General features: G+C 62.1%; 59 protein-coding genes and 1 riboswitch (2 of these 60 running past the window's edge). Of the genes, 20 read left to right on the forward strand and 39 right to left on the reverse strand.

The window, feature by feature from the left end; translation table 11 throughout:
* Positions 1 to 439, forward strand: partial view of an NAD(P)H-dependent flavin oxidoreductase gene (locus tag QM596_RS18070; protein ID WP_069146935.1) — the 3' end only. The gene continues 545 nt to the left of window position 1, outside the view; the window shows 439 of its 984 coding nt (coding positions 546–984); its start codon lies beyond the left edge, outside the window; it ends in the stop codon at positions 437 to 439.
* Positions 440 to 455: 16 nt separating this feature from the next.
* The gene (locus QM596_RS18075; protein WP_047888209.1) at positions 456 to 1607 is read left to right on the forward strand and encodes an acyl-CoA dehydrogenase family protein; all 1152 of its coding nucleotides are present in this window, start codon (positions 456 to 458) and stop codon (positions 1605 to 1607) included.
* A 78-nt stretch (positions 1608 to 1685) separates the two neighbouring features.
* Here QM596_RS18075 and QM596_RS18080 read toward each other — a convergent pair whose 3' ends face one another.
* The 7 genes from QM596_RS18080 to QM596_RS18110 all read right to left on the reverse strand — a co-directional run bounded on the left by QM596_RS18080 (position 1686) and on the right by QM596_RS18110 (position 9603).
* Entirely contained in the window at positions 1686 to 2462 is a 777-nt protein-coding gene (locus tag QM596_RS18080) for an enoyl-CoA hydratase (protein WP_283309592.1), read from the reverse strand.
* Between the two features lie 138 nt (positions 2463 to 2600).
* On the reverse strand, positions 2601 to 3695 hold the full coding sequence (locus tag QM596_RS18085; RefSeq protein WP_283309593.1) for a CaiB/BaiF CoA transferase family protein: 1095 nt from the start codon (positions 3693 to 3695) through the stop codon (positions 2601 to 2603).
* Positions 3692 to 5239, reverse strand: a complete 1548-nt coding sequence (locus QM596_RS18090) for an acyl-CoA synthetase (protein ID WP_283309594.1) — start codon at positions 5237 to 5239, stop codon at positions 3692 to 3694. The genes QM596_RS18085 and QM596_RS18090 overlap by 4 nt, the downstream gene beginning before the upstream one ends.
* Before the next feature lie 59 nt (positions 5240 to 5298).
* Complete coding sequence (locus QM596_RS18095) at positions 5299 to 6267, reverse strand: NADPH:quinone oxidoreductase family protein (protein ID WP_069146931.1); 969 nt, start codon at positions 6265 to 6267, stop codon at positions 5299 to 5301.
* Positions 6268 to 6466: 199 nt separating this feature from the next.
* Positions 6467 to 7303: an SDR family oxidoreductase gene (locus tag QM596_RS18100; RefSeq protein ID WP_019749697.1), complete on the reverse strand. Its 837-nt coding sequence runs from the start codon at positions 7301 to 7303 to the stop codon at positions 6467 to 6469.
* Positions 7304 to 7343: 40 nt separating this feature from the next.
* Positions 7344 to 8135, reverse strand: a complete 792-nt coding sequence (locus QM596_RS18105) for a maleylpyruvate isomerase N-terminal domain-containing protein (RefSeq protein ID WP_283309595.1) — start codon at positions 8133 to 8135, stop codon at positions 7344 to 7346.
* A 13-nt stretch (positions 8136 to 8148) separates the two neighbouring features.
* Positions 8149 to 9603: an aldehyde dehydrogenase gene (locus tag QM596_RS18110; RefSeq protein WP_069146929.1), complete on the reverse strand. Its 1455-nt coding sequence runs from the start codon at positions 9601 to 9603 to the stop codon at positions 8149 to 8151.
* Positions 9604 to 9718: 115 nt separating this feature from the next.
* Between QM596_RS18110 and QM596_RS18115 the strand changes: the two genes are divergently transcribed.
* A complete protein-coding gene (locus tag QM596_RS18115) occupies positions 9719 to 10723 on the forward strand; it encodes an AraC family transcriptional regulator (RefSeq protein ID WP_283309596.1) in 1005 nt (334 codons plus the stop codon).
* Positions 10724 to 10765: 42 nt separating this feature from the next.
* Here QM596_RS18115 and QM596_RS18120 read toward each other — a convergent pair whose 3' ends face one another.
* Entirely contained in the window at positions 10766 to 11632 is an 867-nt protein-coding gene (locus tag QM596_RS18120) for a crotonase/enoyl-CoA hydratase family protein (RefSeq protein ID WP_283309597.1), read from the reverse strand.
* Between the two features lie 160 nt (positions 11633 to 11792).
* On the opposite strand from QM596_RS18120, the gene QM596_RS18125 reads away from it, so the two are divergent.
* From QM596_RS18125 to QM596_RS18135, 3 genes are all read left to right on the forward strand, one after another.
* Positions 11793 to 12380, forward strand: coding sequence for a TetR/AcrR family transcriptional regulator (locus tag QM596_RS18125; protein WP_042451920.1), 588 nt, complete (start codon positions 11793 to 11795; stop codon positions 12378 to 12380).
* A gap of 656 nt (positions 12381 to 13036) precedes the next feature.
* Positions 13037 to 14401 carry an MFS transporter gene (locus QM596_RS18130; protein ID WP_069146927.1) on the forward strand — a complete coding sequence of 455 codons (1365 nt, stop codon included), beginning with the start codon at positions 13037 to 13039 and terminating at the stop codon, positions 14399 to 14401.
* A 149-nt stretch (positions 14402 to 14550) separates the two neighbouring features.
* On the forward strand, positions 14551 to 15432 hold the full coding sequence (locus QM596_RS18135) for an HhH-GPD family protein (protein ID WP_024487744.1): 882 nt from the start codon (positions 14551 to 14553) through the stop codon (positions 15430 to 15432).
* Here the strand turns inward: QM596_RS18135 and QM596_RS18140 are convergent.
* Both QM596_RS18140 and QM596_RS18145 read right to left on the reverse strand, forming a co-directional pair.
* On the reverse strand, positions 15429 to 16451 hold the full coding sequence (locus tag QM596_RS18140; RefSeq protein WP_283309598.1) for a hypothetical protein: 1023 nt from the start codon (positions 16449 to 16451) through the stop codon (positions 15429 to 15431). The genes QM596_RS18135 and QM596_RS18140 overlap by 4 nt on opposite strands.
* 70 nt (positions 16452 to 16521) lie before the next feature.
* Positions 16522 to 17334 carry a hypothetical protein gene (locus QM596_RS18145; protein ID WP_283309599.1) on the reverse strand — a complete coding sequence of 271 codons (813 nt, stop codon included), beginning with the start codon at positions 17332 to 17334 and terminating at the stop codon, positions 16522 to 16524.
* A 386-nt stretch (positions 17335 to 17720) separates the two neighbouring features.
* Between QM596_RS18145 and QM596_RS18150 the strand changes: the two genes are divergently transcribed.
* Positions 17721 to 20339, forward strand: a complete 2619-nt coding sequence (locus tag QM596_RS18150) for a helix-turn-helix transcriptional regulator (RefSeq protein ID WP_283309600.1) — start codon at positions 17721 to 17723, stop codon at positions 20337 to 20339.
* Between the two features lie 38 nt (positions 20340 to 20377).
* Positions 20378 to 20803, forward strand: coding sequence for an HIT family protein (locus QM596_RS18155; RefSeq protein WP_019746817.1), 426 nt, complete (start codon positions 20378 to 20380; stop codon positions 20801 to 20803).
* Here QM596_RS18155 and QM596_RS18160 read toward each other — a convergent pair.
* Positions 20788 to 21525, reverse strand: coding sequence for an alpha/beta fold hydrolase (locus QM596_RS18160; protein WP_029254422.1), 738 nt, complete (start codon positions 21523 to 21525; stop codon positions 20788 to 20790). The genes QM596_RS18155 and QM596_RS18160 overlap by 16 nt on opposite strands.
* 45 nt (positions 21526 to 21570) lie before the next feature.
* On the opposite strand from QM596_RS18160, the gene mhuD reads away from it, so the two are divergent.
* From mhuD to QM596_RS18175, 3 genes are all read left to right on the forward strand, one after another.
* Positions 21571 to 21879 (forward strand): mycobilin-forming heme oxygenase MhuD, encoded by a 309-nt coding sequence (mhuD, locus tag QM596_RS18165; protein WP_007726927.1) that lies wholly within the window; start codon positions 21571 to 21573, stop codon positions 21877 to 21879.
* 87 nt (positions 21880 to 21966) lie between these two features.
* Positions 21967 to 22105: riboswitch (cobalamin riboswitch) on the forward strand.
* Positions 22106 to 22130: 25 nt separating this feature from the next.
* Positions 22131 to 22325 carry a CbtB domain-containing protein gene (locus QM596_RS18170; RefSeq protein WP_003945915.1) on the forward strand — a complete coding sequence of 65 codons (195 nt, stop codon included), beginning with the start codon at positions 22131 to 22133 and terminating at the stop codon, positions 22323 to 22325.
* Positions 22316 to 23092: a CbtA family protein gene (locus QM596_RS18175; protein ID WP_283309601.1), complete on the forward strand. Its 777-nt coding sequence runs from the start codon at positions 22316 to 22318 to the stop codon at positions 23090 to 23092. The genes QM596_RS18170 and QM596_RS18175 overlap by 10 nt, the downstream gene beginning before the upstream one ends.
* Positions 23093 to 23151: 59 nt before the next feature.
* Here QM596_RS18175 and QM596_RS18180 read toward each other — a convergent pair whose 3' ends face one another.
* Both QM596_RS18180 and QM596_RS18185 read right to left on the reverse strand, forming a co-directional pair.
* Positions 23152 to 24987 carry a flavin-containing monooxygenase gene (locus QM596_RS18180; protein ID WP_020968370.1) on the reverse strand — a complete coding sequence of 612 codons (1836 nt, stop codon included), beginning with the start codon at positions 24985 to 24987 and terminating at the stop codon, positions 23152 to 23154.
* Positions 24988 to 25127: 140 nt separating this feature from the next.
* Positions 25128 to 26273, reverse strand: coding sequence for a hypothetical protein (locus QM596_RS18185; protein ID WP_113682075.1), 1146 nt, complete (start codon positions 26271 to 26273; stop codon positions 25128 to 25130).
* A gap of 219 nt (positions 26274 to 26492) precedes the next feature.
* On the opposite strand from QM596_RS18185, the gene QM596_RS18190 reads away from it, so the two are divergent.
* Both QM596_RS18190 and QM596_RS18195 read left to right on the forward strand, forming a co-directional pair.
* Positions 26493 to 27272 (forward strand): acetoin reductase, encoded by a 780-nt coding sequence (locus QM596_RS18190; protein WP_283309602.1) that lies wholly within the window; start codon positions 26493 to 26495, stop codon positions 27270 to 27272.
* A 77-nt stretch (positions 27273 to 27349) separates the two neighbouring features.
* The gene (locus tag QM596_RS18195; RefSeq protein WP_283309655.1) at positions 27350 to 28618 is read left to right on the forward strand and encodes a GAF domain-containing protein; all 1269 of its coding nucleotides are present in this window, start codon (positions 27350 to 27352) and stop codon (positions 28616 to 28618) included.
* Here QM596_RS18195 and QM596_RS18200 read toward each other — a convergent pair.
* The 3 genes from QM596_RS18200 to QM596_RS18210 are packed head-to-tail and all read right to left on the reverse strand — an operon-like array spanning position 28597 to position 31354.
* The gene (locus QM596_RS18200) at positions 28597 to 29241 is read right to left on the reverse strand and encodes a DsbA family oxidoreductase (RefSeq protein ID WP_283309603.1); all 645 of its coding nucleotides are present in this window, start codon (positions 29239 to 29241) and stop codon (positions 28597 to 28599) included. The genes QM596_RS18195 and QM596_RS18200 overlap by 22 nt on opposite strands.
* 55 nt (positions 29242 to 29296) lie before the next feature.
* A complete protein-coding gene (locus QM596_RS18205; protein WP_042451934.1) occupies positions 29297 to 29950 on the reverse strand; it encodes a response regulator in 654 nt (217 codons plus the stop codon).
* 48 nt (positions 29951 to 29998) lie between these two features.
* On the reverse strand, positions 29999 to 31354 hold the full coding sequence (locus QM596_RS18210) for a sensor histidine kinase (protein ID WP_069146920.1): 1356 nt from the start codon (positions 31352 to 31354) through the stop codon (positions 29999 to 30001).
* A gap of 24 nt (positions 31355 to 31378) precedes the next feature.
* Here QM596_RS18210 and QM596_RS18215 point away from each other — a divergent pair, with 24 nt between their 5' ends.
* Positions 31379 to 31894 (forward strand): DUF4352 domain-containing protein, encoded by a 516-nt coding sequence (locus QM596_RS18215; RefSeq protein WP_019746807.1) that lies wholly within the window; start codon positions 31379 to 31381, stop codon positions 31892 to 31894.
* A complete protein-coding gene (locus tag QM596_RS18220; RefSeq protein ID WP_019746806.1) occupies positions 31891 to 32373 on the forward strand; it encodes a hypothetical protein in 483 nt (160 codons plus the stop codon). Before QM596_RS18215 ends, QM596_RS18220 begins: the two co-directional genes overlap by 4 nt.
* Here the strand turns inward: QM596_RS18220 and QM596_RS18225 are convergent.
* Entirely contained in the window at positions 32348 to 32782 is a 435-nt protein-coding gene (locus tag QM596_RS18225; RefSeq protein ID WP_003945839.1) for an OsmC family protein, read from the reverse strand. The two genes, QM596_RS18220 and QM596_RS18225, sit on opposite strands and share 26 nt — an antisense overlap.
* 98 nt (positions 32783 to 32880) lie before the next feature.
* Positions 32881 to 34104: a TetR/AcrR family transcriptional regulator gene (locus tag QM596_RS18230; protein ID WP_070796452.1), complete on the reverse strand. Its 1224-nt coding sequence runs from the start codon at positions 34102 to 34104 to the stop codon at positions 32881 to 32883.
* Between the two features lie 337 nt (positions 34105 to 34441).
* Here QM596_RS18230 and QM596_RS18235 point away from each other — a divergent pair, with 337 nt between their 5' ends.
* From QM596_RS18235 to fadD5, 3 genes are all read left to right on the forward strand, one after another.
* Positions 34442 to 35431 carry an NAD(P)H-dependent flavin oxidoreductase gene (locus QM596_RS18235; protein WP_019746804.1) on the forward strand — a complete coding sequence of 330 codons (990 nt, stop codon included), beginning with the start codon at positions 34442 to 34444 and terminating at the stop codon, positions 35429 to 35431.
* Positions 35428 to 36207: an enoyl-CoA hydratase gene (locus tag QM596_RS18240; RefSeq protein WP_283309604.1), complete on the forward strand. Its 780-nt coding sequence runs from the start codon at positions 35428 to 35430 to the stop codon at positions 36205 to 36207. Before QM596_RS18235 ends, QM596_RS18240 begins: the two co-directional genes overlap by 4 nt.
* A 95-nt stretch (positions 36208 to 36302) precedes the next feature.
* On the forward strand, positions 36303 to 37892 hold the full coding sequence (fadD5, locus tag QM596_RS18245; RefSeq protein WP_283309605.1) for a fatty-acid--CoA ligase FadD5: 1590 nt from the start codon (positions 36303 to 36305) through the stop codon (positions 37890 to 37892).
* 57 nt (positions 37893 to 37949) lie between these two features.
* On the opposite strand, the gene QM596_RS18250 is transcribed toward fadD5, so the two are convergent.
* The 5 genes from QM596_RS18250 to QM596_RS18270 all read right to left on the reverse strand — a co-directional run bounded on the left by QM596_RS18250 (position 37950) and on the right by QM596_RS18270 (position 43629).
* Positions 37950 to 38429, reverse strand: a complete 480-nt coding sequence (locus QM596_RS18250; RefSeq protein ID WP_019746801.1) for a nucleoside deaminase — start codon at positions 38427 to 38429, stop codon at positions 37950 to 37952.
* A 77-nt stretch (positions 38430 to 38506) separates the two neighbouring features.
* Positions 38507 to 41050, reverse strand: coding sequence for an ATP-dependent Clp protease ATP-binding subunit (locus QM596_RS18255; RefSeq protein WP_003945604.1), 2544 nt, complete (start codon positions 41048 to 41050; stop codon positions 38507 to 38509).
* A 297-nt stretch (positions 41051 to 41347) separates the two neighbouring features.
* The gene (locus tag QM596_RS18260; protein ID WP_283309606.1) at positions 41348 to 42205 is read right to left on the reverse strand and encodes an esterase/lipase family protein; all 858 of its coding nucleotides are present in this window, start codon (positions 42203 to 42205) and stop codon (positions 41348 to 41350) included.
* A 38-nt stretch (positions 42206 to 42243) separates the two neighbouring features.
* Positions 42244 to 43185 carry an esterase/lipase family protein gene (locus QM596_RS18265; protein WP_502943402.1) on the reverse strand — a complete coding sequence of 314 codons (942 nt, stop codon included), beginning with the start codon at positions 43183 to 43185 and terminating at the stop codon, positions 42244 to 42246.
* Between the two features lie 105 nt (positions 43186 to 43290).
* The gene (locus QM596_RS18270; RefSeq protein ID WP_003945673.1) at positions 43291 to 43629 is read right to left on the reverse strand and encodes a histone-like nucleoid-structuring protein Lsr2; all 339 of its coding nucleotides are present in this window, start codon (positions 43627 to 43629) and stop codon (positions 43291 to 43293) included.
* Positions 43630 to 43747: 118 nt separating this feature from the next.
* On the opposite strand from QM596_RS18270, the gene QM596_RS29800 reads away from it, so the two are divergent.
* A complete protein-coding gene (locus tag QM596_RS29800; RefSeq protein WP_502943405.1) occupies positions 43748 to 44161 on the forward strand; it encodes a DUF8017 domain-containing protein in 414 nt (137 codons plus the stop codon).
* A 110-nt stretch (positions 44162 to 44271) separates the two neighbouring features.
* Here QM596_RS29800 and lysS read toward each other — a convergent pair whose 3' ends face one another.
* Genes lysS through QM596_RS18285 form a run of 3 tightly spaced genes read right to left on the reverse strand, consistent with a single transcriptional unit; the run spans position 44272 to position 47128 of the window.
* The gene (gene lysS / locus QM596_RS18275) at positions 44272 to 45783 is read right to left on the reverse strand and encodes a lysine--tRNA ligase (RefSeq protein WP_283309607.1); all 1512 of its coding nucleotides are present in this window, start codon (positions 45781 to 45783) and stop codon (positions 44272 to 44274) included.
* A gap of 11 nt (positions 45784 to 45794) precedes the next feature.
* Positions 45795 to 46298, reverse strand: a complete 504-nt coding sequence (locus tag QM596_RS18280; protein ID WP_283309608.1) for an anthrone oxygenase family protein — start codon at positions 46296 to 46298, stop codon at positions 45795 to 45797.
* Complete coding sequence (locus tag QM596_RS18285) at positions 46295 to 47128, reverse strand: NmrA family NAD(P)-binding protein (protein ID WP_092765474.1); 834 nt, start codon at positions 47126 to 47128, stop codon at positions 46295 to 46297. The genes QM596_RS18280 and QM596_RS18285 overlap by 4 nt, the downstream gene beginning before the upstream one ends.
* Positions 47129 to 47208: 80 nt before the next feature.
* Here QM596_RS18285 and QM596_RS18290 point away from each other — a divergent pair, with 80 nt between their 5' ends.
* Entirely contained in the window at positions 47209 to 48168 is a 960-nt protein-coding gene (locus tag QM596_RS18290; protein ID WP_092765435.1) for an AraC family transcriptional regulator, read from the forward strand.
* A gap of 21 nt (positions 48169 to 48189) precedes the next feature.
* Here the strand turns inward: QM596_RS18290 and QM596_RS18295 are convergent, their stop codons facing one another.
* The 13 genes from QM596_RS18295 to ftsH form a co-directional block, all read right to left on the reverse strand.
* The gene (locus QM596_RS18295) at positions 48190 to 48612 is read right to left on the reverse strand and encodes a rhodanese-like domain-containing protein (RefSeq protein ID WP_003945445.1); all 423 of its coding nucleotides are present in this window, start codon (positions 48610 to 48612) and stop codon (positions 48190 to 48192) included.
* Entirely contained in the window at positions 48609 to 49127 is a 519-nt protein-coding gene (locus QM596_RS18300) for a cysteine dioxygenase (RefSeq protein ID WP_019746792.1), read from the reverse strand. Before QM596_RS18300 ends, QM596_RS18295 begins: the two co-directional genes overlap by 4 nt.
* A gap of 261 nt (positions 49128 to 49388) precedes the next feature.
* Entirely contained in the window at positions 49389 to 50204 is an 816-nt protein-coding gene (locus tag QM596_RS18305) for a type III pantothenate kinase (protein WP_019746791.1), read from the reverse strand.
* Between the two features lie 3 nt (positions 50205 to 50207).
* A complete protein-coding gene (gene panD / locus QM596_RS18310) occupies positions 50208 to 50654 on the reverse strand; it encodes an aspartate 1-decarboxylase (RefSeq protein WP_003945761.1) in 447 nt (148 codons plus the stop codon).
* Between the two features lie 27 nt (positions 50655 to 50681).
* Complete coding sequence (panC, locus tag QM596_RS18315) at positions 50682 to 51614, reverse strand: pantoate--beta-alanine ligase (RefSeq protein ID WP_170320391.1); 933 nt, start codon at positions 51612 to 51614, stop codon at positions 50682 to 50684.
* Entirely contained in the window at positions 51607 to 52548 is a 942-nt protein-coding gene (locus QM596_RS18320) for a Rossmann-like and DUF2520 domain-containing protein (RefSeq protein ID WP_172932232.1), read from the reverse strand. Before QM596_RS18320 ends, panC begins: the two co-directional genes overlap by 8 nt.
* 110 nt (positions 52549 to 52658) lie before the next feature.
* Positions 52659 to 53789, reverse strand: a complete 1131-nt coding sequence (locus QM596_RS18325) for a DUF6779 domain-containing protein (RefSeq protein ID WP_283309609.1) — start codon at positions 53787 to 53789, stop codon at positions 52659 to 52661.
* A 68-nt stretch (positions 53790 to 53857) separates the two neighbouring features.
* Positions 53858 to 54325: a DUF3180 domain-containing protein gene (locus tag QM596_RS18330; protein ID WP_153213529.1), complete on the reverse strand. Its 468-nt coding sequence runs from the start codon at positions 54323 to 54325 to the stop codon at positions 53858 to 53860.
* Between the two features lie 17 nt (positions 54326 to 54342).
* Positions 54343 to 54846 (reverse strand): 2-amino-4-hydroxy-6-hydroxymethyldihydropteridine diphosphokinase, encoded by a 504-nt coding sequence (gene folK, locus QM596_RS18335; RefSeq protein ID WP_211918157.1) that lies wholly within the window; start codon positions 54844 to 54846, stop codon positions 54343 to 54345.
* Positions 54843 to 55208 (reverse strand): dihydroneopterin aldolase, encoded by a 366-nt coding sequence (gene folB, locus QM596_RS18340; protein WP_019746785.1) that lies wholly within the window; start codon positions 55206 to 55208, stop codon positions 54843 to 54845. Before folB ends, folK begins: the two co-directional genes overlap by 4 nt.
* 1 nt (position 55209) lies before the next feature.
* Positions 55210 to 56070, reverse strand: coding sequence for a dihydropteroate synthase (gene folP, locus QM596_RS18345; RefSeq protein ID WP_029254407.1), 861 nt, complete (start codon positions 56068 to 56070; stop codon positions 55210 to 55212).
* Positions 56071 to 56075: 5 nt separating this feature from the next.
* Positions 56076 to 56693 carry a GTP cyclohydrolase I FolE gene (folE, locus tag QM596_RS18350; protein ID WP_019746783.1) on the reverse strand — a complete coding sequence of 206 codons (618 nt, stop codon included), beginning with the start codon at positions 56691 to 56693 and terminating at the stop codon, positions 56076 to 56078.
* Between the two features lie 59 nt (positions 56694 to 56752).
* Positions 56753 to 57428, reverse strand: partial view of an ATP-dependent zinc metalloprotease FtsH gene (ftsH, locus tag QM596_RS18355; RefSeq protein WP_134998458.1) — the 3' portion only. The gene runs 1904 nt beyond the window's last position; only the last 676 of its 2580 coding nucleotides appear in the window; the start codon falls outside the window, past its right edge — the gene reads right to left on this strand; it ends in the stop codon at positions 56753 to 56755.

Genomic DNA, 57428 nt, shown 5'->3' on the forward strand with positions numbered 1-57428 from the left:
ACGTGGTCTGGTCGCCGCGCTGGCGCTCGGAGCAGACGGCATCAACATGGGTACGCGATTCATGTGCACCACCGAGTCTCCGATCCACCAGAACATCAAAGAAGCCATCGTCGCTGCAGACGAAACACAGACCGAACTGATCTTCCGACCACTCCGCAATACTGCACGCGTGGCAAGCAACATCGTCAGCCGAGAGGTTGTCGACATACTCTCCCGCGGCGGACAATTCGAGGATGTGCGCGACCTGGTAGCAGGAGCGCGTGGGCGAAGCGTCTACGAAACCGGTGATCCCGACGCCGGCATCTGGACGGTCGGCACATCACAGGGGCTGATCCACGACATCCCCACCGTCGACGAGTTGGTCCAGCGCATGGTGTCCGAAGCAGAGGTCATCATCGGGGCACGCTTGCGTTCGATGACCGAACGCGTTTCGGTCTAGGACAGGAGAGCAACCCATGCGTCGAACACTGTTCACAGCCGACCACGAGGCCTACCGAGAGACTGTGCGCGAGTTCATTGCCCGCGAGATCACGCCTCACTACGACAGCTGGGAAGAAGCCAGGCTCGTCGACCGATCAGCGTGGCTCGCGGCCGGCAAGATGGGTATCGTCGGCCTGGCCGTCCCCGAACAATACGGAGGCTCGGGTGAACTCGACTACCGGTACCGGTACGTGGTCGCCGAAGAGATCGCCCGTACCGGTACCACCTCGTTCGGCGCCGGACTCGGCCTTCAGGACGACATCGTCATTCCGTACATCGCCGACCTCGGCACAGACGAGCAGAAAGCACGTTGGCTACCGGGTATGGCTGCCGGTGAACTCATCTGCGCCATCGCGATGACCGAACCGGGTACCGGCAGTGATCTGCAAGGCATCAAGACCTCCGCCGTTCGAGATGGCGACGACTGGATCTTGAACGGGCAGAAGACGTTCATCACCAGCGGAATTCACGCCGACATCGTCATCGTTGCGGCCCGCACCGATCTCAAAGCGGGGTCGCGGGGATTCAGCCTCCTCGTGGTCGAACGTGGGATGGACGGATTCACCCGCGGTCGCAAACTCCACAAGGTGGGGTTGGCGGGTCAAGACACAGCCGAGCTGTCGTTCGACAACGTAAGAGTCCCGGTAGGCAACCTCCTGGGCGAGGAGGGCGGAGGCCTCATTCATCTCATGGAGCGTCTTCCCCGTGAGCGTCTGTCGATCGCCGCGAGCGCAATCAGTTCCGCGCGCGCGGCCTACGAATGGACCAAAGACTACGCGTTCGACCGCACCGCCTTCGGCAAGCCGATCGGCGACTTCCAGAACACTCGATTCGCCCTCGCCGAGATGCTGACCGAGATCGACGTGACACAGGCATACGTCGACAACGCAGTCCTGGCCATCAACGACGACCAGCTGTCAGCAGTCGAAGCGGCACAGGCGAAGTGGTGGGCCAGCGAACTTCAGAAGCGCGTCGTGGATCGATGCGTACAACTACACGGTGGATACGGCTACATGATGGAGTACCCGATCGCCAGGGCGTACGTAGACAGCCGAATCCAGACCATCTACGGCGGAACCACCGAAATCATGAAGGAGATAATCGGTCGCGACATCGCAAAGAGTTGATCAGCACCGAGAACGACCGTGGTCCCGAACATCCTGTGTTCGGGACCACGGTCGTTGTCAGCGCCGTTCTCGCTTCGTCTATCCGAAGACTGCTGCGCGCTTTTCCTGAAAGGCCGCAACACCTTCGGCAAAATCACCACTACCCAACAGGTCGATCTGGCCTATGCGCTCGCGTGTGAACGCATCACCGAGTTCGGTGAGCGTAGCGTCGTTCATCGCCTTCTTGGTAAACCGAAAAGCAGGGGACGACCCGGCGACCAATCGGTGCGTCAGGTCTGCCAATTCCACCGCGAAGGCGTCGTCCTCGCACACGTGTGAGACCAGGCCGCAGTCGAAAGCATCTCGAGCGGATAATCTTTCGGCCAGCAGCGCCATGCGCATCGCGCGCGCGCGACCGATCGACGCTGCCACCAGTGCGGTAGCTCCACCGTCCGGCATCAATCCCACCTTGGTGAACGCGAGCAGAAAGTAACTCGACTCCGCCGCGAGCACGAGGTCGCACGCCAAAGCCAGCGAAACACCCACACCTGCAGCAGGGCCTCGTACCGCAGCGACCACCGGAAACGGAAACTCTCGAATGGTCTGCACCAAGGCATTGGCGGCATCGATCGTGTCCGCCGACGGCGGACCGGACAACGTCACGTCCGCGAGGTCCGCGCCCGTGCAAAAGGCCTTGCCCTCTCCTTCGAGAACCGCCACCCGCACATCCGAGGATTGTGCGTGCTCGACGAAGATCGTGGCAAGTCTCTCCAGGGTTTCGGTAGTCAACGCGTTCATTCGCGCTGGCCTGTTGACAACTATGCGGAGCACCCCGCCGTTTCGGCTCGCGTAGACATCCGGTCGCGTTTCGGTCATTGAAATTCCTTGTCAGTCAGACTCGATCGAGTTGTGCTACAAAAGTTGATCTTCGCGATCCATCGACGATGAGTAGGGGGCAACGTAAGAACGATCGAGAGAGGCTGTCGCGACATTCCTCGCCTGTACTTCTTCCCCTCAGCCGCCCAGCCAATCCTTCGTCACGACGGTGGTGTCGGCCCCGGGTGGCCGAGCACCTGACGGCTGTGCAGTCCTGGAACGGGAGAACCGCGGCGCGGGTGCCGCCTGCACTATTCCGTCGGCCTCGACAAGAGTTCCCCGCTGGGCAAGATGCGGGTGCAGCGCGGCTTCGGCGGGACTCAGGACAGGAGCAACACAAGCGTCCGTCGATTCGAACAGCGCTGCCCAGGCGTCTCGCGTGCGCGACGAAAACTCCTCCGTGAACCGTTCTCGAATTGTGGGCCAGCCCCTTCGATCCATCTGTTCAGGCAACGATTCCGGCGCGATATCCAGGCCTTGGAGGAGCGCCGCGTAGAACTGCGGTTCGAGGGCACCGACTGCTACGAACTTACCGTCCGAACATTCGTAGGTGTCGTAGAACGGCGTGGAACCGTCCAGGAGGTTGGTTGCACGTGAGTCACTCCACTGTCCGCTCCCTCGCAACGACCACATCATCTGCGCCAACACCGAAGTTCCGTCGACAATTGCGGCATCGACCACTTGTCCTTTGCCCGAACTCTCTCGCTCGTACAAGGCAGAGACGATTCCGACGATCAAGAACATGGAGCCACCGCCGAAGTCCCCGACGAGGTTCAGCGGAACCGTGGGTTTCTCGGCCGGACCGATGGCGTGCAGGACTCCGGTCAGCGCCAGGTAAGTAATGTCATGCCCCGCCCGCTGCGCGAGTGGGCCGTCTTGGCCCCATCCGGTCATACGTGCGTAGATCAGCCGGCTGTTGAGTTCGGTGCACACGTCGGGACCGAAACCCAGCCGCTCGGTCACGCCGGGCCGAAAACCTTCCAGGAGCACATCGGCTTTCGAGACGAGGGCCCTCACCAGCTCTCGGTCTGACTCGGTCTTGAGGTCGGCTTCCACCGACCGTCTCCCCCGCAAAAGTTGGTCCTGCTCCCGTGGCGAGATCTCGAGTCCACCAGACGGACGCTCGACTCGAACTACGTCCGCTCCGAGATCTGCAAGCATCATCGCAGCGTGTGGCCCCGGCCCCAACCCGGCGAGTTCCAGCACTCGAACACCGTGCAACGGGCCGCTCATCCGACGGACACCTTCCCTGAATAGCGCTCGCGCAGTTTCCCTTTGACTAGTTTCCCGGTCGGAGTTCGAGGTAGATCCGTACTGAACACGAGTCGCCTCGGCAACTTGTACTTGGCGATCTGTCCGCGCAAATGAGAAAGCAGTTCGTCGCGAAGCGCATCGCCGGCTTCGGCTTCGGGGACTGGCTCGACGACAGCCATCACTATCTCCCCCATCTCGTCGTCGGGCAACCCGATCACCGCCGCGTCCAATACCGAGGAATGCTCGATCAGCACGTTCTCGATCTCCTGCGGGTATATGTTCACACCACCCGAGATGATCATGAAGGACTTACGGTCGGTCAGAAACAGATAACCCTCCTCATCCATGAAGCCGACATCACCCGTAGTCGTCCAGGTCGGGTGGGCGGGATGCTGTGCTTCCTGGGTCTTTTCGGGCGCATTGTGATAATTGAAGGGCAACTCGTCACGTTCGAAGTACAGCGTACCCACCTCGCCGGAGGGTAGATCTTCGCCGTTCTCCCCACATACGTGGAGCACTCCCAGGGCGGCTCGCCCCACTGTGCCGGGCTTTCGCAGCCACTCGTCCGAGTGAACAATGGTCATGCCGTTGAGTTCCGTCGAGGAGTAATATTCATCCAGAATGGTTCCCCACCAATCGATCATCTTTCGCTTCACATCGACGGGGCACGGTGCGGCTGCGTGGACGGCAAGTCGCAGAGACGATATGTCGTAACGGTCTCGGGTTTCCTGTGGCAGTTTGAGCATGCGCACGAACATTGTCGGCACCCACTGGCTGTACGTGACGCGATAACGCTCGATGCATTCCAGGGCCTTTTCCGGATCGAACCGATTCATCATCACTACGGTGCCGCCCAGCGCCTGGACCGACGCGCACGTCCGGAGCGGAGCGGCATGATAGAGCGGCGCCGGGGACAGATAGATGTCGTCTTCGGTTACACCCCACACACTTTGGTTCATTGTCGTCATCTGATCGCCGGGATCCTGTATCCGGCGATTCGGTAGAGCCGGCTTGATGCCCTTGGGACGGCCGGTTGTTCCCGACGAGTACAACATGTCGGCGCCGCGCGGTTGATCCGGGAGCGGTATGTCCGACTCCATGTCAGCCGCCTGGTCGAGGGAGTCGTATCCGTCTAGTTGACCGCCGAAGGAAAGCCTGGTCACCTGCCGGGGAACGAGGTCGGACAGCGTCTCTGCCAGTTCGCCCAGAGCAGCATCGACGATGACTACCTTTGCCTCGCAGTCCTCAACGATGTATGCACCTTCCGGAGCGGTCAGGTGCCAGTTGACCATCGTCAGGTAGACACCGGATCGCATAGCCGCCCAGTAGATGTCGAAGACCTGAACGTTATTGGTGGCGAGCACGGCCAGGTTGTCGCCTCGCCGCAACCCGAGTCCGTGGAGCACTCGCGCAATCCGAATCGAATTCGATTCCAGTTGCGCGAACGTCACCGCTTCACCGGTCTCGGCAACGATTACCGCGGCCTTATCCGGGTTTGTCGCAACATACGCTCCGGGATACATGGTTTACTCCAAGGTTCGTTCGCTAAGGTCATTTGTTCACAAAGTTGTTCGTGTAGAGATCATTCGAGAGACAGCGCGACTTTTCCTACCGCCGTACGCTCACTCAACGACTTCAATGCATCGGCGGCACGCGCCAAGGGGTAGAGGGTGGGCTCGGGCACCCTCAGAGCTCCGGACTCGAGCAGGGGGTAGAGCTCCTGCCATTGACGCGCCAGATATTGGGGATCGGTTTTCAGATATTCACCCCATCCTGCACCGGTAACCGAAATATTCTTCAGGAGAAGTCGATTGACTTTGACCGTGGGAATATCACCGCCGGTGAATCCCAAAACGACCAGGCGACCGTTCGGCGCAAGGCTGCGCAGGCTGTCGGTGAAGCGGTCACCACCGACCGGATCGAGAATGATGTCGACACCGCGCCCATTCGTAATCCGTTGGACGCGTTCCTTCCACCCGTCGACCGACACGACGTGCGTTGCCCCGGACTCCGCGGCGATTTTCTCCTTCTCGCCTGTACTCACGACAGCGACTGTCTCCAGACCGAGCGCTGACGCGACATGCAACGCGGCCGTACCCAACCCACCGGCCGCGCCGTGAATCAGGACGGTCTCGCCGGCACGGTAGCGCGCGCGTTCGTCGAGGGCGAAATGCGCGGTCAGATAATTCAGGAGAAATCCCGAGCCGGCCGAGAGCGAGACCGCATCAGGCAGAGCAAAGACATTGGACGGCGCGACCGCAACGGTCTGCTGCCACGCGCCTTCCCCGGTCGTAAGCACGGCCACGCGCCGCCCGGGTGTGAAGCCGGACCCTGGCGGCGCGCTCCGAACGGTACCGGCGCCCTCAACGCCTAGCACGCAAGGTAATTCGCGCACCGTTTGGTAGCTGCCCGTGGTCTGGAGAAGATCGGGGAAACTCACTCCGGCGGTGTGCAGATCAATTACCACCAGTGCCGGATCGACAGGTTCGTCGACATCGACCAACGACAGACCTCCGGGCCCCGTCGCCTCCACCAAGTGGACTGCTTTCATTCAAACTCCTCGGACTGGCCCCGGCGACTTCGTTGACAAACGGAATCCGCCGTAGCAACTGCTTAACGATCGTTAAGTAGGACTCTACGGCGACAGGCAGACCATGGCAATGGCGTCTGACCGCGGGATGCCCCCGGGCCGTAGTCCTCGACGATGTTCGCGAAGCAACACTGGCAGAGAGCGGTTTTCGATCAGGTCGTCAGTACAGGTAATCCTCGCCGCTGGCGCGCACGGTTATGTCACTGATGCTGATGCCCCATGGTTGATCGATGATGTGAACAACAGCGTCAGCCAGGTCGTCGGGCTTGATCAGCCAGTATTCGATGGAGTCGACGTCCTTCTGCCCGGGGCTGAGGGTGCCGTCGGTTAGATGCCCGACGTTCTCCATGTAGGTACCCGCACGTTGACCGGTGAGACCGAGGATCGCGTTCTCGTTGACGATCCAGCTCGCCAAGTTTGTTCCTGTCACGCCTGTGGGCTTGACCGTCGTCACCTTGATCTTGCCCTTGGCTTCGATTCGCAGCGAATCCGAGATCGTGGTGACTGCAGCCTTGGTCGCGCTGTAGACGCCGGAACCGTCGATGCCTGCGTTTCCGAAGATCGACGAGATGTTGACGACTTGACCGCGTCCCTGCTCGATCATCTGGTCGTATACGGCGGAGATCCCGTTCACGACGCCCTTGATGTTGATGTCGATTGCCTTGTGCCACTTCTGCCACGCACGTTCGTGATCGGCGAAATACGCGAGAGGCATGACGCCTGCATTGTTGACGAGTACGTCGAGCGCTCCGTACTCCGAAATGCCGTGCTGCGCCGCAGCGATGACCTGATCCATGTCGGTGACGTCGGCAATCTTGTAGGTACCGGTGAATCCCGCGGCCGCGATACCGTCGAATACAGTCTTCAGGCCCGCCTCGTTGATGTCCACGCCGACGACTTTGGCGCCCTGCGCTGCCACCTTCTCGGCGATGAGTTGACCGAACCCACCGCCTGCACCGGTGATGAGAATGACCTTGTCCTGCAAGTACTGAGACATAGCTGTTTCCTCTTGTTCTGGATCTCGGGTTCGTTGTGGGTCAGACGATGTCGATGGCATCGAGGACTGCGGCGACGGTCTTGTGGTCGCCGGAAACCTCGACGGCAGACCGCCATGCAGATCGGGTGGTCCCCCACCGCAGGAATTCGGTGGCCTGGGTGGTCGCGACGTTCTCCGGCACGTCGCCAGCTTCGGTGACGGTCACTCCCCCATCGCCATGAGAGATGACGAAAGTGCGCTCGGTGGCGCCGTTGAGGCGCAGTGCCACAGGCGATGTCAAGGCGGCGGCGACCGCTTCGCCGCACATCTGCGGGAGCCCCGCAACCATCCAGTCGATCGCCGGATCGACAGCGGCCGCCACGTCGATCTCACCGTGAGGAAACGGTCCGAACGGCGACAGAAGATCCGACGTCAAATGGACGAGATGGTCGAACGACACTGCGTCACTGAGCTGATGAAGGCGATAAGTCCCGAGGTCGAGCATCTCGAGCGTGTTGTTGCGAAGCTCCTCTGTCTGCAGCGCGGCCAACGTCGCGAGTCCCGCTTCGGATTGTTCCCGGTAGTAGTCCAGGATCTGCTCGTGCGGTAGATCGGCACGCTCGCGGACGGCAGCGTCGTTGAGCCGCTCGGACTTTCCACTGGGGTTCGGCGGGAACACCAGATCCGGATCGGCGATGAAGTTGAAGAAGAACGCCATGTGACCGATGAGATCGTGGACGCGCCAACCGTGGCACGCACTGTCTGCTTCCCACTCGGTGGTGCCGAACTGCTCGGCGATTTTCAGTGTGTTTTCTGCCAGAGCACGAGCGCCGGCGAGTCCTGCGTCGGACATGGTGGCTCAATTCTTAAGAGGATGCGAGGAAAATGGATTTGAGCTGCTGGTACGCCGCGAGCCCTTCGGGACCGAGTTCACGACCCAGGCCGCTGGCTTTGACTCCACCGAACGGTGAACCCCAGTCGAGGTTGAAGGTGTTGACACCGAACGAGCCGGTCTCGACACGTCGAGCAATTGCGATACCGCGTTCCTCGTCGGAGGTCCATACAGTCCCACCGAGGCCGTACTCGGAGTTGTTGGCAAGCGCGACAGCCTCATCGACGTCGTCGTATGAAATGACTGACAGCACCGGCCCGAATACTTCCTGCCGTGCGATGGTGCTGTCGTTGTCGATATCGGCGAACACCGTGGGCTGCACGAAGAATCCGGTGTCGAGGTCGGCGGGGCGTCCGCCACCCGTGGTGACAGTTCCGCCCTCCGAGCGTCCCTGGTCGATCAAGGACAGCACACGTTCCTGTTGCCTTGCGCTCACCATCGGGCCGACGAACGTCGACGGTTCCATCGGGTCGCCGACCTGCAGACCCTCGGCCATTGCGGTAATGGCGTCGACGTACGTTCGACTATGGCTGCGGGGAACCAAGATTCGAGTCGACATATAGCACGTCTGCCCACTGTTGAGCAGGGACGCAGTTGCCAGACCGGTTACCGTCTCCTCGACATCCGCGTCGTCGAGGACCAGGGCCGCCGACTTGCCACCCAACTCCAAGGTAACGGGGCGAAGCATACCGCCACACACCGTGCCGATGTGTCGACCGGCCGCAGTGGATCCGGTGAAGGCTACCTTGTCGATCCCGGGATGCGCCACGAGATACTGACCGATCTCCGGTCCGCCAGTCACGATGTTGATGACACCCGCGGGAAGTTCTGCCGCAATGGCGGCCTCGGCCAATATATAGGAGTCCAAGGTGGTTTCGGGAGAGGGTTTCAGCACGACGGTGCATCCCGCAGCAAGAGCCGGGGCGATCTTGAACATCGAAAGCACAGCCGGGAAGTTCCAGGGCGCGATGGCAGCAACGACACCGATCGGCTCGCGTCGCACGATTGTCGTACCCGGCATCGGTTGGCTGGCCCGTCGCTCTTCGGTAGGCATCGACTCGGCGAGGCCTGCGTAATAGCGCAAAAGCTGGACGGGTGCGGCCCCCTCGGCGAAACGGGCGAGCTCGATAGGCATGCCGTTCTGGTGAGTGACCGCCGACGCGCGGTCTTCGGATCGTTTCTCGAGTTCGTCGGCGAACCTGCGGATGACACGCGCACGTTCGGCGGGGGAAAGATCGGCCCAGTCATTCCGTCGCAACGCTTTTCGAGCCGCTGATACAGCTGCGTCGACATCCGTCGATACGGAGGCGGGGAACGAGCCTATCTGCTGCTCCGTGAAAGGTGATACGGCTCGGATGATTTCGGAAGTATCCGGCGCTCTCCACAGTCCATCGATGAACAGTGCAGTGCGGTCGGTGAGTGTTGTCATTTCTGGCTCCTCCAGGGATGGCGCTCGACGTTGAACCAGCCAACCTGTGTTGATCATCACTGCTCAGACGACGAGAAAATTGACATCATGCGCCAATTTATTTACATTTCGACACATGGCAGATCTGATCAGTGCCTCGTCGCTGACGCGACTGCCCGAGTTGATCTCCGAACTCGGCGGAGATCCGTACGAATTCCTCGACCGTGTGGGCATCGATCCGGCCATCATCGGCGCGTACGACCACTTCTTGCCGTTCAGCGCCCTGTCCACGCTGCTCGGACTCTGTGCGGATGAATTGGAGTCGCCCGACTTCGCACTCAGGCTCGCAGGCAGACAGGACCCGGACATTCTCGGTCCGGTTGCCATCGCGGCCCGCAGTGCCGAGACAATCGGAGATGCGTTGCACGACGTCGCCCGATACGCGCACGTGTACAGTCCGGCGTTGGCGGTCGATCTGACAGTCGGCGACACCGAGGTGTCCTACGGACTCGATACCGTGCTGCATCGACTTCCGTATCGGTCCCACGTCGTGGAACTGGCGCTGGGCGTAACGCTTCAGACGTTCCGGATGATGGCCGGCCCGGATTTCCATCCGACGCACATCTCGTTTCAACATCCACGGATCTCCGAAATACGGCGGTACGTCGAGTATTTCGGATGTTCCGTCGAGTTCAGCTCGGATCGGAATCTGTTGACCTTTCCGCGCGGAGTCATGCATCGCCACCTGCCCCGGGTGGATCCGTTGGCCTACGACTTCGCCGTGCGTTTCATGGCAGGTCGAGATCCGGATGTGGCGTTCCACGACGCGGTGTCGGCTTTGATCGTGCGTTCCCTGCCTGCAGGTGCAGCCACACTGAAGCAAGTCGCGACATTGATGATGCTGCACCCGCGAACATTGCAGAGACGATTGGCGTTGGAAGGCAAGGCGTTCGAATCGCTCGTCGACGATTCACGACGCGAACTCGCTCTCGGTCTTCTCTCGAACAGAGACGTGTCCCTCTCCGAAGTGTCACGCCAACTCGGCTATTCCGAACCGAGCACCCTCACTCGAAGCTGTAGGCGTTGGTTCTCCACAACGCCCCTGGAGAAGCGGAGGGCACTTACCCGCCGCGCTGGTTGACCGCATGAGCTACGACGCCGACGGTTCGAAGGTCGTAGCGGCTCACCACCGGGGGCGTGGGAGATGGGATGAGAACAGATCTGGCATTGCGTCACTGCAACGGTCAGGAAACACCGCCTCTCGCTTTTCCAGAAACGCCGCAACACCTTCACGAACGTCAGCCTGAGCACCGCGAGCATTAATTCCGATGCTCTCGACGCGATGCGCGACCATGGGATGTTCGACTCCCAGCATGCGCCAGATCATCTGACGCGACAGGGCAACCGATACCGGCGCGCTGTCACGGGTCAGGCTATGCGCGAGCGCCGTCGCCTCCCCTAGAAGATCTTCGCGCGAATGCAGTCGGTAGACCAACCCGGCCGAAGATGCTTCCGTAGCAGTGAAGATCCGTCCGGAGTAGATCCAGTCGAGGGCTCGCTGGAGCGGAACCAGTTTCGGCAGCAACCACGACGAACACGACTCGGGCACGAGTCCTCGCCGATTGAAGACGAAACCCATCCTGGCGTCGTCGGCGGCCAAGCGAAAGTCGGCCGCAAGAGTCATGGTGATACCCACGCCGACCGCCGGTCCGTTGATGGCCGCAATGATCGGCTTCAATGAATCGAACATTCGCAGGACGACGCGTCCGCCGCCGTCCCGACGTAGATCGTCACCGTCCGCGTCAGTTCCGTTCGACTCGGCGCTCCATTCGGAGAACGTCTCTGCCCCCGAGGACAGATCTGCCCCCGCGCAAAACGCGCGGCCCGCTCCTGTCAGGATCACCGCGCGCACAGCGTCGTTCGCGTCGGTGGAGTCGAACGCTTCGATGAGCTCGTTTTCCATCGTCGTGGTGAATGCGTTCAGCTTGTCCGGTCGATCAAGGGTGATCACGGCGATACCGTCTTCGATACTCATCGATATGTGTTCCACAGGTACCTCTTTCTCCGGGTGGCGATTAGCGAACGATAATCGGTATTCTGCCCATATCGGCAGTTCAAGACGGTTCCTTTCCATCAGGTGTATCCCGCGACTGTTCGGCTCTAAGCTGGGCAAGACGCAGGCACCGAAGAAATGAGAAGGAAACCGAACAATGAGTGGGGCGAAGACAGTCGTTGTCCGGCAACTCATACTCGATTCCGCTGTCCGAAACATGAACGAGCGCGGCTATCACGGGACGTCCATGCGTGACATCTCCGCCGGCGCCGATCTCACTGTCGCGTCCATCTACCACCACTTCAAATCCAAGCAGGAAATCCTTCAGGAAATCATGATTCGGGCGCTCCACGACGCCATCAGCATGACCCGCAGTGCACTGCTGCGCTCCGGCGGCGACCCGAAAGACCAACTGCAAGCAATCGTCCGCGCTTGGGTCATGTTCCATACGACCAGGCGCGAAGACGCCCTCGTAGGAGCGACAGAATTGCGCAGCTTGGACGAATCGGGTCACCGTCTGGTCGTAACCCTGCGCGACGAGCAGGAAAGCATGTTTCGCGACGTCGTCGAACGCGGCATTGAAGAAGGTGCTTTCCACACTCCATTTCCCCGAGATGCCGTGCGCGCCATTATCAACATGGGGCAGCAAGTCTGTGTGTGGTGGCGCGTCGACGGACCGATGAATGCGGAAGATATCGCGTCTCGGTACTGCGCATTGGCGACCGCGATGATCGAATCAAGCTGAGCTGGGCGACACCTCCGCCAAAGAAGATCTGAAGGCCCGAAGACCTGAAGGGCTCCAGGACAGAAGCCACATAACGCCGTCGATGTGCGAGACCAGCGTGCCTCGACTTTCGTCCGCACCCCGCCGCTCGAATCGGTATCTCCATTCCTGAGACCTGCATCACTGACTAATCATCATCTCAGGCGAACGATCGTTTGGCAACAGATTCCGAATCGCACCATCCCTGCGGAGAAAGTCGCTGCAAAAGCGCACTTTTCCCGACTATTGACATTTAACGATCGTTAGGTCAATGATGACTCGCAGCCGAACGATCGTTTGGCAAATTCGGAACGAAGGAGTGCGGGCCACATGACCACCTCCGCATTGCCACGAGATGACGCTGCACACGTCGCCGGCGGCCTCGACGTGGTCACCTTCGCCACCCGAATTTGCGAGCGCCTCCGGTACGGCAATGGCGGCGAGATATGACTTCTCGTATCGAAGAACCCACTCGCACTTGGATATTGCGTCACCACCTTTCGACCCCATACCCGGCGAGCACGATTCCGTCTGGTGCCGGCGCTCGGGACAAGCTCGTCGTCGGCCGCACACCGAACTTGCCGCAACTCACGTCCTGACCGAACTCAACTGAACGACCCCACAGAGAGCGAATCGCGATGACCAACAACACCGAATCTGCGGTGGAGCGCCCGGGCAGATCTCGGCGCGCGTCCTTTGCAGCCGCTATCTCCACTTCCCTGGAGTGGTACGACTTCTTCATCTACGCGACTGCCGCCGCGCTCGTGTTCAACTCGACGTTCTTCGCCACCGACAGCGAGGTGGTCGCTGCAATGAGTTCGTTTGCCACCGTCGCAGTCGGATTCATCGCCCGTCCTATCGGTGGTGTGCTCGCCGGTCATTTCGGTGACCGGTACGGCCGAAAGCCGGTGCTCGTTGCCGCCGTGGTCCTCATGGCTGTGGCAACCTCCTTGGTTGGTTTCGTCCCCAACACCAATGTCGTGTGGCTTGCCCCGGCCATTCTCGTGACGCTGCGAATCTGCCAGGGCTTGGCCGTGGGAGCACAGTGGGGCGGGGCCGTATTGCTGGCCACCGAGAACGCACCGGCGGACCGCCGCGGGCTCTTCGGCAGCTTCGCCCAACTCGGTGTTCCGATCGGTGTGGTGCTGGGCAATATCGTGTTCCTGGTCCTGACAGCAACTCTTGCGGCTGATTCGTTCCTCTCCTGGGGATGGAGGATCCCGTTCTGGATCAGCTTGGTCATGCTTCCAGTGGCATTCCTCATCCATCGCTATCTCGAAGAAACCCCCGAGTTCAAGGCACTCGCAGAAAAACTCGCCGAATCGCCGGTCGTTCGGAAGTCCCCCATTCTCGAAGTGCTCAAGAAGAATCCAGGCACAGTCCTCGCTGCAGCAGGCGCCAATGCCATCGGCGTGATCTTCTTCTACACGATGATCACCGGTTCGGTTCAGTTCGCGACCACCTACCTGGAGATACCGCGGTCGACGGTCCTCACCTACATCCTGATCGCATGTGCAATACAGATTCCCCTGGTTCCGCTGGCGGGATATCTGTCCGACCTCTACGGTCGCAAACTAGTCTTCGGCCTCGGCACCGCATCCATGATGCTCTGGGGTATCCCGATGTGGCTGATGATCGGTGGATCCAGCCCGGACACGATCTGGCCGTTTGCCGTCGCGGTTATCGTCGGCGTAGTAGCAATGTCCCTCCAAACCGGCACGCAGGGAACACTATTCGCTGAACTGTTCCCACCGGAGATTCGATTCTCCGGCGCTTCACTCGGTTATCAGATCTCCGCAATCATCGGAGGTTTCGCGCCGATGATCATGGTGATGCTGATCAACGGAAATCCGGACAACGCATGGAAGGTCGGTTCCTTCCTCGCCGCTGCCGGTGCTATCGGATTGATCTGCCTCTACGTGATCATTCGCCGATACTCCGGAACCTCGCCGACCGTCGCAAGCACCCGTGTGGAGACCGCGAACGCTCAGTACGCATCATGATCAACCTGGGGTGAGTGGTCTCGATGCCACTCACCCCAGGTTTTCGGGTACGAGAAATGACTGTCGGCGACTGCCGATAAAGTGGCCCCCACAAGTCGACGTGTCCTTCGTCGACCAGGAGCACAGGTTCGAGGAGTGTGTCGGTAGCAGTGGCAGTGGAATCTTCGGTGCTGCTGAAGTGGTACTCCGAGACGGCTCGTGACCTGCCGTGGCGACGCGAGGGCGTCAGTGCCTGGCAGATCCTGATGAGCGAGATCATGCTCCAGCAGACGCCGGTGGTGCGCGTTGCGCCCATCTGGGAAGAGTGGGTGGAGCGCTGGCCGGTACCGTCCGCGATGGCAGCGTCGAGTCAGGCAGAAGTACTTCGCGCGTGGGGCAAACTTGGTTACCCACGACGCGCGCTTCGGTTACACGAATGCGCGGGCGTCCTGGCCGCCGAGCACGGTGACGTGGTGCCGGAAGACGTCGACACCTTGCTCTCCCTACCGGGAATCGGTTCGTACACCGCCCGCGCCGTGGCGTGCTTCGCCTACGGACAGCGAGTGCCGGTGGTGGACACCAACGTACGACGCGTGGTTGCGCGAGCCGTCCACGGCAATGCGGAACCCGGCAATCCGTCCAACACGCGAGACCTCGCCGACGTCGCGGCGCTGCTGCCACGGACACGAGCGCGCGCCGCCACCTACAGCGCCGCTCTCATGGAACTCGGTGCACTGATCTGCACTGCGCGGACGCCGAACTGCGAGAACTGCCCTTTGCCGAACTGCGCGTGGGTCGCTTCGGGCAAACCGGCACACACCGGACCGCCCAAGAAGGTGCAGAAGTTCGCGGGCACCGATCGCCAAGTTCGTGGAAAATTGATGGCCGTTCTGCGCGAGAGCCACCGTCCGGTCGAACGCGCGCAACTCGACATCGTCTGGCCGACCGATCCTGGTCAGCGTGACCGCGCACTACATTCCTTGTTGGTCGACGGACTGGTCGAGCAGACCGATGACGGCCTGTTTGCACTGGCTGGAGAAGGTACGCCCTAGCCCACTCGCACCGGGTCGCATGCTTCTGCTGGTTCGACGGTCTGGGGTGGTGCAACTTCAGGATCCGAACGCCGAAACGCAGCGGGAACGACGGGTACCACCGGGTCGCAAGGCGGGAGCGTCAGGATCGGTAGGGCCGCTCCGGACGGTGACCCGCTCGTCGGGTTCGCCGGCTCGGCGCCGACGTTCGGGCGATCAGTGGACACCGCTCGCGACCCGTCCGGCGACAGAGCGATCAGCAATCCCGTCAGCATGAGCAGGAGCGGCAGCACTATTGCCGCCGCCCACCGGATTCTGTTGACGGGCTGAACAGCCGCGCCGCCAGCGGACCTGACCTCACTCCCCCGACCGGCCGCTACCAGCGCAGCGCCTATCGCCAGTTGGGCGCGCTCGCCGAGATACAGGAAGCCGAGCCCTGCCGATTCGGCGGCTTCGGCGGACAACTGCCGTGACTCTTCCTTGCCGAGCATGGCGACGAGCATCTTGGGCACGGGGTTTCGTTCAGCGACGAGCAGGTCCAATGTCGCAGCAAATGTCGAGCTGTCTGTAAGCAACTCGGCGGTAGCGTAACGGTGCGCCGAGTCCACGACGCCCGCGCTCGGATCGATGGCAGCGATCACAGTCTCACTGCCGTCCGGCCAGAATGCGAGAATCGGCGAAATACCATTCAGGGCATCGACCGTCCGCAAGTAGGCAAGGCGAGCGTCCAGACCGTTGACCAACTCGATTTTCTCGAAAGTGCTGGAGGACAATGAATCCGGGACAAATTCGCGCACGTCCGCGCGCTCGCACAGCACTCCGAGGACGGTGGGGCACAGGTTCGAGCGCAGGGCCCGACCGGTGGCGACCTCGGCAGCGGAGGCGAGCGCGCGTGCCGACGCTTGCGCAGAGGGAACAGTCCCGTTCGCGCCCCACGGATGACGGAACTCGTCGATCGACCCCAGAAGGGGTGTGTCCGCATCTACGAGAGCTGTTGAAATGGAATTGTTTTCGAATACCACGCCCAGGCTTTCACGCACTGGATCCTCCATTGACTGTTTCCAACTGGTTCTGAACTGTTTCAGGTGTTGCTATCACTGTGGAGCTGTATCAGAACGTCAGGCCACCGACTGCCATTGCGCCTGGTTCCAACACCACGTCCACCGGCGCTCGGCCGTCGACCGTGACGCGATACGTCCCCGGCAGGAGTCCGACAAACGAGAAGCGACCCTCGAACGGTTTCACCGTCCGCGCTGTCGCGTGCCCGCATTGATCGACGCCGTTGATCACCACCGCCTCCGAGATGCCCGACGTCACCAGACCTGAGATCCGACCATCTGCCGAGACAGCTGTCCCCTGGTCTCTCCGACCACCAACAGAAGTCCCTTGTGGATCACACACTCCCGGGGTGGTCGCCACCCGCACGGTGACATCGTCCGACCGCACGCGAGCCGCCCCTCGATCTGCGGTGACCAGTGCAGCAATCGGTAGACCGTCGGCGTCTTCCCGCTTTCCCACAGTCATCGTCGCTGTCCGGGTGAAGTACCGGTCCGCTTCCAGATTGCCTATCAGGCAATGTAACCCGAACTCGTCGACACCCGAGCCGTCTCCGCAGTAGTCAGGCACGGACGGTAGAACGAAACCTCGAGGCACCGGAAGCTGCACGACCACGTCCGAGAGCGGGTTGCCCCGGACGCCGATGTCTACGACATACGTCACCGGATCACCTTCTCGGACAATACCGTTGGACGGTCCGGAATCGAGCCCTGGGCCGTCACCGGGATCGAAGGGCGGCGCACCGTCAATCGCCGTCAACTCGACGGTGAAGGGAGAAGCGGACTCTCCCTCGGCTGCCAATCGAACATCCGACTGCATCGGTAGCGCACCGAGCACAGCTGCGCCGACAAGTAACACTCCTGTCACCACGACTACGCCTCGCACTCTTCGGGCGCACGCTCTCGGTCGGAGTCGGATCGTAACCGCCTTCGACCACACCTCTGACAGACGAGTTCTCACGACGCTCCTTCGATGGCCGACCCTCGGGGCCCGGTCGGGCACTCTCGACCAGATTTGGCGAATCCCGAGCTACGTTCAATAGAAGTCGCTCGAGGGACTCGAAAGCCAATGGTGACGGCATGATTATGTGGGTGAACTTCTCTCACCCGGGGTGAAGTCGCGGGTGAATTACCCGGGATGACACGCTCTGGATTCGCACCAGCTACGCTCCTCCCTGTAGATAGATGGATCGAGACAATCCGCCCAAATCCGCCAATTAGCGTGGGGCGTGAAAGCAGAAAGGGTCCGCGTTGATGTTCGGGAGGGACGGCCACGACTGGGCAGCTATTCCCGAAAGGCGCACTCTCACCGAGTCGATTCCTCGGCAAGCATTGTTCGCGAAACTGGATCGACGCGCCGCTCTGACCGTCGTCCGTGCACCGAACGGCCACGGGAAATCGTCGTTGATCGCATCGTGGCTGCGCGCCCATCTGGCATCCGAACGAATACTCGTCTGGGTCTCGGCCCCACAGCCCTCGTCGACACTCGAAGATTTCTGGGCCGTTGTCCTCGATCGAATCCACGCTGCCGGAATCGCACTGCCCGACGTCGACGATCTCGCCGATCCTTTCACCGCTGCCGCCAAATCCCTGAACGCCCTCAGCCGCCCGGTGCTGCTCGTGCTGATCAGGCCGGATCTGATATCGGAACCAGAGTTGGACGATCAGTTGATCGATCTCCTCACCCTCTGCCACAACCTGGACCTCGTGGTCACGCTCTCGGGATTCGGCATGTTCGCCGAGCCATACCTTCTCGACACGGATCACGAGGTCATCGGCGCCGATGAGCTGTTGTTCACGACATCCGATACCGCCCAATTGCTGGAACAGGCGGGGGTGCGCACGGCTGAGGGTGATGCAGAACAAATCACATCCCTGACGGGTGGGCTGCCCGCGTTGGTTCGCGCCGCAGTCGCCGCCGTCAGGGACTCACGTAACAGCAACCGTGAGCGAGAGATCAAAACGAACACCGCGCAAGCGATAGACGATTACGTGACTGATTCCGTTCTCGCCACCGCTGAGCGCCTAAAGCAACATGAGTTCCTACTCGCGACCGCCTTTGGTCGATCGATCACCGTCGGCGTCGCCACAATGCTGTTCGAGTCCCAGCGCCCTGACACTGCCGAAACCGTTCATGAGATCCGCTCGCGACTGGTGACGCTGGAGACAGCCGGCTTGTTGTCGCGCGTCGAGGCCGAAGCCGACGAAACATGGGCATTGCCTCCCGCCATTCGAAGATCGATACTCGCGCACCACACCCGCGCGGGAATCGATCCGTCGCAACGTCTTTCATTCCTCGCTCACAATCGACTCGACAACGGTCATCACGCGTCGGCGCTGGACTACGCGGTCGAGGCACAGAACTGGACCCTGGCAGTAGACATCGTCGAACAACATTGGGTGACGATGATCGTGCATAACCTGGACTCGGTTCGCTCCGCCCTCCAACGGATTCCGGCGGAAGCTGCCGACAAGCACTCTGCCGTTGAGGCCGGGCGTGCCTTGTTCACGATGCATCCGAGCAAGCGATCCACGGTAATCGACTTGCTACCCGAATCGCCGGCCGAACTGTGGGAACTCGGCGCCCAACCCAGCGCGAAGGACGCTTTGAGCATCGCCTGCGTTCAATCGATCATGCTCAGGATGGCCGGTGAATACGGGCTCTCGGCAGAGACCACCAGGCGGCTGTCTCACCTCAGCCGCAGTGCGCTGGAAAACAATCCGGAAGCGGTCAGCGCACAACTCCCCCTGATGCGACTTCAATGGGCGATCAATTTTCAATTGAGCGGCAGGTTCACCGAATCCACGATCAAGGCTCGAATGGCATACCACGGCGCCCTGTCTCACAGAGTCGACTTCATCGCTCGCAACTCTGCGGGTAGCGCCGCCCTGAATTGGGCTTTGGCAGGTGAGCCGCGGCAGGCCAGACACTGGTTCGAACTCGAACAGAAGCATCCTGACCCCGGGGGCTGGCTCGAACCTGTAGTCAAGATCGCCGGCTTGACGGCACGGGCTCTCGCCGCTCTCGACACACTCGACTTCGGTGACGCACGTATCGCACTGACCGAACTCGGCGTTCCGTCCGACACCGAGGAGCTATGGGCGTTCGTCGTCTATGCGCACAGCCAATTCGCCCTGACTCAGAGCAGTGCATCTTCCGCTCTGTCCTTGCTCCACAACGCGATTGGAGTGCATTCCAAGCAGTACACGGCCACGTCTTTCGCGCTTCCTCTGCTGCAATCCGCAGAAATCGATCTCCTGCTCGCACTCGGCGAGGGAAACAAGGCGACGGCTCTGGCCAAGGAAATTGCCGATCCTGCAGCCAACCCGTGGACGCTCGCGTCGGTGGCGCGTTTACGTCAGCGAATCGGCCAGAACGAGGCCGCTGTGGCGCTGTGCCATCAGTTCGACTGGTCTGGCGAATCCTATCCGCGGGCACAGATGGAATCGCTTCTGGTGCAAGCGGTTGCACACTCCGAGCTGGGTGAGCCACGCCTCGCCTCTCAGGAGTGGTCCAGAGCGTGCAGTATCGCGGACCAAACCGGACTTCTGCGTCCGTTCGCGACCATTGGATCGGCGGACGTCGAGAAACTCGAATCGATGGCAGTAACAAAATCGCGTGCACTCGCCGAGTTCTCGAAAAGTGCTCCTGCGGAATCATTTCCGGGATCCGTACGTATCGTGGAGCTGACCGAACGCGAACAGAAGGTCCTCTCCCTCCTGGCGCTCGGCATGGGATCGGCCGCGATGGCCGACAAACTCTACGTGTCCGTCAACACCGTCAAGACTCAACTGCGCACTCTCTACAAGAAGCTCGACGTACACAATCGAAACGAAGCGATCACGAAGGCACGTCAGCTGCGCCTGCTGTAGTCCCGTGTCGGATCTGATTCGGACTACATTCTGTAGGCATGAGCACCGATACCTGTGTCTTCTGCAAGATCGTCGCGCTGACCGAGCCGGCGATTCTCGTCCACGAGAGCGAGACGACTCTTGCATTTCTCGACGCCCGACCGGTGAGTCGCGGACACACCCTGGTGGTCCCCAAGCGTCATGCAGAAAACCTCGATGCTCTCGAAAGCCACGAGGGCGCAGAGATGTTCCGCGTCGGCACGCTCATCGCCGGAGCTCTACGCCGCTGCGACATCGCCGCTGACGGAGTCAACTTTCTCGTCAACGACGGGCGTGCCGCGGGCCAAACCGTGTTCCACTCGCACCTCCACGTCGTCCCCCGCCATCGCGGCGACAAGGCGAAGTTCGCTGCCGGACTCCTGGCCAGGCGAGCCGTCGAACTGGAGCAGGTGGGCGCGTCGATCCGCAGTCAGCTCACCGTCTGAAGGAATTCCGTCACCACTTCGCGATAGCGCTGCGGTTGATCGTCGTGAACCAGGTGGCCTGCATCGGCAATACGTACGTACCGAGTTCCCGGCCTCTCGGCCATCTCTCGCATCTGTCCCTCGGGGGTGATGGTGAACTCTCCCTCGATCAGCAAGGTCGGCACGTCGATCGCCTTCCACTGATCCCAGAAATGCCTCGTGCCCCACTCCTCCGAGATGTCGCGGAAGGTCGACACCTCGCCGTGCAGGTACCACCCGTCGTCGCGGCGGTCGAAAGAGTCGAGAAAGTACTGGCCGGCGACGGGCCCGAAGAATTCCTTCATCGCGTCCTCGGAAGCAAACGGCTGCGGCCACGCCGAGATCATCTGAGCCCAATCCGCGGCGGTGCGTCCGCGAAAATCCGGAGCCATGTCTTCGAGGACCAGTGCACAAACCTTTTCGGGATGCGATGCAGCGAAGCACCACGCGTGCAGAGCCCCCATCGAATGGCCGATCACGATCATCGGCTCCTCGATGGACGCAACGGCAGATGCCAGGTCGTCGACGAATGCCTCGGTGGTCAGCTCTGACGGCGCGGGCCGGCCGTGACCGGCGGCGTCGAACGTGTAGACGTGGCCGAACTCGCGGATCCACGGCACCTGGCGTCGCCACGTCCTCGAGCTGCCCATGAGGCCGTGCAACAACAGAATCGGTTGTCCTGTTCCACCTTCGTCATGCAACACGAGTGTCACGGTACGCGGTGAAGGTGCGCGGGTAATGTCGCTTGCATGGCAGTCGTGAAGATCAATGCAATCGAGGTCCCAGAGGGCGCCGGCCCCGAACTGGAGAAGCGCTTCGCAGCACGCGCTCATGCAGTCGAGAACTCCCCGGGCTTTCTCGGATTCCAACTCCTCCGCCCCACCGCAGGTGAGAGCCGTTACTTCGTGGTGACGCAGTGGGAGTCCGAGCAGGCGTTCGCCGATTGGCGTGACGGCCCTGCCCGCGAAGCCCATTCCGGCGAGCGTGCGAAGCCCGTCGCTTCGGGTGCGTCGTTGCTCGAGTTCGAAGTTGTCCTGGACGTCGCCGCAAAGAGCTGATCTAGAACGATTGTGCCCGCCTTGGCGGGCACAATCGACGGTCATCTCGGCTTACGCGTTGACACGGTGCGGGCAGTAGTGCAAAAGTTCGCATGTAAACGCGATGGTCCGACAGGAATCCGGTGAAAGCCCGGAGCGGTCGCGCCACTGTAATTCGAGGTGAAGTGCCTTTTTCGGCACGACTATTTCGACAGCCAGACACTTCGGCCATCGCATGGACCTAGGGGACGCGAAAATCCCAGGAGGCTTCGATGGCTCTCGCCTATTCTCCCGATACGTCGATCGATTCGACTCGTCTTGCTTTCCTCGCCGCTGCAGTAGTTCTGTTCGCGATGCTGGCTCTCTACCTGGTCGGATTCGACCAGGGCGCTATCTCTCGCACCGGCATGTACATGCATGAATTGATGCACGACGGTCGACACTTGATGGGCCTGCCGTGCCACTAGTCGACAATTTCACGAAGCTTCTCATTCGTGGTTTGTTGGCTGGTTTGATCGCAGGCATCCTTGCCGGCGGAGTTGCATTCGTGCTGGGTGAACCGCACGTCAATGCCGCCATTGCGATCGAAGAAGCCAACAGCGCCGCCGGTGAGGTTGCCGGCGAAGCCGCTGGGCATTCGCACGGTGACGAAGAAGAACCACTGGTGAGCCGCGACGGGCAGCGCGCCGGGCTGTTCCTGGCCACAGCGCTGGCCGGACTGGCACTCGGGGCGATCTTCTCGGTCGTTGCCAATTACGCTCGACGACTCACCGGAATGTCCGGGCCGTTGTTGGCGATCACCATCGCCGTCGGTGGTTGGCTGGCCATCGAGGCCGTGCCCTTCTTCAAGTACCCGGCCAATCCGCCGGCCGTCGGAGATCCCGACACCATCAACCAGCGCACACTTCTGTGGCTGGCCGCCGTGATTCTCGGGCTACTGTCCGTCACCGCGGCAGCAGCGGCGGCAAAGGCAGTTTCCGGGCACGAGTTCCTCAGCGTGCGCATCGCTGCTCCGGTGGCTGCGTTCCTGGTGATCGCCACGATCGGTTACGTCTCGCTTCCCGGCATCAACGAGGTGGGCGAGGACTTCCCGGCAACTCTGCTGTGGGAGTTCCGACTTTCCTCGCTCGCTACGCAGGCGACGCTCTGGCTCGTACTCGGGTTGGCATTCGCCTTCCTCACCGAGCGCGCGACCAAGAACACCGAAGTAGCAAAAAAGTACGCCCTTCGCTGAAACTGCTGTGCGCCTTTATTAACCGCGGGCGGTTAATAAAGGCGCACAGCAGTTCTATTTCAGCTCAGATGATGCACTTCCTGCAGTCCGTACACCGGCGTCGGGATGCCCTCGTAACGCGCCTTCAACTGCAACGCCAAGTACAGCGAGTAGTGGCGCGACTGGTGCAGATTGCCTCCGTGGAACCACAGCGCTTCCTGCTGCGTCGGCTTCCACATGTTGCGCTGCTCGCCTTCCCACGGTCCCGGATCCTTGGTGGTATTCGAGCCCAGGCCCCACACCTTGCCGACCTTGTCGGCGGTGTCCTGACCGATCAGATCCGCCACCCAGCCGTTCATCGAGCCGTAGCCGGTCGCGTAGACCACCACGTCGGCAGGCAATTCCGTACCGTCTTCGAGGATCACGCTGTTCTCGGTCAGCTCACGAATGTTGCCGTGCGCGAGCTTGATGTCTCCATTGGCAACCAGTTCGGCCGCGCCGACGTCGATGTAGTACCCCGAGCCGCGGCGTAGGTACTTCATGAACAGACCTGAACCGTCGTCGCCCCAGTCGTGCTCGAAGCCCGCCTTCTCGAGGCGATCGTAGAAATCCTTGTCGCGCTCACGGATTGCGTCGTACACCGGGATCTGGAACTCGTGCATGATTCGGTACGGCAGCGAACCGAACGTGAGGTCTGCCTTGTGTGTCGTCATGCCCGCGGCCAGTGCACGCTCCGAGTACAGATCACCCAAGCCCAAATCCATCAGCGAATCCGACTTCACGATGTGCGTCGAGCTGCGCTGCACCATCGTGACGTCGATGCCGTTCTCCCACAGTGCACCGCAGATGTCGTGCGAGGAGTTATTGGCCCCGATCACGACGACCTTCTTGCCCACGTACTGATCCGGGCCGGGGTGCTTGCTCGAGTGGTGCTGATCGCCGAGGAACTTGTCCTGCCCGGGGAACGTCGGAACGTTGGCCTTGCCGGACATACCCGTCGCCATCACCAACTGCTTGGGACGCAACGTCAGCTTCTCGCCGTTGCGGTTGACCTCGACGGTCCATTCCTGGGTCTTCTCGTCGAACGACGCGGAGGTGCAGGTCGTGGAACTCCAGTACGGAACCTCCATGACCTTGGTGTACATCTCGAGCCAGTCGCCGATCTTGTCCTTGGGCGCGAACACCGGCCAGTTGTCGGGGAACGGCATGTATGGCAGGTGGTCGTACCAAACCGGGTCGTGCAGGCACAGGGACTTGTAGCGTCCGCGCCACTGATCACCCGGCCGCTCGTGGCTGTCGATCACGATGGCCGGAACTCCGAGTTGGCGCATCCGGGCACCGAGGGCGATGCCTCCCTGTCCGCCGCCGACGATCACGACGTAAGGCTGTGTGGTGTAACCGAGTTCGCGATCCTCGATCTCCTTCTGCTCGGCCCACGTGATGCGGTTCGGGTCTGCTCCGTGCTTGGCTCCACGAGGCCGGCGAGTGCCCTTACCTTCTTCGTGTCCCTTCAATTCCTGCAACGACGTCAGCAGGGTCCAACCTTCATCTCCTTTCAAACGAAGGTGCCCGTGCGCGCGACCGGTTGCAGTCTCGAATTCGATCCAGGCCGACGTGACGCCGTCGGCTTCGTCGGGTGTCTCGGTGGTCCGGAATCCCGAAGGATCGGTGTCGTCGAGACGCTCGGAGAGCATGTCGGCAATCTGCTCGCGACCTTCGACGGTCTTGATGTTCCAGGTGAACGACACCAAGTCGCGCCAGAAGCTGTCGAGTGCAAATTTGCCTGCCACACGCTCGATGTCACGAGCCGCGAGGGCCGACTCGAAATCCGCCAGCCAGGCGTCGACGCGTTCCTGAGGTGTCACCGCCGTCAACTTCACCTCGGGGGTGACTGCGGAATCGATGGTTTGCGTCATCACTTCTCCTTGTTTGTGAATGTGACACACAGCACATCCCATAAGTGGCCCCGGTCACAAGCGTTGCAGTCTGTTGCAATCAGCGGGCGCGGTGCCGCCGCCCGATACCGGTTACCCGCACCGATGTGCGGGCAACCGACTCACCCCTCAGTAGGCTTGAATTTGCCGAGTCCCAGCGACTGAAATCCCACGACGTAGAACAGCGTCCACAACACGGCCCAGTCCACGAAACCCAGTGCATTGCCGTGTAATCCGTCGACAACTGCCGGCTCGTGAAGAATGTGCTCTGCCGCAAAGCGGTAATAGAACAAGAATGTGACCACCGCGAGCGCAAACGTGAGCAGCGCGCGGATCGCCAGGTTGACCCCGTCCGCAAAGCCCGTGGGCTTGTTACCGAAGGCGTTGGCCCAGAAGATCATCCAGAAGGCCCAGCACACACCGAGCTGCGCCGGGAACTGATGGACCACACCACCCAACTCGGCAACGGCATCGCTTCCCACCAACACCTTCACGACCGGAAGTGCCACGAAGTACAAGCCGGTTCCGACGGCGAAGTTACCGATCGTGGCTGCGAGCGCCGTCTTACCGCCGCCGCCGAACAGTCGCCACGGCCAGTTGTCGAGCGTCTGGCCAGTCAGGATCACGACCACCACGACGCAGTAGAACCACCCGAGTACGGTGTCGACGGTCATCAACGGATCCGTGGCGGACAGCGACACGGACGGCAGACCGAACACGAAGTACAGCGCCAGCGTCGGAACGGCGACAAACGCGATCTCACACAAACCCACCAACGGCTGCTTCATCCCTAGGGAAGTCCACGGCCAATGCTGCCAGTTCAGGACCACCATCACCCAGGTCCCGAAGCCGAAGAGCACGAACAGCGCACCCGCGAAATATCCGAGGCCGCCCTCACGATCGGCCGCGAAATCCGGGTACAAACTCCCCAAGCCGTTTGCCAGGAGCCACGTCACCACGACGGCGAAGGCCGCGGTCGCGACCATGATCGCCAAGCCTTTCGCCGGCTGTGGGAGTCGATCGAAGCCGGCGAACTCGCAATTGAAGCCGATGAACACAACAAAAAGGATTGCCCAGAAAAGCGCCGCGTTGAACGGCAGAGGATAGAAACTCCAGGGACTGGTGGTCGGATCGGCCAGAAGGTACCAACTCGCCACGGCCAGCACGAGAACGATCACGAGGTTCGCGATCCCGAACCCGATCCAGCGGCGTGACGGTTGTCGGCTCGGCGTGGCCGGTTCCGTGGGTGTGTCGACTGTAGCGGTCATGTGCCCTCTCCCAGATTGTCTCGCAAGATGATTCGCGAAGTGGTGGCGCAACTATGGAACCGTCGCGCGGGGTACCGGGAGGGTTGCCGAGGGTTGCAACTGCTGTCCGATTTTCCGGAATTGCAACACGGTGCAACCCTTCCGCATTGTGGTCGCCGTCACATACAAATCACTCACCGGTTCACAACCGACTGGTTCACTGCTTACGAGGAGATCTGCATGAGCATCACGGGCAAGGTAGTACTGGTCACCGGCGCCGGCCAAGGAATCGGACGCGGAATCGCTCTCCGCCTCGCCCACGACGGCGCCGACATCGCGTTGGTCGACCTCGACCAGACCAAGCTGGATGCGGTTGCCGACGAGATCAGACAGATCGGTCGTCGTGCGACGACGTTTATCGCCGATGTCAGCGATCGCGCGCAGGTTCACGCCGCAGTCGAACACGCGCACAGTGAGTTGAGCGGATTCGACGTCATCGTCAACAACGCGGGAATCGCTCTCGTCGGCCCGATCTCCGATGCGACGCCGGAAGAGGTCTCCAAGATCTGGAGCGTCAACGTCGACGGTGTCCTGTGGGGAATTCAAGCTGCAGCGGCAAAGTTCCAGGCGCTCGGTCAGCGCGGAAAGATCATCAACGCGTCGTCCATTGCCGGTCACGACGGGTTCGCCATGTTAGGTCTTTACAGCGCAACAAAATTCGCGGTCAGGGCCCTCACTCAGGCTGCGGCCAAGGAATACGCGTCCGACGGAATCACCGTCAACGCGTACTGCCCCGGCGTCGTGGGCACCGACATGTGGGTGACGATCGACAAGAGGTTCGCCGAGTTGACCGGTGCGCCAGAGGGCGCCACCTACGAGAAGTTCGTCGGCGGAATTGCGCTGGGTCGAGCTGAAACCCCCGACGACGTAGCCGGTTTCGTCTCTTACCTCGCTGGGCCCGATTCCGACTACATGACCGGGCAGGCCGGTCTCATCGACGGCGGTCTCGTCTACCGCTGACCGAGGTGTCTTCACTGAAAGCGGCGTCTTCGCCGAAAGCGGTGTCTTCACTGAAAAAGCGGTTGCCAGAGCCTGCGATGCCGCCCGGCGAGGATCCTCGCGACTACGCGAGGACCCTCGCCGCGGTGTACGACGCGACGATGGCCGGAGACCGCGCACCGGCCCGCCCGAGGGACGTGGTCCGCCAATCGTGGCAGCGCCTGCGCGAACTCGGTATCGATCCCGAGCACAGCCGGGTCGAACCGTCGATGGACGTCGCCGAACTCGATCTCCGTCGTCGTGAGTCCGGACTGTACGACGTGCTCGACGACGTGACGCGTGGACTCGAATCGGTTACCGCGAGCGGTGAGAACATCATGGTCGTCGCAGATCTTCGCGGAACTGTACTGTGGCGCAGCGGGTCCCATCGAGTACTGGACCAAGCTGCGCGTCTGGGATTTGTCGAGGGTGCGAACTGGGCCGAGGACAGCGTCGGCACCAACGCCATCGGAACGGCATTGGTGTCACGACAAGCGGTTCAGATCTTCTCGGCGGAACACTATGCGCGCAGCCATCATCCGTGGACCTGCGCGGGGGCACCCATCCGCGATCCGCGGGACGACCGTGTCATCGGCGTCGTTGACATCAGTGGTCCCGCCAAGACCGTCCACCCCACCACACTCGCTCTGGTCGACGCCGTCGCACGCCTCGCGCAATCACACCTGCGCGACAAGCATCGGGACAATCTCGATCAATTACGTTCTGTTGCAGGGCCGATGCTTGCACGTAGCGGATCACCGGCATTGGTGATCGATACTCATGGCTGGGTAGCGGCGGTCGATGCGCTACCTCATCGCTCGCGCGTGCTGCTCCCCGCGGCTTTGGCTCCCGGCAGGACGTGGTTCCCCGCTTTGGGTCTGTGCGAACTGGATCCACTTCCCGGCGGGTGGGTGGTCCGGCCGATCGCCACCGGCGAGAAAATCAGTGCACCCACGGTGCATATCGATCTGCGCGATTCCGAGAACATGTCGGTGACCGTCACGTCGGGGTTGGGCGAATGGGCCTACTCCCCGACCCAGCGGCATGCGGAGATTCTGTTTCTCCTCGGATCCGAGAGGCGTGGACTGACCGCATCGCGGTTGGCGCAGGATCTTTTCGGTGACCCGGCCCGCACGGTGACCGCGCGGGCCGAGATGTCGCGTCTGCGCAAGAACCTCGCCGGAGTTGTTGCAGCGCAGCCGTACCGGTTCGTCGATGCAGCGCACGTCACGCTTTCCTGCCCCGACGACGGCGCACATCTGTTGCCGTTCTCGAACGCCCCGGCTGTGCGTGCCGCTCGCCTTACTCAGGCCGGTTCGGAGGCCTGAGTGAGCAACTGCAGAAACACCTCTTCGGGTTGAGCGCCGGATACTGCGACCGCACGGTTGGCGACGAAGAACGGAACGCCGCTGACCTGCAGTTGGCGGGCCATGGACAGATCCTCGCGCACGGCCTCGGCGGCGGCATCGGAGCCTAGTTGCTCGCGCACCACATCGGCATCGAGACCGACGCTCGCGGCCAGCTCGACCAACACCTCACGGTCGTCGATCACCTTGCCGTCGCTGAAGTGAGCCTTGAACAGCGCTTCGAGGAGTTCGTTCTGCCGCTCACCCGCGAGATGCAGCAACCTGTGCGCATCGAAGGTATTGGCGGCGATCACGGTGTCGAAGTCCAAGGTCAACCCGACCTCGGCTGCCGTCGCACTGACATGGGCGAACATCTGACGTACCTGATCAGGCGCCATCCCCTTCATCTCGACCAACGCGTCGAGTTCGGTACGGCCCGCGCCCACCGGGGTCTCCGGAGCGAGCTGGTACGAGCGCCAGATGACGTTGACGCGGTCCTTGTTCTCGAAACGATCCAGAGCCGAGAGGAACCTGGTCTTTCCGATGTAGCACCACGGGCAAGCGACGTCCGACCACACTTCGATGGTCACGTCTTGGTCAATCACGATTTGATCAGTCACCGAAGGTGCAACAACGAACAGGGGCGGGATTAGTCCCGAGTCACGTGACCAGGCCACACCGGAACGCGATCAACGACGCACTCACCCGGTTGGGCACACCGAGCTTGGCGAACAGTGAAGAGATGTGCGTCTTGACGGTGGTCTCACCGAGGTACAGCCGCTCCGCGATGACGCTGTTGGCCGCGCCTGTCGCCAGGATTGTCAGCACTTCGCGCTCACGCTCGGTGAGCGAAGCGAGGGGAGTCAGGTCGGGTGCTTGCCGACGCGGCGCCGAGGCCACGATGGCACGTAGAGAATCGGAGCTGAACAACGAGTGGTCTGACGCCACCACCCGCACTGCCTGCTGGAACGCCTGCGGAGCTGCATCCTTGCTCAGGAAACTGTGCGCGCCCGCCTCGACTGCCTGCACAACCATGTCGTCGACGTCGAAGGCGGTCATGGCAATGACCTTCGGTGGATTGCTCATGGTCATCAATTCGCGCGTGGCCTCCAAGCCACCGACCCGTGCCATTTTCAGATCCATCAGCACCACGTGGGGACGAAAACGAGTGACCTTGGCTGCGACCTGATCGCCGTCCTCGGCCTCGGCAACCACCACGATGTCCGGCGCTGCTTCCAGGATGTCCTTCATCCCGCGCCGAACCCACGCGTCGTTGTCGACGATCAAAACTGTGATGCGCGAGTCAGCGTCCATAGTGCGCTCAGATTACCCAGAGCCCCCGACAGTTAGAGGGTGGGAGGGCTACGACGACCAGGGCACCCAGCAACTGACGAGGAAATCGTCCCCCAACGCGCCTGCCTCCACCTTGCCGCCGATCTCTCGCGCCTGTTCGGCCAACCCGCGTAGGCCGGATCGAGAACCGATCGACGTCATGGGTGCAAGCTCGCTCAGCTTGTTGCGTGCGAGGATGCGGATTCCGTCGTGCGGCGACCCGGTCACGGAAATGACGAGCATCTGGTCGCTCGCGTACTTCTGGACGTTGGTCAACGATTCCTGAACGACGCGATAACAGACATGCCCCGCCAACATTCCGACATCACCCGGGAGCAACTCGGATTCGAGACGGCAGTGGATGCCTGCCGCGCGTGCACTGTTGACCAGGTCGCCGATCGCGTCGATCCCCTGGTGCCCACCGTGTTCGCGGCGATCACCGCTTCCCCTGAGCACTCCGACGATTCCCTTCAATTCGTCCAAAGCCTCGTGTGCGGTGGTTCTGATCATCGCTGCGGTGTTGACGACCTTCTCGGGATTGTCTGCCGCGCTGACCTGCAACCCGCCGGCGAACAACGAGATCCGGCTCAAACTGGCCGCGATCGTGTCGTGCATGTCGCGAGCGATCCGCGTTCGTTCCTCGGTGCGAATCATCTCGTCACGCATCACATCGGTTTTCTCGGTGGCCAGATCCCGTACGTGCTCTGCCTCGACGAGTTCGGTTCTGGTCCGAATCAGGAGCGAGAGCGCCACGACAATGCCGACCATGACGGCAGCGACGAGCCACGGGATCCAGATGGCGACGTCGTATTGAACAACCACCGAACCGTCTTTGGGTTTCGCGGTGCCCATCGTGAGAACGGAGTACTCACGATTTCGAAAAGCGTCGTAGGTCAACGAAATTCCGCACACGACGAAGACAGCTGCCGCGGCTGCCGCAAGCCGAGGCCCACGCGCGATCCGAGCAACGGCGAACAACGCGATGAGCGCCGCCGTCGCATCGGTGGGGAAGAACAGCGGGCCGACCAGCGTGATCGCCAGAACCACCCAGGGATGTTGATGCCGCCAGACAAGCGATATCCCACCGGCCACGCCCAGGACGAACCCGATCCCGACCAATGCCGGTGGCATATTTCCCGACGCGCCTGCGATGCCCACCGTCATGAAGGAACAGAAAAGGCTGAACGCGACGGCGGCGGTAGTCCATACGCGTCGTCGCACAACGGTTCCTTTGGTGGTGATCACCGGGCAAGCGTATCCACCGCCACCGACGCCTCGAATCAGCCGAACGGGTGGACGAACCGTCAAGCTCCGACCGAAAGGATGAGGCTCCCCGATCTTTCGACCGAAGCGGTGAGCGGTCCCCACATCGTTGACTTGTGCCATACCAACTCTCGAAAGGCGCACATCATGCGATCACTCCGTACTCCCCTCGCCCTCCTCGCCGTCGGCGCAGCCCTGTTCGCAACCATCGCCTCGGGCGAGACCGACGAAGCGAAGAAGGTCGACGACAACGGTTCTTCCGCCGCACCCGCGGCTGCCTTCGGCATCGGTGACGTCGTCGAACTGGGCGACTGGCGCGTCCAGGTACACGGCGTTGTCGATCCCTATGTCTCGACCAATCAGTTCATCACCGCGGATCCCGGAAACCGCTACGTCGTGGTCGACACCGAGGTCACCAACAACAGCGACAAGCCGTCGACCGTGTCATCGATGATGTGCTTCGAACTGCAGGACTCGACCAACAAGTCGTACAACATCACGTTCACCGACAGCAGCACGTCGAGCGTCGACGGAGAGCTTGCGCCGGGTGCAGCCAAGCGAGGCGAATTGGCGTACGAGGTCCCCGAAGCCGCCACCGGTCTTCGCCTTCAGTTCAAGTGCGACCTGTTCTCGTCCGGCTCGGCAACCATCAACCTGTCGTGAACCGCCCGGGCGATCTGCTGCTGAGTCCGTGGGCGCTGGTCTCGGTGTCCGTCATCTTGGTCAACGACCACGTACTCAAAGGGGCATTCGGGAACACGATGACGGGCAAGCTGTCCGACGTCGCCGGCGTGTTCCTGTTTCCCTTGCTTCTGCTCTCGGTTCTCGAGGTGCTCAGACGAAAGCTGGCGGGGCGAGCAGCGATCGCCTGGTCCATCGCGGTCACGGGCATCGGCTTCGCCGCGGTGAAGACGGTCTCGCCGATCGGCGACGCGTACGAGTGGGTGATCGGGTTTTTCCGCTGGACCGCAGGAGGATTCCGCGGCGAGCTCTTGCCGATCGTGGTCTTTCGTGATCCCTCGGATCTGTGGGTGCTCCCGATATTGTTCGCAAGCTACCTGGTCGTCACACACAACCGCACTCGGGCGCCGCAGGGGGCGCCCGAGCACGAGGTGATCAGTCCAGTGCCGCATCCAACGTGATGTCGACGCCGGTCAGTGCCTTGCTGATCGGGCACGTTTCCTTGGCCGCCTGGGCAACCTTGGCAAAACCGTCGGCGTCGAGGCCGTCGACCTCGGCGCGAACGGTAAGCTTGATTCCGGTGAGCTTGAAGCCGACCGTGTCGGGGCCCAGCGACACGTCTGCGGTGATGTCGAGGCTCTGCGGGGTTCCGCCGGCCTCGGCGATCAGTGCCGACAACTGCATCGCGTAGCAGGACGAATGTGCCGCGGCGATCAGTTCTTCGGGGCTGGTGGTTCCGCCGGCTTCCTCAGCTGCGCGCTTGGGGAACGACACATCGAAGGTCGCGACACCCGAGCTGGTGAGTTCGACCTGTCCCGACCCGGCTTCGAGGGTGCCGTTCCAGGCGGTGCGTGCGGTACGAGTTGGCATTGCTGTCCCTACTTCCGTCTTCACATGATTCGGTGAACGCCTTGCGATCACGAACCTACCCGCGATACGTGAAGTCACACCTACTGTTTCGGACTGCGCTACCCCAGGAGAGTCGCGGTCAGCAATTTCTCGACGCGTGCCTGCGCGGAGTTCTCCGAGGAAAAGTGCACGATCCTGCCGATGTCGAACACCAGACCAAGCGCCGCGTGGACGAGGAACCGCGCTTGGACGATCGTCAACTCCGGCCGCGCCTCGACGCACAAGTGCGCCCACTCCTCCACGTTGAGCCGCTGGATGTTCCGCAACTCGGTCCGCGACCGGTCCGGCAAGCTGCCGATCTCGGCGAAATAGACTGCCAACAGTTCGCTTCTGCCGAACGACACCTCGACGTACATCTTGGCCAATGTCTCTACGGCCGCGAGTGGTGTCTCCGACTCCGCCAACGCCGAACCCAACGTCATCGTCAGGCGATCGGACGCCCGGTGGAAAGCCGCGGCGAGTAGATCGGCCTTGCTCGCGAAGTGCCGGTACACGCTCGACGCGTTGATACCCGCTGCGGCGCCGATCTCCTCGATACTCACGTCGTGATAGCCGCGCTGATAGAACAGCAATACGGCTTCCTGAAGCAGCACTTCACGTTTCGACGTCCGGGCAAGGCCGGGTTTGCGTTCGGGCGCCTGTTTCTTGCCGCCGCCCTTCGCACCAACGGGCAACTCGACGCCGATGACCGACCAACAAGCTGCGAGAATCAACGATTCGATCTGCTTGGCGGACAACGCCGATCGATGACCGGTGATACTGGCGATCACGCTGAGCACAGCCGGTGCGATCAGCTCGACGTCGGCCGGGTCCAGTTCCGGGCGCACTGCGGCCAACGGCTCGGCAATCCGAAGATTGAGCGTGCGCATTCCCTCCCGCAATTGCTCACGATCCTCGTCGACCAGGTACCGGCCCTCCCAACGGTAGAGCCCTCCCCTACGCCGATTCTCGATCGTCGCGCGGATGACCCCCACCATGGTGGAGTTCAACTGCTCGCGTGGATCGTCGTTTCCGTGTACCGCGGGATCGCTGGCATCCAGCAACGCCTGGGTCAGGTTGTTCACGGTGTAGACGAACAGCGCGTATTTCGTGGGGAAATGACGATAGAGGGCCGGCCCGGAGATTCCGACCTTCGCTGCGATCTCGTCGATGCCGACCGCGTGGTAGCCACGTTCACTGAATGCCTCCGCGGCAGCGGCCGCGATTTGGGCCTTCCGATTCTTCGGACGCGTTCGTGGTGCAGAGCCACTGCCGCTCACGGAGACGCGTGTCTGTCCGGGCACCTGACCCTCCACTTCCGTTGCTTTCTTCCACTGCCTTCGTCCGCTGCACCGCACTTCTACGGGCGCGAGTCCGAACGGACCATGTTAACCGTCGCGAAGGTCGCAATTCGCGCCCGGTATGGCTTCACCCGAAACCCTACAACGCGGCTGTCACGGCGGACGGATTCCGGAAAAGAGTCTTGACACCCGCTCTCACATCGGTGTTATGTTAGTGATGATTCGCACAAACTTGCACGCAGTCCGCTGGCGGGCTCGTTCCATACAGCGCAGGATTTTTCTTCGCCTGCAATAGGGTTCGATGCCGATTGACCGATCGTAAGAAAGTAGTTGTGAGCAGATGATTCGCACTCGCTTCACCGAGATGTTCGGCGTAGACCATCCGATCGTGCAGGGCGGCATGATGTGGGTAGGACGCGCAGAACTTGTTGCGGCCACGGCCAATTCCGGCGCCCTGGGGTTCCTGACCGGCCTTACCCAACCCACTCCGGAAGATCTCGTCAAGGAAATTGCTCGGACCCGCGATCTCACCGACAAGCCTTTCGGCGTCAATCTCACGATTCTGCCGTCGATCACGCCGCCGCCGTACGCCGAATATCGCCAGGCGATCATCGAATCCGGGATCAAGATCGTCGAGACGGCCGGTTCCAATCCGATCGATCATCTTCCGCATTTCAAGGACGCGGGCGTGAAGGTGATCCACAAGTGCACTGCAGTTCGTCACGCGGTCAAGGCCGAGAGACTGGGCGTCGACGCCGTCAGCATCGACGGCTTCGAATGCGCCGGACACCCAGGTGAAGACGACATACCAGGGCTGATTCTGATTCCGGCGGCCACGCAGCAACTCACGATTCCGGTGATCGCGTCAGGCGGAATCGCAGATTCCCGCGGACTCGTCGCGGCGCTTGCGCTCGGAGCAGACGGCGTCAACATGGGAACTCGATTCATGTGCACCGTGGAATCTCCTGTAGCACAATCGGTTAAAGAGCAGATAGTCGCCAACACCGAGCGTGACACCAAGCTGATTTTCCGGACTCTGCACAACACCGCACGCGTAGCAGCGAATGCGATCAGCGCCGAAGTCGTCGACATCGAGGCACGCGGCGACGCGCAGTTCAGCGACATCCAGCATCTGGTCGCCGGGGCACGCGGGCGCAAGGTCTTCGAAGACGGCGATCTCGATGCAGGCATCTGGTCCGCCGGGCAAAGCCAAGGGTTGATCAACGACATCCCGACCGTCGCCGACATGATCGACCGCATGGTCTCGGAGGCCGAACACCTCATCACCTCACGGCTTTCCGGATTCGTCACCGCTGTGAGCGCGGCATGACCGCCACCGCCGAGACGGGCTTTCGCTCCGAAATCACCGACGGTGTACTGCGATTGACCTTCGACCGCCCGAAGCGGATGAACGCGATCGATCTACCCACGATGACTGCTTTCGCAGCCGCCGTCAGAGAGGGCGGCGCAGACCCGAGAGTTCGTACCATCGTGATCACCGGATCCGGTCGAGCGTTCTGCACCGGAGCCGATCTTGCGGCAGCGGCCCTCAACCCCGCAGACCCGAAAGTTGTCATGGATGCCGCGACTTCTCTGATTCGCGCCATCACCAGCGCCCCGGTCCCGGTGATCGCCGCGGTCAACGGCCCGGCAGCCGGCGTCGGAGTGTCCATCGCCCTGGCCGCGGACCTGACGTACGCAGCATCGAGCGCCTATTTCCTCCTCTCGTTCGTCAACATCGGCCTGATGCCCGACGGCGGCGCCAGTGCGCTGGTGCCGGCAGCGATCGGACGTGCCAGAGCGGCCGAGATGGCGTTGCTGGGCGAGCGGGTTTCCGCCGAGAACGCAGAGCGTTTCGGGCTCGTGTCCCGCACCGTCGCAGACGACGCGTTCGACGCACTCGTCGACTCGGTCGTCGATCGCACGTCGAAGGCTCCCCGACGCGCACTCGAACTCACCAAGCGCGCACTCAATGCGGCGACGCTGGAGCGCCTCGATGCCGCGTTGGAGCTCGAAAATACCGGTCAGGCAGAACTTCTCACCGGCGACGACTTCAAAGAAGGCGCGATGGCGATGCTGCAGAAGCGCGCACCGCACTTCAAGTAGTCGTTGCGAATTTTCGTTAACAAAACCACTGTGAGAATCGACGGCTCACTGTAGCCTGAGTCACACAATCACCCACGCATGAGAGGAACCCATCGATGGCCTCCACCGATGCAGTCTCCGAGGCGCAGCGTTCACGCCGCACCAACTGGAACAATCAGATCGCCAGGCATGCGCAGATGATTCCCGATCGCACCGCGCTGCGATTCTTGGGCGATTCCATCACCTGGAGCACCCTCGACGCGCGCGTCGAGAAGCTGGCAGACGCTCTAGCCCGACGCGGCGTCAGCTTCGGCGACCGCGTGCTCATCCTGATGCTCAATCGCCCCGAATACCTCGAGATCGTGCTCGCGACCAACGCACTGGGCGCGATAGCTGTTCCGGTGAACTTCCGTCTCACGCCACCCGAGGTCGCTTACCTGGTCAACGACTCTGGCTCCAAAGTCATTGTCGCCGAAGGACCATTGGCTCCACTGGCCGGAGCGGCGCGTGCCGTGTCAGAGGGTATCGACATCTCCATCACAGTAGGCGCCCCCGCCGAGGGTGACAGCCTGAACTACGAGGACCTGATCAGCGAGGCGGGCGAGCCGCACGCGTTCGTCGACATCCCGGACGACACTCCTGCACTCATCATGTACACCTCGGGAACCACCGGTCGCCCCAAGGGTTCGGTGCTCTCCCACTCCAACCTGTCTTCGCAAGCATTGACCTGTATCAGGGCCTTCCACCTGTTCAATGCCGATTCCATCGGCTTCTGCGCGTCGCCCATGTTCCACATCGCGGCCCTCGGTTCCATCGCGCCGAGCCTGCAACTCGGCACGCCCACGGTGATCCATCCGGTCGGCGCATTCGACCCTGGTCAACTACTCGACATTCTCGAAGCCGAGAAGGTCACCAGCTTGTTCCTCGTGCCCGTGCAATGGCAGGCCGTGTGCGCAGTGCAGAAGGCGCAACCTCGAGCACTGTCGCTGAAGAACATCTCGTGGGGCGCCGCACCATCGTCCGATACCATCCTGCGGGCAATGGCCGAAACCTTCCCGGACGCGTTCAATGTCGCAGTCTTCGGTCAGACCGAGATGTCTCCCATCACTTGCGTTCTCGACGGTGAGGATGCGATTCGCAAGCTCGGATCCGTCGGTCGGGTCATCCCGACCATTTCGGCCAGGGTCGTCGACGAGAACATGGACGACGTGGCGCCCGGTGAAATCGGTGAAATCGTCTACCGCGGGCCCACGATGATGAGCGAGTACTGGAACAACCCCACCGCCACCGCTGACGCCTTCCACGGTGGATGGTTCCACTCCGGCGATCTCGTTCGAGTCGACGACGAAGGCTTTGTCTACGTCGTCGATCGCAAGAAGGACATGATCATCTCCGGCGGAGAGAACATCTACTGCGCCGAAGTGGAAAACGTTCTCTACGAACACGAATTGATCGTCGAAGCGGCCGTCGTCGGTCGCCCCGACGCCAAGTGGGGTGAGGTGCCGGTAGCGATCGTCGCGATGGCGCCAGGTTCAACCGTGGACCTGACCATCGAGGAACTGAGCAGCTTCCTCAATGATCGTCTCGCGCGTTACAAGCACCCGAAGGACATCGTCGTCGTGGAAGCGCTGCCGCGCAATGCAAGCGGCAAGGTCGTCAAGGGCGAACTGCGAGAGAAGGTTCGAGCGGTCGACGCAGTTTCCTGACTCCACACGCAAACGGGTGGCACCTCCAGCGGGGTGCCGCCCGTTTGCGTGTGCCCGTCAAGCGCTCTGCGAATGCAACTTCCGATGCAGTTCTCGCACCAGCGGAACCAACTCCGGCACCGGACCTTCGACCGGGACGTTCGGCGCAACCTCGTTGACGGACAGAGACTTCACCGGCGCCGGGGCCGCACCCCACTCCGCGAGCCAGTCGCCGAGTTGAGCCGAAGAGCAGATGTAGACGATACGTCCGAGGCCCACCCATGCGTGCGCAGCCGAACACATCGCGCAGTGCTCTCCCGAGGTGAATACCGTTGCCGTCGAACGCTCTTCCGGCGTCAGATACTGAGCCGCCCACCGAGCCAGCTCGAACTCGGGGTGGCGGGTGTTGTCGCCGCCCGCGATCCTGTTTCGATCTTCCGCCAGAAATGTTCCGTCGGCCGCTGCCAGGACGGAACCGAAAGGTTCGTCGCCGGCATCCAATGCTTCCGTTGCCAATTCGACGCAACGACGCAGGTGACCCAGTTCGATGTCGTTCATGTGTACGCCCTCTCCCGTGATACACGAAACGGGCGGCACCGGTGAGGTGCCGCCCGTTCGTTACTTACTCTGCTGTACTACTCTGCTGCGCTTTCGCTTTCGCCGGCCTTGGTCAGCTCGATCGGCGGTGCGTCCGGCACGTCGATCGGCTTCTTGGTGGGCGTGAACGTGAACTTCGCGTCCTCGCCCGAGCCTTCGCCGTCCCAGTTCTCGACGTCGACGAGCACGATGTGGCCGGGTCCGATCTCTCCGAAGAGGATCTTCTCGGACATCTGGTCCTCGATCTCGCGCTGGATGGTGCGACGCAGCGGTCGTGCACCCAGTACCGGATCGAATCCGCGCTTGGCCAGAAGCGACTTGGCCTTGTCGGTGACCTCCATGGCCATGTCCTTGTTCTTGAGTGCCGCCTCGACGCGAGCGAGCATCAGGTCGACCATCTGAACGATCTGCTCGTTCGTGAGCTGATGGAAGACGACGATGTCGTCGATACGGTTCAAGAACTCGGGACGGAAGTGCTTCTTCAGCTCGTCGTGAACCTTGAGCTTCATGCGCTCGTAGTTCGACTCCGTGCCCGTTCCCGAGCTGAAGCCCAGGCCGACTGCCTTGGAGATGTCCGACGTACCGAGGTTGGACGTGAAGATCAGCACCGTGTTCTTGAAGTCGACGGTACGTCCCTGACCGTCGGTGAGACGGCCGTCCTCGAGCACCTGCAGGAGGGTGTTGTAGATCTCCTGGTGTGCCTTCTCGATCTCGTCGAACAGCACAACGCTGAACGGCTTGCGGCGCACCTTCTCGGTGAGCTGGCCACCCTCTTCGTATCCGACGTACCCGGGAGGGGCACCGAACAGACGCGAAGCGGTGAAGCGATCGTGGAACTCGCCCATGTCGATCTGGATCAGAGCGTCGTCGTCGCCGAACAGGAAGTTGGCGAGCGACTTCGCGAGCTCCGTCTTACCGACACCGGACGGGCCGGCGAAGATGAACGAGCCCGAGGGACGCTTGGGATCCTTCAGACCTGCACGCGTACGACGGATCGCCTTCGAGACGGACTTGACTGCCTCTTCCTGGCCGATGATCCGCTTGTGCAGTTCCTCTTCCATGCGGAGCAGACGAGTGGTCTCCTCCTCGGTGAGCTTGAAGACGGGGATACCGGTCCAGTTGCCCAGAACCTCGGCGATCTGCTCGTCGTCGACCTCGGCGATGACGTCCAGGTCGCCCGCACGCCACTGCTTCTCACGCTCAGCGCGCTGAGCAACGAGGGTCTTCTCCTTGTCACGCAGGTTCGCAGCCTTCTCGAAGTCCTGCGCGTCGATCGCGGACTCCTTCTCGCGACGCGCGTCGGCGATGCGATCGTCGAATTCGCGCAGGTCCGGCGGTGCAGTCATCCGACGGATGCGCATTCGCGCGCCTGCCTCGTCGATGAGGTCGATCGCCTTGTCCGGCAAGAAGCGGTCGTTGATGTAGCGGTCGGCCAGCGTCGCCGCTGCCACGAGAGCACCGTCCGTAATGGAGACACGGTGGTGAGCCTCGTAGCGGTCACGAAGACCCTTGAGGATCTCGATGGTGTGCTCGACGGTCGGCTCGCCCACCTGAACGGGCTGGAAACGACGCTCGAGAGCGGCATCCTTCTCGATGTACTTGCGGTACTCGTCGAGAGTGGTGGCACCGATGGTCTGCAGCTCACCGCGGGCAAGCTTGGGCTTGAGGATGGAGGCCGCGTCGATAGCGCCCTCGGCCGCGCCCGCACCAACGAGGGTGTGCAGCTCGTCGATGAACAGGATGATGTCTCCGCGGGTGTTGATCTCCTTGAGAACCTTCTTCAGGCGCTCTTCGAAGTCACCGCGATAACGGCTGCCGGCCACGAGCGACCCGAGGTCGAGCGTGTACAGCTGCTTGTCCTTGAGGGTCTCGGGGACCTCACCGTTGACGATTGCCTGAGCCAGGCCCTCGACCACAGCGGTCTTACCGACACCGGGTTCACCGATGAGAACCGGGTTGTTCTTGGTACGACGCGAGAGAACCTGCATGACGCGCTCGATTTCCTTCGAGCGGCCGATGACCGGGTCCAGCTTGCCTTCGAGGGCAGCTTGCGTCAGATTGCGACCGAACTGGTCGAGCACGAGCGAGGTGGACGGCGTGCCGGCCTCTCCGCGGGTGCCACCGGTTTCGGTGGGCTCCTTGCCCTGGTAGCCCGACAGCAGCTGGATGACCTGCTGGCGGACACGGTTGAGATCGGCACCGAGCTTGACCAGAACCTGGGCTGCTACGCCCTCACCCTCACGGATGAGACCGAGCAGAATGTGCTCCGTACCGATGTAGTTGTGTCCGAGCTGCAGCGCTTCGCGCAGACTCAGCTCGAGGACTTTCTTGGCGCGCGGTGTGAAGGGGATGTGACCGGACGGAGCCTGCTGGCCCTGGCCGATGATCTCCTCGACCTGGCTGCGGACTCCCTCGAGGGAGATACCCAACGACTCCAACGACTTGGCTGCAACACCTTCGCCCTCGTGAATGAGGCCGAGAAGGATGTGCTCCGTGCCGATGTAGTTGTGGTTGAGCATCCTGGCTTCTTCTTGAGCCAGGACAACAACGCGCCGCGCGCGATCGGTGAACCTCTCGAACATCGCTCTCCCTCACACTCTCCGGCGGGCAGGTTCGAGACCGGATGTCTCGTCCCTGGTCGCCGCGTTTCGCTCCGGCACTACAGACTGATCGCCTCGCCGGTCAGCGGACTGACGTCCACGAATCGACAAAGGTTGCACGACCCCACTTATTACTCTAGAGGGCGCGAAGTCCACCTGCTGCTCCTCCACCCGATTGGCGGCGGAAGCCGGACTGCTTACCGTTCACAACGTCGCAGCTGAGGGAATCGTTTCCCGGTTCCTGTACGCCTGAAGCGAACAGCGATTTTCGACGCCTGATCAGCCGAATATCGGGAGTACCCGAGTGCACGGCACCTCACGCGGATTCGACGGATCAAGCGCGTTGAGCGTCAGAGTCGCCGTTCGCTGCGACGCCACCAACGCGATGTGATCCGACAGGTCCTGCTCGCAACCGTCCTGAACAACTATGTTCGACGCGTTCGACGCGGCCAGTATTCCGCTGCTGTACGGAACGACTACCTGATCGAACCGAGTCACGATGTTGGTGTACTCGACGTCATCGGAGTAGACGCCCGCTTCGCGCAGTTCGGTGACGAAGCTGGCGTTGTCGAAATCCGGTCCCCCGACGCCTTCCGGCGGGCCGACCTCCGAGCCGTCCCACAACGGAGCGATGGAGACGATCTTGGAAACGTGCGTGTCACCGCCGAGGAACTTGGCGTAGTAGGCACTGACCGTCGTCCCCTGGGAGTGCCCGATCAGGTCGACCTTCGAGGCACCCGTCGCAGAGAGAACGTCGTCGACGAAGTCCGACAGCTGCCCTGCGCTGTCTCCGAGTGGTGCGAGACCGCCGGCTGCGGAAATCGGCCACGGCTGGTCCGTTCGATTCCCGAAGGTGAGCGCAAAAACGCAGTATCCCTCGTTGGCTAGTACGGGTGCGAGTACGCCCCAATTGGTCTGACGGTTGGCCGCCGTCCCGTGCACCAGGACGACTGGATCAGGATGAGCAGCGGAAGGCGTGCACGAGAAGTCGTTGGTGCCAGGGGCCGATCCGCCCGGGTTGGTCGCTTCGAGGGCGATTCCACTGAGGAAACCGGACGGGACGGGAAGAGGTTCGTTCGCCGACGCAAGAGACGGCGCGGACACGGCCACGGCTCCCGCCACAGCGAGAGCGCCCACGCATGTTCGAATCCCCACCGAAGGCCTCCGCATAGTGATCAACCCACGACGGGCAATACCGAGTTGCACGGTACCGGCCGCTGATGCGCGGGGTCGAGTGCATTGAGAGCAAAAGTCGCGGCGCGCAGCGATGCCGCGATGGCGAGGTGATCGGAGATGTCTTGCTCACAACCGTCCTGGACGACGATGTTGGTGGCGTTCGGCCCAGGCTCCAGCCCATTTGTATACGGCAGCACCAGTTCGTCGTAGCGGGTCGTGATGTTCGTATAGTGAACACCCGGCGCGTAAACGCCTCCCGCACGGAGATTTTCGATGAACTCCGAGCCTGCCCCCATGTTCAGACATGCCTTGCAGATCGGGAATCCGGCCTGCGCTGCCTCGGATACCCCGAGTTCGCGAAGGCTGCGGCCGACACTTGCCTGCTCGTTTCCGAGCGTTCCCTTCCACAGCGACGCCACCGAGACGATGTTGTCCACTTTGTCGGCACCACCGAGGAACTTCGCGTAGTACCCGTTGATGATGGTGCCCTGGGAATGTCCGATCAGATCTACCGATGTAGCACCCGTGGCATCAAGTACTTGATCGACAAAATTCGACAATTGCGCTGCGCTGGAAGGAATTTCCTGCATTCCACCGATGGCCGACAACGGCCACGGCTGCTCGGGGAAGTTGCCGTATGTCAGCGCGAAGACGCAGTAGCCCTCGTTGGCGAGCAACGGCGCATAGGTGGCCCAGTTGGTCTGCCTGTTTCCACCCGTTCCGTGAACGAGCACAACCGGATTGGGATGTTCGGCAGTCAGTTTACACGAAAAGTCATTGGATCCAGGAGCTGAACCGCCAGGATTTCCCAACTCCTGAGGAACACCGGCAAGGAAGGCATTGGGCACGGGCAACGGGGCCTGAGCCGAAGCCACGGAGGTGAACCCGACGAGCATCAGAGCGGCAAGAACCACGCCCCCGAACAACCTGTTTCTGTGCACGACCGACTCCTCTACGAGAGATGCGAACCGTGCAGACGCTAACAAACTAGAACGCGTTATCAATCCGTTTCGGCAAAATGCGCCCGAATCCATTCGCGATCCATTTCAGACGGCCTTTTCGTAGGCTCGGCGCACCTCGGTGGAAATACGACCGCGGGCCGAAATCTCGAAGCCTGCACCCTTGGCCCATTCGCGGATGGCGGCACTCTGATCGCGGTCCGCAACGGGACGGGATTTGGTCACCGCTCCGTTGACTGATTTGGCGGAATTCGACTTTCTCGCATGAGGAATCCACTTTTTCAGTGCATCGCGCAGTTCCGCGGCGTGGGCGGCGGTGAGATCGATTTCGTAAGCAACTCCGTCGACGGAAAACTCCACAGTTTCGTCGGCGGGCGATTTTTTGTCCAGATCGTCAACCATCGTGACAACAACCTTTTTCACCACGACCATTCCTCCCCAGATCCTTCGATAAGCAGCGACAATAGCACCTGGACAAACGTCCTGTCTCGGCTCGTCAGGATGATTGGGACTGATCTCCGCCGGGTATGCCAGTCGACTTGTCTTGCGACAAAGACAGTGCCGATACATTCTTTGCGGCGCATCGGGGGATGCATCCAGACGGGGGAATCATGACAGACGACGGCTCGAGAAAAGACCTCTACCGAGCGCAATCTTCGCCTCCAAGAACGGCACTCTCGCCAGTATCGCTTACGGCGGACCCACGAATTTCACCATCTCCGGACGCCCTGCGATCCGGTACACCCCAACCGTCACAAATATCCCGGCGGACAACGAATGCTATCCGCCCTCAGCACAATTCGATGTCGTCACCACACCCGGATACTCCACAGCCGAGGTCATGGTCTTCCTTGTCCAGTCGGATCGGGGACTACCTGACGCACTCAACCAGGGCACGATCGACCAAATCATCGCAACAATTCGAGAGTCCGAAACTCGGGCGACCGCGCATGGATGAATCCTTTGCCGCAGGCGAATGTCGTTGGGAACTATCGAATACCTTGGGAGCGCCTCAACTGAAAAAGGTTCGGCCGCAACATGTGCGGCCGAACCTTGATCGAAGTAAAGCTAGCGAGCGGACGGACGAACGATCGGGAAGAGGATCGTCTCGCGAATACCGAGACCAGTCAAAGCCATCAGCAGTCGATCGATTCCCATGCCGGTGCCGGTGGTCGGCGGCATGCCCTGTTCCATCGCGGCGAGGAACTCCTCGTCCAGCACCATCGCTTCGTCGTCGCCTGCCGACGCGAGGCGCGCCTGGTCGACAAAGCGCTCACGCTGGATGACCGGGTCGACAAGTTCGGAGTAGCCTGTCGCCAACTCGAATCCGCGGATGTACAGGTCCCACTTCTCGGTGACACCCTTCTTGCTGCGGTGATCACGGGTCAGGGGCGATGTCTCGACCGGGAAGTCACGGACGAACGTCGGCACGTACAGCTGATCGCCGCACTGGTGTTCCCACAGCTCCTCGACGAGCTTGCCGTGGCCGTAGCCCTTGTCCTTGGGAACCTCGAGGCCGACCTTCTCCGCCAGAGCGAGAAGCTCGTCGACCGTTGTATCCGGCGTGACCTCGGTGCCGATGGCAGCCGACAGCGACGGGTACATCTCGAGAACCTGCCACTCGCCACTGACGTCGTACTCGGAACCGTCGGCGAGGGTGAGGACCTGCGTGCCGAATGCTTCCTGCGCAACTTCCTGGACGAGTTCACGAATCATCTTCGCGGAATCGTCGTACGTGCCGTAGGCCTCGTACGTCTCGAGCATCGCGAACTCGGGCGAGTGGGTGGAGTCGACGCCCTCGTTGCGGAAGTTGCGGTTGATCTCGAAGACCTTCTCGATACCGCCGACGACGCAACGCTTGAGGAACAGTTCCGGCGCGATACGCAGGTACAGGTCGATGTCGAGGGCGTTCGAATGCGTGACGAACGGGCGAGCTGCCGCGCCGCCGTGCAGCGTCTGCAGCATCGGCGTCTCGACCTCGAGGAAGCCGCGGCTCTCGAGTGCATTGCGCAGCGCACGGACAACAGCGACGCGCTTGCGGGCGTTATCGCGAGCCTCGGGGCGAACGATCAGATCCGCGTAGCGCTGACGCACCCGGGACTCTTCGCTCATTTCCTTGTGAGCAACCGGCAGGGGGCGCAGCGACTTGGACGCGATCTGCCACGCGTCGGCCATCACGCTGAGCTCACCCCGACGGGAGCTGATGACCTCACCGTGGATGAAGACGAAGTCGCCGAGGTCCACGTCGGACTTCCAGGCAGCCAGTGCCTCTTCGCCGACGCCGGCGAGGCTGATCATGGCCTGCAGCTGGGTACCGTCGCCTTCCTGCAGAGTCGCGAAGCACAACTTGCCGGTGTTGCGCATGAAGATGACGCGGCCGACGACGCCGACCAGCACGCCAGTCGCCGTGTCCGGCTCGAGTTCCGGGTACTCCGCGCGGATCTGCGCGAGCGTGTGGGTGCGATCGACCGAGACCGGGTACGCCTCCTGCCCCTGCACCAGGATCCGTTCACGCTTCTCGCGCCGGATACGGAGCTGCTCGGGGGTGTCGTCGACTGGCTGGGCTTCTACATCACTCACGGGGTACAAGACTACTGGGCCGTGTCCACCGCGTTTGTTGCTGGTAGCACCGCGGCGACCGCGAGCACGATTCCCGACAGGAAGTACAGCGCAACCCTGACGTGATTCCACACCGTCCAACCCGCCTCGTACGACGCCCATGCGGCTGCATCGGTAGCGCTGACCGAGGCAAAAGCGTCGTTGCGGGGGACGTGGTAGATCGCTGTCACCGCGAAGGACGCGAGCACCCCGACGCAACCGACAACGGCAAGGACCCAGCCGTCCGGTCTGGAGATCGCTGCCCAGATTCCGGCGGCGATCGCGGTGAGCGCCGATCCGACGAGTGGCAGCATCAAGGCGCTCCGCGGTGCTTCGACGTTGATCGCCTGCATCGACATGATCGCGGCGTGTGCATCGACCGACCGCAGAGCGGGCATTACGAAGGACGAGAACGCGAACAACGCGCCACCGGCAACGAGCGCGCCGAGCGCAGTCACGCCGACGAGCAACTCCAAGAAGATCTCGGATTTCTTCACGACCAGACCCCCGTTCGAGCAGCCTCGGCGGCAAAAGTGGTGAAATCTCGAGCGGGTCGTTCCAGGACCTCTTCGACGACGCCGGTCACACTTTGATTTCGTCCGTCGAGAACCTCGGCAAACAAGTAAGTGAGCAACTCCACGACATCACTCGGGACGCCAACTTCTGCCATGCCGTCGGAAAACTGTTGCAGTCCAATTCTTTCGAATGACACCGCACGCCCCGACGCCGCCGAAATCGCCTCAACCGCCTCCGCGAAGGTGAGCAACTCCGGACCCGTCACCTCGAGAACTCGGCCGAGGAGGTCGGTTCGAGTCAATGCGGCCACCGCCACGTCAGCTAGATCGTCGACGTCGATGAACGGCTCCCCCACCTCACCGACCGGAAGTGCCAGGTGGCCTTCCCGAATCGGATCGAGTAGATACCCCTCACTGAAGTTCTGGGCAAACCAGCTGGCCCGCACCACAGCCCATTCCAGACCGGTGTCGGCCAGAACCTGCTCGGCTTTCTGCGCCGCCGGTTCACCGCGCCCGGACAGGAGCACCATGCGACGAACCCCTTCGCGGTACGCAAGCTCAGCGAGTTCCTCGATGTGGGTGCTCGATTCCGGCACTGCGAGGTCCGGCGCATACGTCACATATGCCACGTCGACACCGGACATCGCGGGCTGCCACGTCGTCTGATCGTTCCAGTCGAAACGCGTCCCGGATGTTCTCGACGCGATTCGGGTACGGATTCCCACCGCCGTCAGCCTCTGCGCAACTCGCGCACCGGTCTTACCGGTACCACCGATCACTACTGCCGATTGAATGTCGCTTGTTGTCGTCATGTACTCATTCGACCGCGGAGCGTCAATACGATCCATAGTCGAAGGTCGCAAAAACATACGTCAGCGTCTACCGTCGAAACATGGATGCATTGTCGATGATGCTGGCCGGGTCGCGGGCGGAGGGCGCTTTTCTGCTGCGCTCGCTGCTCGATCCACCGTGGTCATTACGTATCGAGGACCACGCACCGATCACCGTGCTGGTTCTGGTTCGCGGCGCCGCAGTTGTCGTCTCCGACACCGGACAGACAGAAGATCTCGAGGCCGGCGACATTGCACTCCTGCGCGGCCCCGACCCCTATACGGTCGCCGATCACCCGGGCACGCCAGTCCACGTACTCATCGACGAGGCACAAAACTGCGCCGCGGTCGACGGATCGCCACTCGAGGACATGTCAGTTCTCGGCGTTCGCACCTGGGGCAACTCGACCAGTGGCCAGACCGTCATGCTCACGGGCACATACCGTTTGGACTCCTATGTCAGCCGTCAGATCCTCGACAGCCTGACACCCGTCGCGGTAGTGCGTCGCAGCATCGAAACCGCGCCGATGACAAACCTTCTGGAACAACAGATCGCCGCCGACGGGCCAGGGCAGGAAGTGTTGCTGGACAGGCTCCTGGACCTGGTCCTGATCTCGGCGGTCCGTACGTGGTTCGCCGAGAACCCGAATCGATCACCGCGATGGATCAAGGCCTACGAGGATCCCGTCATCGGGCATGCCTTGCGGCTCATACACAATCGGCCGGAACACCCCTGGACGGTCGCGAGCCTGGCCCAGGAGTCCGGCAGTTCACGAGCAGCCTTCGCACGCCGGTTCACCGGTCTCATGGGGCTCGGACCCGTCGGCTATCTGACCGAGTGGCGCTTGTCGGTGGCGGCAGATCTACTCGCAGACCCGGCACGAACGGTGTCCTCGATCGCGCGAGAAGTGGGCTACTCGAGCCCCTTTGCGCTCACAACGGCCTTCACCCGCCATCACGGAATGAGCCCGAAGATTTACCGCCAGACCCGCTGTGCGCCTTTATTAACCGCCCGCGGTTAATAAAGGCGCACAGCAAATACCTCAATGAGCCGAAACCGCCGCCAACTCGCGGGAGCAATGACGAACTCCGCTGAGAGCACCGAGCAGTCCGGCGGCCTTGATCGCCTGGTACCCGCCCACGAGATCGGTTGCCTTGTGCAGACCCAACTGCTGCAACGACGCTGCGGCCAGGCTCGAGGTGTAGCCCTCGGAGCAGACGATCACCCACTCGACGTCGTGGTCGGTGGCCAACGCGAGGTGTGCGCTGCTGGTGGGGTCGAGACGCCACTCGAGAACGTTTCGCTCGATCGCGAGTGCACCGGGGAGAGTTCCCTCGATGGCGCGCTGCGCCTGCGGGCGAATGTCGACGAAGATCGCGCCGCGATGGAAGGCTTCGGTGAGCTGGAAGACGTACATACGATCGATCTGTGCGCGAGCGTCGTCGAGCATTTGGTCGATGGTCATTTGGTGCCCCCCTCGGGCAGGTCGGTCAGCTCGGTACGGGTGCGACGAAGAGTCCGGTGATCCGTCACTTCGTAGAAGGACATTGCCGTCAGCGGCGGCGAGTAGGCGTGAACACTCAGAGTCGGTGCATCAGAGCTGATTTCGATCGGAGCACCAGGAACATCCGTCGAACGCACGACATCGTGAACCCAGCCGAGCGGGAAAGAAGCCTGATCGCCGGCGTCGAGCTGGCGTTCCACCAGGGCGTCACCGGCCCAACGGAATTCGGTGAGAGAACCACTGAGGACGGTCAATGCGCCGAACGAACCTGCGTGGTCGTGCAATTCGGTGTTGCGTTCGGGTACCCAGCTGATGAGCCACACATCGACGTCGTCGTCCGCATGCAGGCGAGTGGACCAACGATCGAGCGTCGGGAAGGCGTCGGGAATGAGGTGGTCGAAACGGCCGTCGAGCACGCCGTTCGCTCCCTCGTCGGTCAGTCGCAGCAAATCGGCCGGGCGAAGGCGGGTAGGCAACGACGCACCACTCGGACGGCGTCCGGACGCCCCACGATTAGCGCTACGACCTGCGGAAACAGCACGATCAGCAGCGAGAGTAGGGGTCAAAACAGAGAGATCTGCAGAATATGTGGATAGCACGAGCTAGCTCCAAGGAATGTGAATTGGTCAAGGCAGCGGTCAGCCTCGACAACACTCCTGAGCACCCATGCAGCGATTCACGAGCACCATTGTGGCATAACTTTTGCAATCGCGAAACTGCTGGAACGAAACCATCGATCAGGCGACCGGTCGTCGACCGGATCCACGACGCGCCTGATTGCGCTCGAAGACCAACCTCAGCCCCTCGAGAGTGAGGTCCCGTTCGAGGTGATCGATAGTGTCGGATTCGGGAATGATCAGCGGTGCGCTGTCCCCGGTTGCGATCACGGAGACGTCGTCACCACCGAACTCCGGCAGTTCGTCGCGTACGCGGTTGACCAATCCGTCAACGAGGCCGGCAAAGCCGAATACCGCACCGGACTGCATGCATTCGACGGTGTTCTTGCCGACCACCGAACGCGGGCGCACCAATTCGACCTTGCGCAGCGCAGCGGACTGCGACGCCAAGGCATCGGTCGAGATCTCGAGTCCGGGCGCGATGCAGCCGCCCAGAAACTCACCCTTGGCGGAAACGACGTCGACACAGGTCGACGTACCGAAGTCCACGACAATGCACGGACCCTCGTAAAGATGGTGAGCGGCAAGACTGTTGACGATCCGGTCGGCTCCCACCTCTTTGGGGTTGTCCACCAGCAGTGGCACACCGGTGCGAATACCCGGTTCGACCACCACGTGGGGAACGTGACCCCAGTACCGCTCCAGCATCACGCGGATTTCACGCAAGACGGACGGCACTGTCGACAGCGCCGCAACGCCGGTGATCTCATCGACATGAGTACCCAACAGCCCACGGAAGGTCAACGCCAACTCGTCGGCAGTCATCCGAGGGTCGGTTCGCATTCGCCAGTCCTGCAACAGCTTCGAATACTCACCAGTCCCGGAGAACAATCCCAGAACGATATTGGTGTTCCGCACGTCGACCGTGAGCAGCATGGATTACACCAGGCTGGATTCGCGCGAGGCCTCGAGTGTCGACAGCATGCGCGGGGTGATCAGACCCGAACCCTCCGGCGCATGAGCCGGGTCGGAGCCGAGTTCGATCTGCTTGTTGTCGGCATCGACGAAGACGACGCGCGGGGAGTATTCCTTGACTTCCTGCTCGTTCATCACGCCGTAGGCGATGAGGATGACCAGATCGCCCGGCTTGACCAGATGCGCTGCCGCACCGTTGATTCCGATGACACCAGTTCCGCGCTCGCCGGCGATGACGTACGTCTCGAGACGCGCACCGTTGTCGATGTCGACGATGCACACCTGTTCGCCTTCGAGGAGGTCTGCGGCGTCCATCAGATCCTGGTCGACGGTGACGGAGCCGACGTAATGCAGGTCGGCGTGAGTCACGGTGGCGCGGTGGATCTTCGACTTCATCATTGTGCGAAACATATCCAGGTCCTTACTCGTGAAAAGTGCTCAGTGAGACAGCAGGTCGTCGATGGCGTCGGCGGATGGGTCGGTGTCACGCTCGAGGAACCCGGTTCCCACCGCGACACCGACGTTGTCGATCAAACGGGTGGTTCCGAGCTTGGCGGCCACTAACAGTCGGCCGTCACCTCGCTCGGGCGCGGGGCCCAGATCGACGCCCCGAACCTCGAGGTAGTCGACCTCGATTTCCGGAACAGCTGCCAGAACAGCGCGTGCGGTTTCCAGAATTGCTTCCGCTCCCCCGGACGCCGCGTGTGCACCGGCGATCAGAGCAGCGGAAAGCGCGACCGCTGCGGCGCGCTGGCCCTCGTCGAGGTAGCGATTGCGAGAGGACAACGCGAGGCCGTCGAACTCGCGGACCGTCGGAACTCCGATGATCTGTACATCGAAGTTGAGATCCCACACCATCTGACGGATGAGCGTCAGCTGCTGGTAGTCCTTCTCACCGAAGTACGCGTGATTGGGTGCCGCGATCTGGAGCAGCTTCGCCACAACCGTCAGCATTCCGGCGAAGTGAGTGGGGCGCGCTCCGCCTTCGAGTTCGCTACCCAACGGGCCCGGCACGATGGTGGTGCGCTGGCCCCGCGGGTACATCGTCTTGGCGCTCGGCGCGAACACCAATTCGACGCCCTCGGCGCGAAGCAGGTCGAGATCCGCATCGAGAGTGCGCGGGTACGCGTCCAGGTCTTCGCCCGCACCGAACTGGAGCGGGTTCACGAAGATGGAAACGATCACGACGGCGCCGGTGACCTTGGCCTGACGAACCAATTCGATGTGGCCCGCATGCAACGCACCCATCGTCGGAACGAGCGCCACCTGACGCCCGACACCTCGCAGTGCCCGCGAGACGCGCCGAAGCTTGTCCGGATCGTGGTGCACCGTCAGTTCGCCGCGCTTGTATCCGCCCTGCAGATCACTCACGACGGTCACCTCCCGTTTCAGTCAAGATGTCGAACAATTCGGTGGGGGCGCCCACCCGCTGGGCCGATCGCAAGGACATCGCCCGATAGCCGGCAGCGAGCTCCGGATCCAGTTCTGTCAGTACGCGCAAATGTGTGTCGACGGCAGCAGCGTCGCCGCGTGCCACCGGACCGGTCAACGCCGAGGGACCGCGTCGTAGCGCGTTGTCCAAGGCTGCCGACAGCAGCGGCTGCAGGACACGCTCGGCCACTCCACCCGGATCTCCGTCGACCAACTGTTGACCGAGCAGCTCGTCACCTTGCAACGACGCTCGCAGCGCCTCGACGGCGTCGACCACGAGCGTGACCAGGTGATTACTGCCGTGAGCCAGTGCCGCGTGGTAGAGCGCTCGGTTCTCCTCGCGCACTCGGACGGGCTCGCCGCCGATCTCGAGGACCAGTGACTGCGCGATCGCGTAACCGATGTCGTCGGCAGCAGTGATTCCGAAGCATGCCGACGACAGCCGTGCGGTGTCCTCGTCGTGACCGGTGAACGTCATCGCCGGATGGATAGCCAAGGGCAGCGCGCCGAGTTCGGTGAGCGGAGTCAGGATCGCGATGCCGTTGGCACCGGACGTGTGGGCGACGAGCGTGCCCGGCTTGACGGCGTGGGTGGCCGCGAGACCTCGAACAAGATCCGCAAGCTGGTCGTCAGGAACGGCGAGAATCAGCAGTTCGGAGCGAGCTGCGACGTCGGCAGCCGGAAGAATTTCGGTATCGGGAAGCCGCTTCACAGCGCGGGCGACCGAGGCACTGGAGACGGCGGAGCAAGCGCTGACAACATGACCGGCTCGCTCCAATGCGGCACCGACAGCTGTTCCGACCCGTCCTGCTGAGACAATTCCTACCGTCAATCGCGCAGGTGCAGGCCCATTAGTGATCCCGAAGGAAGTCACCGGATTCCTCTCGTTCGTTCCAGTCCCGCTCGGCGGGTACCAGACGTTCTGCGTCCGAGGATATCCTTCGCCCGAACCGTCATGCCATGGCCGGGCGAGTGATCTGCGACTCAGTCCGCTCGGCGACGACGTCGACCGGAGCCTTCGGACGGGTTGTTCGAACTCAGGTTCGCCATTATTTCGGCGACGGTCAACCCGTTGGAATGAGCACCGCTCGCGGCATCTTCCGGGGCAGCGCGACGACGACGGCGAGGCTCTGCGTCAGGCTCCGCAGCGGGTTCAGCTTCCGCGACAATCTCGGGAACAACCTCGGGCGCCTCTTCGACGACAGCGTCTTCGATGACGGCGTCTTCGATGTTCGGGGCCTGGGTGGGAGCCTTGATTTCAGGCTCGACCGGCGCTACCGGTTCCGGATCCTTCTCCACCGGAACGCCTTTCACCGTTCGTGCCTGTGTGGAACCCACCGGGGAACTCTTCGGTGCCTGGTTCCCGCTCTGATTCTGCGGCTTCTGCGTCTCTTGTGGCTTCTGCGTCTCTTGTGGCTTCTGCGTCTCTTGTGGCTTCTGCGTCGGGATGACACGCGGCGCCACGAAGCTGCTGTCACGCCACGACGTCTCCGCGAACACGACGGTTGTCTCAGCAGTCACCGGATCGTCGTTGGGCGATGCCAAGCCGCCGACGTTCGGTGCCGGTTGGCTGGGTCCGTTCTGGCCGGCGCCGGGAACGTACAGCCCCGACGGTGCCGGCTGGTACGCACCGTACGAACTACCGCCAAGTTCCGGTACTCGCGTGGAATCGGTCTTGAGCGCGGTCTGTTCGGGCAGCAGTCCACCTTCGAACAGTGCTTCGAGGTTTCGGCGCAGCGCCACCAATTCGGCGCGCAGCCCGGCCAGTTCCTCCGCGTCCGCGGTCACCTCACGTCGCACGCGACCTTCGACGCTCAGTTCGTACTCACGTCGAGCCGAAATTTCACGTTCGAGCTGCAGTTCGTACACGGTCTGCAGATCGGCAACCTTGGCTTTGTCCAGTGCCGACTCACGCCGATACTTGGTCATGGCGATAGCGCCGAGGGTGGCTGCCCACAGAGCGACGACCAGTCCCACCCGAAGAAGCTGAACGCTGTTGCTGAAGATCAGAAACAGCGAAGCAATGACAGCAAGTGCCAGAAGAGCAGCAATGATCATCTGGCTCGCGCTGCGCTTGCTTCGGCGCGCAGACTTCGATCGACCAGAATTTGTCATGGTTGCCAGGGTACTTGCCGAGACCGGGGTCGCCACGTACCTCGGTGGGTGATTTGCCGACCAGGCTGTCAGTGCGCGGGCTCGTCAGGTGTATCTTCCGGCGTCTTGCAACAATGTTCGAGCCACAGAGCTGCCGCTACCAGCGCAATTGCGGCGCCCAACCCCACCCACGCGCCCGGCGTGTCGGAGGCTGCGGCCTGCAGAACCGAGCGTTGTGGGATGAGATACACCAGCACTCCGACCCAGACACCGACGGTAGCTGAACCGACCAAAGCGGATGCTTTGGCCAATGCCAGCGCTCGGGCGGCAGTGATGGGATGAAGCTGTCTGAGCCCGTCACCCACCTGACGATTCTTGACGCGCGAACGAATGACAAAAGCGAAGACGGCCTCGGCAACGGCCACGAAGTACAGCGACGCTCCCGCATAAACAGGGATCGGCGGCATCGAACCGTAGAACACGCGAATCAGAATCCAGGTGGCCACAGCGGCAACCGCAGCCAGAACCGCGAGTTCACTGATCCGGGTCGGCTTCAAACCCTTGCCTTCTTCGGTCACCGCGCAAGCACCACATCGGTAGTGCGCACACCTTCACGCTCAGTGCGATCGAGGCCGTCGAGAATTTGTGCCACCGACAACTTCTGGCCGTCGACGATCAGCGTCGCGTCAGGCTCGACGTCCAGCCAGGGAACGAGCACGAATGCCCGTAGATGCGCTCGCGGATGCGGAAGGGTGAGCACGGGATCGGAACTGACGACGCCTTCGCAATCGACCACGTCGACGTCCAGGCTCCGGGGTCCCCAACGCTCTTCGCGCACCCGGTCTGCAGCTTCCTCGAGAGCTTGCGACCGGCGAAGCCACTCAGCGGCGTCGGCCTCGGGATCGTCGACCACCACCACCGCGTTGTAAAAATCCTGCTGCTCGACGCCACCCCACGGCGCCGTCGAGTAGACCGGTGAGACAGCAACGACGGCGCTGCCCAACCCGTCGACAACGGACTGCAGGTGAGCCACGCTGTCGCCGATGTTGGAACCGATCGACAGAACAGCGCGCGTCATGCCGATCTGGTCCGATGTGCGACGACGGCGACGTCCGCAAAAACCAGCGGAATCGGTGCCGACGGTTTGTGGACCACGACCTCGACGCTCTCGACTCGCGAATCTTTCATGACGTCGTCGGCGATCTCAGCGGCGACGGTCTCGATGAGATCGCGCGACGGGCCGGCGACGATGGCTGCGGCGGCTTCCGCCAACTCGCCGTAGTGCAGGGTATGGGTCAGATCGTCCGACGCCGCGGCGGGAGCCAAGTCCATCCAGACGGTGATGTCGATGAAGAAGTCCTGACCGTCACGCTTCTCGTGGTCGAACACTCCGTGATTGCCGCGAACCTTCAGCCCGCGCAATTCGATTCGGTCCCCCATGTCAGGCCCTTTCTCGTCCACGGTTCCAGGCGTCGACCACGGCAATGGCGTCGAGCGAGGCTTGTGCGTCGTGCACCCGAACTCCCCAGGCGCCCTCACGTGCTGCAAGGGCCGAGACCACGGCCGTCGCAGTCTCGCGGCCACCAGGCGGACGGGGATTGCCGTCGGGATCGCTGAGCAGAGACCCCAGGAACCGCTTGCGGGAAGCGCCGACCAGTATCGGGAATCCGGTCGCGTTGAACTCGGGTAGTGCACGCAACAGGGCCCAGTTGTGGTCGGCGTTCTTCGCGAACCCGAGGCCGGGGTCGAGGATGATCGACGACGAATCGACCCCTGCTTTCAACGCCAGATCGACCTGCGACAGCAGTTCGTCACGGACGTCGCGGACCACGTCGTCGTAGTGATCGGCGCTACCACGATGGACGTAGTCACCGGCCGAGCGCCAATGCATGAGGATCCAGGGCACTCCGGCGTCGGCCACAACGGATGCCATGTCGGGGTCTGCGCGACCGCCCGACACGTCGTTGACGATGCCTGCGCCCGCTTCGATCGCGGCGGCGGCGACGGAAGCACGCATCGTGTCGACGCTGACGCGAATTCCGGCTGCCACGAGTTCTTCGATCACCGGGGCAATACGGTCCGCCTCGAGTTTCGGATCGACGCGGGTGGCTCCGGGGCGCGTCGACTCGCCGCCGACGTCGACGATGTCGACGCCTATGCGTTGCAGTTCGAGCCCGCGAGCGATCGCCGCGTCACGATCGAGAAATTGACCACCGTCGGAAAACGAATCGGCGGTGACGTTCAGAATCCCCATCACGACCATCCGGGCCGGATCGCTACCTGCAACGGGAGCCGCGGACATCTCGCTCACTTACGAAGGATGAGGTCCAGCGCTTCGGACCGTGAGGCCGCGCTGGATTGCAGGAGCCCACGAACCGCTGACGTGGTCGTGCTGGCTCCAGGCTTGCGGATACCGCGCATCGCCATGCAGAGGTGCTCGGCTTCGATGACGACGATGGCTCCACGCGGGTCGAGCTTGCGCATCAAAGCATCCGCGATCTGGCTGGTCAGGCGTTCTTGAACCTGCGGACGCTTGGCGTACAGATCGACGACGCGCGCGAGCTTCGACAAACCGGTGACCTTGCCCGACTTTCCCGGGATGTAGCCAACGTGAGCAACACCGTGGAAGGACACCAGGTGGTGCTCGCACGTCGAGAACATCGGAATGTCTCGCACGAGCACCAATTCCTGGTGACCCTCGTCGAAAGTTGTGTTCAACGCGTCGTCGGGCTCGGAGTACAGACCCGCGAAGATCTCCTTGTACGAGCGCGCAACCCTGGCCGGCGTATCGAGCAGGCCTGGGCGCTCCGGATCTTCACCGACCGCGATCAACAATTCCCGTACGGCAGCCTCTGCCCGCGCCTGATCGAACGGGCGGCCCGTTCCGAGCGACACCAGTTCACTGGCCACATCATTCACCGACAACCGAACTCTCCTCGAGAATTGTTCACAGGTCCCCCGCCGCAGAGCCTAGTGGCGCAAGGTCAGCGGGATCCGTCCGGTCCGTCCCAGCGAGCGGTGCTCGGGCCGTCGTCCTCAGCCGAATGATGCGGCGGCGGAGTCTGCGGCTGTTCCGGTGCGGGGCTCTGCCACTGGTTTTCGCCGGTCGGGTTTCCCCGGTTCGGATCGGCGAAGGGTCCACCGTCCGGGTACTGCACCGGGTAATCGGGCTGCGCGGGGTAACGGCGGCCGGGGTGCGGCTGCTCGGGGTACGCCTGCTGTCCCGGGTGCGGTTGACCGTACTGCCCCTGATCGGGCTGGGGCTGACCGTGTTGGGGCTGACCGTACTGGCCCTGCGACTGGTTCGGCGGGGTCGGATTCTGTCCACCGGTGTACCCACCCGACTGCTGTCCGGGGTACGTCGGCGACGGGTTCTCACGCGGAGGCCAACCCGGTGCCGACCATCCGGCGGGCGCTCCGTAGTCGGGTGTTCCCGGTTGCGGAGTCTGCTGCGGAGCACTCGGCTGCGGGTACGAGGGCTGTGCGTAGCCGTTCGAGGGTCCCTGGTTGCCGTTGTTGGGGAGACCACCGTTGTTGGGGACACCGCCGTTGGGTGCACCGCTGTTGGGTGCGCCGCTGCTGGGTGCGCCTGCCTTGACGAGAACAGGTGCAGCAGCGGGCTCCGGCCACGTTTCGCCGCGCTCGATCGCGAGTTCGCGA

This window comes from Rhodococcus sp. IEGM 1406 (genome assembly GCF_030056745.1).
Classification (GTDB): domain Bacteria; phylum Actinomycetota; class Actinomycetes; order Mycobacteriales; family Mycobacteriaceae; genus Rhodococcus_F; species Rhodococcus_F erythropolis.

Bases quoted from the DNA above. Each gene is read 5' to 3' on its own strand.
- QM596_RS18075 (WP_047888209.1), top strand. From the start codon at position 456: ATGCGTCGAACACTGTTCACAGCCGACCACGAGGCCTACCGAGAGACT.
- QM596_RS18080 (WP_283309592.1), bottom strand. From the start codon at position 2,462: ATGACCGAAACGCGACCGGATGTCTACGCGAGCCGAAACGGCGGGGTG.
- QM596_RS18085 (WP_283309593.1), bottom strand. From the start codon at position 3,695: ATGAGCGGCCCGTTGCACGGTGTTCGAGTGCTGGAACTCGCCGGGTTG.
- QM596_RS18090 (WP_283309594.1), bottom strand. From the start codon at position 5,239: ATGTATCCCGGAGCGTATGTTGCGACAAACCCGGATAAGGCCGCGGTA.
- QM596_RS18095 (WP_069146931.1), bottom strand. From the start codon at position 6,267: ATGAAAGCAGTCCACTTGGTGGAGGCGACGGGGCCCGGAGGTCTGTCG.
- QM596_RS18100 (WP_019749697.1), bottom strand. From the start codon at position 7,303: ATGTCTCAGTACTTGCAGGACAAGGTCATTCTCATCACCGGTGCAGGC.
- QM596_RS18105 (WP_283309595.1), bottom strand. From the start codon at position 8,135: ATGTCCGACGCAGGACTCGCCGGCGCTCGTGCTCTGGCAGAAAACACA.
- QM596_RS18110 (WP_069146929.1), bottom strand. From the start codon at position 9,603: ATGACAACACTCACCGACCGCACTGCACTGTTCATCGATGGACTGTGG.
- QM596_RS18115 (WP_283309596.1), top strand. From the start codon at position 9,719: ATGGCAGATCTGATCAGTGCCTCGTCGCTGACGCGACTGCCCGAGTTG.
- QM596_RS18125 (WP_042451920.1), top strand. From the start codon at position 11,793: ATGAGTGGGGCGAAGACAGTCGTTGTCCGGCAACTCATACTCGATTCC.
- QM596_RS18130 (WP_069146927.1), top strand. From the start codon at position 13,037: ATGACCAACAACACCGAATCTGCGGTGGAGCGCCCGGGCAGATCTCGG.
- QM596_RS18150 (WP_283309600.1), top strand. From the start codon at position 17,721: ATGTTCGGGAGGGACGGCCACGACTGGGCAGCTATTCCCGAAAGGCGC.
- QM596_RS18155 (WP_019746817.1), top strand. From the start codon at position 20,378: ATGAGCACCGATACCTGTGTCTTCTGCAAGATCGTCGCGCTGACCGAG.
- mhuD (WP_007726927.1), top strand. From the start codon at position 21,571: ATGGCAGTCGTGAAGATCAATGCAATCGAGGTCCCAGAGGGCGCCGGC.
- QM596_RS18170 (WP_003945915.1), top strand. From the start codon at position 22,131: ATGGCTCTCGCCTATTCTCCCGATACGTCGATCGATTCGACTCGTCTT.
- QM596_RS18180 (WP_020968370.1), bottom strand. From the start codon at position 24,987: ATGACGCAAACCATCGATTCCGCAGTCACCCCCGAGGTGAAGTTGACG.
- QM596_RS18185 (WP_113682075.1), bottom strand. From the start codon at position 26,273: ATGACCGCTACAGTCGACACACCCACGGAACCGGCCACGCCGAGCCGA.
- QM596_RS18190 (WP_283309602.1), top strand. From the start codon at position 26,493: ATGAGCATCACGGGCAAGGTAGTACTGGTCACCGGCGCCGGCCAAGGA.
- QM596_RS18195 (WP_283309655.1), top strand. From the start codon at position 27,350: ATGCCGCCCGGCGAGGATCCTCGCGACTACGCGAGGACCCTCGCCGCG.
- QM596_RS18205 (WP_042451934.1), bottom strand. From the start codon at position 29,950: ATGGACGCTGACTCGCGCATCACAGTTTTGATCGTCGACAACGACGCG.
- QM596_RS18210 (WP_069146920.1), bottom strand. From the start codon at position 31,354: ATGGCACAAGTCAACGATGTGGGGACCGCTCACCGCTTCGGTCGAAAG.
- QM596_RS18215 (WP_019746807.1), top strand. From the start codon at position 31,379: ATGCGATCACTCCGTACTCCCCTCGCCCTCCTCGCCGTCGGCGCAGCC.
- QM596_RS18225 (WP_003945839.1), bottom strand. From the start codon at position 32,782: ATGCCAACTCGTACCGCACGCACCGCCTGGAACGGCACCCTCGAAGCC.
- QM596_RS18235 (WP_019746804.1), top strand. From the start codon at position 34,442: ATGATTCGCACTCGCTTCACCGAGATGTTCGGCGTAGACCATCCGATC.
- QM596_RS18240 (WP_283309604.1), top strand. From the start codon at position 35,428: ATGACCGCCACCGCCGAGACGGGCTTTCGCTCCGAAATCACCGACGGT.
- fadD5 (WP_283309605.1), top strand. From the start codon at position 36,303: ATGGCCTCCACCGATGCAGTCTCCGAGGCGCAGCGTTCACGCCGCACC.
- QM596_RS18250 (WP_019746801.1), bottom strand. From the start codon at position 38,429: ATGAACGACATCGAACTGGGTCACCTGCGTCGTTGCGTCGAATTGGCA.
- QM596_RS18255 (WP_003945604.1), bottom strand. From the start codon at position 41,050: ATGTTCGAGAGGTTCACCGATCGCGCGCGGCGCGTTGTTGTCCTGGCT.
- QM596_RS18285 (WP_092765474.1), bottom strand. From the start codon at position 47,128: ATGACGACAACAAGCGACATTCAATCGGCAGTAGTGATCGGTGGTACC.
- QM596_RS18290 (WP_092765435.1), top strand. From the start codon at position 47,209: ATGGATGCATTGTCGATGATGCTGGCCGGGTCGCGGGCGGAGGGCGCT.
- QM596_RS18295 (WP_003945445.1), bottom strand. From the start codon at position 48,612: ATGACCATCGACCAAATGCTCGACGACGCTCGCGCACAGATCGATCGT.
- QM596_RS18305 (WP_019746791.1), bottom strand. From the start codon at position 50,204: ATGCTGCTCACGGTCGACGTGCGGAACACCAATATCGTTCTGGGATTG.
- panD (WP_003945761.1), bottom strand. From the start codon at position 50,654: ATGTTTCGCACAATGATGAAGTCGAAGATCCACCGCGCCACCGTGACT.
- QM596_RS18325 (WP_283309609.1), bottom strand. From the start codon at position 53,789: ATGACAAATTCTGGTCGATCGAAGTCTGCGCGCCGAAGCAAGCGCAGC.
- folK (WP_211918157.1), bottom strand. From the start codon at position 54,846: ATGACGCGCGCTGTTCTGTCGATCGGTTCCAACATCGGCGACAGCGTG.
- folB (WP_019746785.1), bottom strand. From the start codon at position 55,208: ATGGGGGACCGAATCGAATTGCGCGGGCTGAAGGTTCGCGGCAATCAC.
- folP (WP_029254407.1), bottom strand. From the start codon at position 56,070: ATGTCCGCGGCTCCCGTTGCAGGTAGCGATCCGGCCCGGATGGTCGTG.